Below are 57,671 nucleotides of genomic sequence, written 5' to 3'. Positions count from 1 at the left end.
GAGTCGTCGAAGACCCTCGCCGACCAGCTGAAGTACGGCGCCCTGCCGATCGGCTTCCAGGTGCAGAGCTCGGACAGCATCTCCGCGACGCTCGGCTCGACCCAGCTCGCCAGCGGCCTGCTCGCGGGCCTGATCGGCCTCATCCTCGTCGTCGTCTACTCGATCGCGCAGTACCGCGTGCTCGGCGCGGTGACCATCGCGTCGCTGATGGTGGCGGCGATCGTCACCTACCTCGTGGTCACCCTGCTCTCCTGGCGGGAGGGACTCCGCCTCTCGCTCGCGGGCGTCGCGGGTCTGATCGTGGCCATCGGCATCACGGCCGACTCGTTCATCGTCTACTTCGAGCGGATCCGCGACGAGCTGCGCGACGGCCGCGGACTCGAGTCCTCGGTCGAGGCCGGCTGGCGGCGCGCGCTGCGCACGATCTTCGCCTCCGACATGGTGAACCTGCTCGCCGCCGTCGTGCTCTTCGCCCTCGCGGTCGGCAGCGTCCGCGGCTTCGCGCTCACCCTCGGCATCACGACGCTGATCGACCTCGTGGTGGTGATCCTCTTCACCCACCCGATGCTGCAGCTGCTCGCGACGACCAAGTTCTTCTCCGAGGGGCACAAGGCCTCCGGACTGGATCCGCGCGCACTCGGCGCGGTCTACCGCGGCCGAGCGGCGTTCCGTCCGCAGGACGCCGTGCTCGCCGGCAAGGGGGCCTCGGGCAAGGGCTCCTCCGCCGCCCGCGAGGCCGCCCGCCGCCAGACCATCGCCGAGCGGAAGGCCGCCGAGGCGGCCGCCGCGCGCAGCTCCTCGAACGACTCGAACGGGAAGGACGCGTGATGGCCAGCTTCTCGCAGTTCGGAAACGACCTCTACACCGGCAAGCGCTCGGTCGACTTCGTCGGCCGCCGGCGCACCTGGTACCTCATCTCGATCGCGATCATCCTGCTCACCGTGCTCGGCACGGCGGCGCGCGGGGGCTTCAACTTCAGCATCGAGTTCACCGGCGGCTCGGAGTTCACGGTCACCGCACCCGACAACCTGGATCAGACCGCCGCGACGGACGCCGTCACTTCCGTCTCGCCCGACGCGGTCCCGCGCGTCTCGATCGTCGGCGACGACTCGATCCGGGTGCAGACCAGCCAGCTGTCGACCGACGAGTCGACCCAGGTCCGCAACGCCCTGTCGGAGGCGTACTCCGTCCCGACGGAGCAGGTCGCGTCGTCCTTCATCGGCGCCGCCTGGGGCTCGGACGTCACGCAGCAGGCCGTCCGCGGCCTGATCATCTTCGTGATCCTGGCCGCCCTGGCGATGTGGGCCTACTTCCGGACGTGGAAGATGTCGCTCGCCGCGATCGTCGCGCTCCTGCACGACCTCGTGATCGTGGCCGGCGTCTACGGCATCACAGGGACGGAGGTCTCGCCGGCGGCGGTCATCGGACTGCTCACGATCCTCGGCTACTCGCTCTACGACACGGTCGTCGTCTTCGACAAGATCCGCGAGAACACCGCAGAGGCGCTCGGCAGCACCACCAAGACCTTCTCCGAGACGGTCAACCTCGCCGAGAACCAGACGCTGGTGCGCTCGATCAACACCTCGATCGTCGCGGCCCTGCCGGTCGCCGCGATCCTCGTGATCGGCGCCTTCGTCCTCGGTGCCGGCACGCTGCGCGACATCTCGCTCGCGCTGCTGATCGGCATCATCGTCGGCACCTACTCGACGATCTTCGTCGCCGCCCCGCTCTACGCCCAGCTGCGCAGCGGCGAGGCCGAGATCGGCAAGCACGACAAGCGGGTCGTCTCGGCACGCGAGCGCGCCGCGACCCCCGTCGTGCAGGGCTGATCGTGGCCGACTACGCACAGGTCACCGCCGCGGACGCGATCGGCCTCGTCGAGCGCGACGAGGTCTGGCTACTCGACGTGCGCGAGCCCCACGAGTGGGCGCTCGGTCATGCGCCGGCGGCGCACCACATCCCGATGGGCAGCATCGGTGAGCGGCAGGACGAGCTCCCTCGGGACGCGACGATCCTCGTCGTCTGCCACTCCGGCGTCCGCTCGGCCATGGTCGTCCAGGCGCTCGACGGCGCCGGCTACGAGACGGCGAACATCGAGGCCGGGATGACCGCCTGGGCGACCGCCGGCGGCGACGTCGTCGACGACGAGGGACGTCCGGGCCGGATCGACTGATCGCGGGCCTGTCCGCTCCCGGCGGACCGGTCACGAGGCGCCCCGCGACGGGCGATAATGAGGCGATGGAGATCTCCGCGTGAGCGACACCACGACCACGTCCTCGACCGCCGCCCTGCGCCGGCTGGTCCCTCGGATCTTCTCGCGCGCACAGCCCTCCGGGGCGGTCGACACGCTCGTCCGGACGGTGCGCACGCACCACCCCAAGAGCGACATCGCGCTGATCGAGCGGGCCTACTCGGTCGCCGAGCGCGCGCACGCGAACCAGAAGCGCCGCAGCGGCGAGCCGTACATCACGCATCCGCTGGCCGTCGCGCAGATCCTCGCCGACCTCGGCATCGGCTCGAAGACGATCGCCGCCGCGCTGCTGCACGACACCGTCGAGGACACCGACTACAAGCTCGACGAGCTCCGAGCCGACTTCGGCGACGAGGTCGCGATGCTGGTGGACGGCGTCACCAAGCTCGACAAGGTCAAGTACGGCGACAGCGCTCAGGCCGAGACCGTCCGCAAGATGATCGTGGCGATGTCGAAGGACATCCGCGTTCTGATCATCAAGCTGGCCGACCGCCTGCACAACGCGCGCACCTGGGGCTTCGTCCCCGCCGAGTCCGCGGCCCGGAAGGCGACCGAGACCCTCGAGATCTACGCGCCGCTGGCGAACCGCCTCGGCATCCAGGCGATCAAGTGGGAGCTCGAGGACCTGTCCTTCGCGGTGCTCTATCCGAAGATCTACAACGAGATCGAGAGCCTCGTGAAGGTGCGGACCCCGCAGCGCGAGGAGTTCGTCCAGAGCATCATCGACCTCATCGGCGAGGACCTGCGGGCGGGCAAGATCCGCGGCCGCGTCGTGGGCCGGCCGAAGCAGTACTACTCGATCTACCAGAAGATGGTCGTCCGAGGTCGCGACTTCGACGAGATCTACGACCTGGTCGGCATCCGCGTGCTGGTCAACTCGGTGCGCGACTGCTACGCCGTGCTCGGCTCGATCCACGCGCGCTGGAGCCCGATGCCCGGGCGGTTCAAGGACTACATCGCCACGCCCAAGTTCAACCTGTACCAGTCGCTGCACACCACGGTGATCGGCCCCAAGGGCCGCGCGGTCGAGATCCAGATCCGCACCAACGAGATGCACCAGCACGCCGAGTTCGGCATCGCGGCGCACTGGAAGTACAAGGAGCAGATGGCGACGGGCAAGGTCGCCTCCGGCTCGAACGACACTGACCTCGCCTGGCTCGCGCACCTCTCCGACTGGCAGTCCGAGACGACCGACCCGAACGAGTTCCTCGACTCCCTCCGCTTCGAGATCGGTGCGAAGGAGGTCTACGTCTTCACGCCCAAGGGCCGCGTCATCGGCCTGCCGACGGGCGCGACCCCGGTCGACTTCGCCTACGCCGTGCACACCGAGGTCGGCCACCGCACCATGGGCGCCAAGGTCAACGGGCGCCTCGTGCCGCTCGAGTCCTCGCTGACCACCGGCGACGTCGTCGAGGTCTTCACCTCGAAGAACCCCGACTCCGGCCCGAGCCAGGACTGGCTGAACTTCGTGCAGAGCCCGCGGGCCCGCAACAAGATCCGCCAGTGGTTCACCAAGGAGCGCCGCGACGAGGCGATCGAGCAGGGCAAGGACTCCATCGCGCGGGCCATGCGCAAGCAGAACCTGCCGCTGCAGAAGCTGATGAGCCAGGACACCTTCACCGAGGTGGCCAGCCAGCTGCGCTACAACGACGTCGAAGCGCTCTACGCCGCGGTCGGCGAGGGGCACGTCTCCACCCAGTCGGTGCTGGAGAAGGTCGTGGCGACCATCCAGGGCGACCCGGAGTCGGACGAGCACGAGGTCACCCTCCCGCGCTCCCCGCGTCCGCGCAGCCGCAGCAGCGAGTCCGGGGTCCTGGTCAAGGGCGCGCCGGACATCCTGGTCAAGCTGGCGAAGTGCTGCACCCCGGTTCCGGGCGATCAGATCGTCGGCTTCGTCACCCGCGGTGCCGGCGTCTCGGTGCACCAGGCGAACTGCCACAACGTGCAGGAGCTGCTCAAGGAGCCGGAGCGGATCGTCGACGTCGAGTGGGCGCCGTCCTCGAAGAGCATCTTCCTGGTGCAGATCCAGGTGGAGGCGCTCGACCGGTCCGGCCTGCTCAGCGACGTCACGCGCGTGCTCTCCGAGCACCACGTGAACATCCTGTCGGCCACGGTCTCCACCTCCAGCGACCGGCTGGCGATCAGCCGGTTCGTGTTCGAGATGGGCGACACGACGCACCTCGACCGGGTGCTCAACGCCGTCCGCAGGATCGACGCCGTCTACGACGTCTACCGGGTGAACGCGGGCTGATCGCCGGCGCGGCCGGCGCAGTACCCGGGCTCAGGGTCGGGTCAGCCGAGCGCCGCGGTCAGGCGGAGCAGGGCGATCCGGCGGCTCGAGACGGGAGGGCCGCTGTCCAGTCGCTCGAGCACCCGCTCGAGCGAGACACCGGTGACGGCCGCCAGGCTGCGCAGGAGATCGTCGTCGCAGGTGCTGCGGGTGCGCGCCAGATCGATCAGGGTGCGCTCGGGGGTCGTGACGGAGCAGCCGCCGAGGAGCGCGACGTCCTCGTCGGTGAGCCGGACCTCGTGGAAGCGCACCCGCGCGAGCATCGGCGGGTGCAGGCGGTTCCGTCGGTCGATGGAGGCGCTGTGCACCGGGGGAGCGGCGGGCATCGCGCCGTGCACCCAGGCCGCCGACAGCCGGTCCGCCACCGCTTTCGCCGGGACCACCGCCCGCAGCGCCGCGCCGCGCTCGGCCGGACCAACCGGCAGATCGGCGAGGAGGAAGCCCTCGTCGAGGGCGACGACCTCGCCGTCGAGACGGGCGGCGCAGAGCTCCGCGAGCGGCAGCTGCCCCGGGAGCAGCACGGAGGGGAGGAGGCGCGTCATCCGCCCATGCTGGCCGAGCCGTCGTCCCCGCGGGACAGCCGCAGCACATCTGTGGACGGATCCGCCCGAGCCAGCGCCGTGCGGTTCCCGCCGGCGACAGTCGGGTCTCGAGACGCCGCCTCCGGCGGCTACTCGACCAGCATGCCGGTCCGAGCGACTCGGGGTCCGGCCCCGTGAATCCGGGGCCCCCCTCACGCTGATCGAGTAGCCCGCGCAGCGGGCGTATCGAGATCCACGTCGTCCGAGGGGTGGGTCTCGATACACCGCCTGCGGCGCCTACTCGACCAGCGTGCATGCCGGCCGGGATCAGCCCAGGGCGTCCAGCCACACCTTGCGGGCGTCGAGGGCCTCCTGCGCCTGGGCGATAGCGGCGCGGTCACCGCGGGCCTTCGCCTCGTCGAGCTCGTCCTGCAGCTTCTGGATCGCGGCGGTCAGCTGCGAGGCGAGGCCCTCCGAGCGCGCCTTGCGCTCGGGGTTGCTGCGGTTCCAGTGCTCCTCGTCGAGCTTGCGCACGTGCGCCTCGACCTTGCGGAGGCGGTCCTCGACGGTGCGCACCTGCTCGCGCGGCACGCGGCCGACGGCGTCCCAGCGCTCCTGCACGGAGAGCAGCACGCGCTTGGCCTTCTCGCGGTCCTGCTCCTGCAGGAGCGGCTCCGCCTCCTCGAGGAGGGCGAGCTTGAGGTCGAGGTTCTCGGTGTACTCGACGCTCTCCTGCGCGACGACCTCGGCCTTCGCGCCGTAGATCGCGTCGCCGGCGGCCTTGAAGCGCGCCCAGAGGGCGTCGTCGAACCGCTTGCCCGCGCGACCGGCCACCCGCCAGCGCTCGAGGAGGGCCCGGTACTCCGGGATCGCCTCGGCACCGCGCGAGACCAGGGCGTCGGCCTGATCGATCAGCGACTGCTTGGCCTGCTTGGCCTCGCGGTGCGCCGAGTCGAGGTCGGCAAAGAACGCCTTGCGGTTCTGCTCGATGGTCGTGCGCGCCCCGCGGAAGCGGCGCCACAGCTCGTTGGCGTCGTTCTTGGGGAGGCGCGGACCCTGCTGCTGGTGGCTCTGCCAGCGGGCGAAGAGGTCGTCGATCGCGGCGCTGGCCTGCTTCCACTGCGTCTTCGCCGGGTCGACGGCGGCCAGCGCCTCGGCCTCGGCGACGATCGCCTCGCGGTGCGCGATCGCGTCGCTGAGGGCGGCCTTCGTCTCGGCGGCCTGCTGCTCGGTCAGATCCTCGACGGAACCGCTGAGCGCGCTGACGCGGGCCTGCAGGGCGTTGAGGTCGCCGACGGCGTGCGCCTGCGAGATGGCCGCGGTGAGCGTCTGCACTCCGCGCGACACGTCGTTCGCCGGAGCGCCGCGCTTGGCCCGCTGCTCGAGCAGGGAGACCTGGCCGGCGAGCTCGGTGTACTTGCGCTCGTAGTAGGCGAGGGCCTCCTCGGGAGTCGCGTCGGGGTACTGGCCCACCTCGCGCTCCTCGTCGCCGACGCGGACGTAGACCGTGCCGTCGTCGGCCACGCGGCCCCACGGCTGCCGGGCGCCCGCCTGCGGGCGGGGAGCCGTCGGGACGACGGGAGGCGCCACGTCCTCGGGAGTCGTCGCCTCGTCGGAGCTCGCTGCCTCGTCGGAGGTCGCCGTCTCGCCGTCGGAGAGCGCCGTCTCGTCGGAGGTCGCCGTCTCGTCCGAGGCCGGGGCCTCCTCGGGGGCCGCCACCTCGTCGGGCGTCGCCGTCTCGGATCCGGGCGTCGCCGTCTCGGGGGAGTCCTCTCCCGTCTCGGGAGCGTCCGTCTCGGCCGGGGCGTCGGCGCCCTCGGGGGCGCCGGTGCTCTCGGGAGCGTCCGTCGTCTCGGAGGACGCGCTGTCGTCGGGTGACACGGTGCCGGGGGTGGACACGGTGTCGATGTCGCCGTCTGGAGTCAGCATCGGGTGCCGCCTTTCGCTGTCGTCCCGCCCCTCGGCCTCGGTGCTCGACAGCCGGAGGCCGACGACCGCGCTCAGCCGCGAACGGGCAGTGACGACAAGCCTATTGCACTCCCCGCGCCCCCCGTTCGTCCGCGGTCCCGCGGGTCGCGCGCGCCGCTCGTCGGCGGCGCGCACGAGGGCTACTGCAGCGAGATGCCGCCGATCGTGACCGGCTCGGCGGGAGCGCCGTCGCCGGAGCCGTCCGCCGTGCCCTTCGCGACCACGTCGGCGATCAGCGCATCGAGACCCGAGGTCACCTGGCCGACCACCGTGTAGCCGCCCGCGGCGTCCTCGGGGAGCTGGGTGTCCTGATAGACGACGAAGAACTGGCTGCCCTGGCTGTAGCCGTTGCCGCCCTGGCGGGCCATGGCGATCGTGCCCGCGGGGTAGACGCCGTCCGCGGGCGCGTTCTCGACGGGTCCGTAGCTGTAGCCGGGGCCGCCGGTGCCGTCGCCGCTCGGGTCGCCGCACTGCAGGACGTAGAGGCCCTCGGTGGTGAGCCGGTGGCAGGAGACGCCGTCGTAGAAGCCCGACTGCGACAGGGAGAGGAAGGAGGAGACGGCCTGCGGGGCGGCGGCGCCGGCCAGGGTGATCCCCAGCTCGTCGCTGTTGATCGACATCGTGCCGGTCCAGTCGCGGCCCTCGGCGATGTCGGCGGAGGGGACGTCCCCGGTGTTCTGGCCGGTCGCCTCGGGGGTCGGCGTGGGAGTCGCGCTCTCGGAGGAGGTCGGCTCGGCGACCGGGGTGCCCGGGCCGCCGGAGAAGTAGAGGAGCTGCGCGACGACCGCGAGGGCGATCACGACGACGCCCGCGACGGCCGCGATCACGTTGTCGCGGACCCGGCGCTTGGCGCGCGTGCGGTGCAGGGTCTGCCGCGCCTGGTAGGCCCTCAGTCGGGTGCGCGCCTCGCGATCGTTCGTCCTGCCCTGAGCCACGTGTTCCTCCGCCGTCGTGCGTCGCGCCTGCGTCCGGCGCGGTCCCGCGCGAGCGCGGAGCGCGTCGAGCCTACGAGAATCGCCGCGCCCTCGCCGGACGCCGCGGCGCCGGGTGCCGGGTGGGCGCCGGGGTCGACTGTCGGAGGCCCTCGTTACGCTGGTGCGATGACCATGCAGCAGGCCGGACTCCGCTCCGGGGCGACGCCGCTCGCCGTCCGCATGCGTCCCCGCAGCCTCGAGGAGGTCGCGGGGCAGCGGCACCTGCTGACGCCCGGTTCGCCGCTGGTGGCCCTCGCGGCCGACACCACGGGAGAGCGCGGAGCCGTCTCCGTCATCCTCTGGGGCCCGCCCGGCACCGGCAAGACGACGCTCGCCCAGGCCGTCGCGCACTCCAGTGGCCGGCGCTTCGTCGAGCTCTCCGCCGTCACGGCCGGCGTGAAGGACGTCCGCCAGGTGATGGAGGAGGCGCTCTCCACCCGCGACCTCTACGGCACGTCGACCGTCCTCTTCCTCGACGAGATCCACCGCTTCACCAAGGCGCAGCAGGACGCGCTGCTGCCCGGCGTCGAGAACGGCTGGGTGATCCTCATCGCGGCGACGACCGAGAACCCGTCCTTCTCGGTGATCGCCCCGCTGCTCTCGCGCTCCCTGCTGCTCACGCTGAACACCCTCGACGACGAGGACCTCGGGCTGCTCGTCGACCGGGCCCTGCACGACGAGCGCGGACTCCGCGACTCGGTGCGGCTCGACGACGAGGCCCGCGCGAGCATCGTCCGGCTGGCCTCCGGGGACGCCCGACGTGCGCTCACGGCGCTCGAGGCCGCCGCCACCTCCGCGAGGTCGGAGGCGCGCGAGGCGGATCGCGTCGCGCGGGCGACCGCGGTGGAGGGGGACGACGAGGACGACGACGAGGAGGAGCCCGCCGAGCCCGCCGAGCCCGCCGAGGCGGAGGAGCCCGAGCTCCCGCTGATCACGGTGGAGGTGGTCGCCCGCGCCGTCGACCGCGCGCTGCTGCGCTACGACCGCAACGGCGACGAGCACTACGACGTCATCAGCGCGTTCATCAAGTCGATCCGCGGCTCGGACGTCGACGCGGCGCTGCACTACCTGGCCCGGATGATCGAGGCGGGGGAGGACCCGCGCTTCATCGCCCGCCGGATCATCGTCTCGGCCTCCGAGGACATCGGGATGGCCGACCCGCAGGCGCTCGTCGTCGCGATCGCCGCGGCCGACGCCGTCCAGTTCATCGGCATGCCGGAGGGGCGCATCCCGCTCGCGCAGGCCGTCGTCCACCTGGCCACCGCGCCCAAGTCGAACGCCTCCTACACGGCCATCGACAGGGCGATCGCCGATGTCCGCGCGGGCAAGGCCGGCCGGGTGCCGCCGCACCTGCGCGACGCGCACTATCCGGGCGCCAAGCGGCTCGGCCACGGCAAGGGCTACCGCTACCCGCACGACGCCGAGCTCGGCGTCCTCGAGCAGCAGTACCTGCCGGACGAGCTCCGCGGCGCGCGCTACTACGCGCCGACCGAGCACGGCAACGAGCGCGACGTGTCGGCCCGGCTGGCGAAGCTGCTCCGGATCATCCGAGGCCGCGGCTGACGGTCCGGGACGGCGGACCCGGAACCGCGCGTGACGCGGGCTCCCGCGCCTGGTAGTCTTGCGAGGTTGCCCACCGCTCTGTAGCCGAGCGGAGCAGCGCATCCCTCTGAATCGCGCAGTCCGCCACCGCGGTCACCCTGCCTCCCGCACCCGCGGGGGGACACGACCTCGGCGCCCGCCCTCCTCCCGGAGCCGGCGGACGAGGACTGCGACCGAACCTCTCAGACCCTGGAAGGACCACAGTGTCGACCACCTCACGTACCCGTTCGAAGACGCGCCTCTCGCGCGCCCTCGGCATCCCCCTGACCCCGAAGGCCGCCCGCTACCTCGAGAAGCGTCCCTACGCTCCCGGTGAGCACGGCCGCTCGAAGCGCAAGGCCGACTCCGACTACGCCGTCCGCCTGCGGGAGAAGCAGCGTCTGCGAGCCCAGTACGGCATCCGCGAGAAGCAGCTGCGCATCGCCTTTCAGGAGGCGCGCCGTACCCAGGGCCTGACCGGTGAGAACCTGGTCGAGCTCCTCGAGATGCGCCTCGACGCCCTCGTCCTGCGCTCGGGCTTCGCCCGCACCACCGCGCAGGCCCGCCAGTTCGTCACCCACCGCCACATCATGGTGGACGGCCAGACGGTCGACCGTCCCTCCTTCCGCGTGAAGCCGGGCCAGGTCATCCACGTCAAGACCCGCTCCGAGGGCACCGAGCCCTTCCAGGTCGCGGCCGCCGGCGGACACGTCGACGTCCTCCCCAAGACCCCGGGCTACCTCGAGGTCGAGATCGACAAGCTCCAGGCGACGCTGCTGCGCCGCCCGAAGCGCGCCGAGGTCCCCGTGACCTGCGAAGTCCAGCTCGTCGTCGAGTACTACGCGGCCCGCTAGTCAGCGCACACCCGTTGGAAAGGCCCCGGCTCCTGCCGGGGCCTTTCCTCGTTTCCGGGCTCCGGCGAGCGACCGGCGGTCCGGAGTCGTGTCCTTCCGGCTCGTGATCCGTGCTCCGGCTCGCCGGATACGCCCGTTCCGGCGTGCCGGAGCTGATTCCCCGTGCCGGAGGTCAGCCGAACTCGGGTTCGGCTCGCGATCCGAGCTCGGGCTCGCGGGATCCGCGTGTTCCGGCGTGCCGGGGGTGGTTCCGCGTGCCGGAGGTGCGGCTGAGGCCGGGAGAGCCGGGGCCGCCGTGCGCCGTCGGTAGGCTGGGGTGCCGCATCCGGCGGCGCCGAAACGGAGGTCATCGTGTCCGGTGGAGACATCGCAGGGCTCATCGCCGCGGGGGTGTTCGCGATCCTGGTCGCGGTCGCCGCGATCCCGCTCTGGAAGCTCGGTCGGGTCTTCGACAGCACGAGCGAGGCCATCAAGCAGGCCAGCGACGGCCTGACCCCGATCCTCGACGAATCGGCGTCGACGCTGCGCGAGGCGAACCAGCAGCTGGCTCGCGTCGACACCATCACGAAGGACGTGGCCGAGGTCACCGGCAACGTCAACGCGCTCGTCGCCCTGACCGCCGCGACGATCGGCGGACCGCTGATCAAGCTCGCCGGCTTCACCGCCGGAGTCCGCGCCGTCCTCGTCGCCGGCCGCACCGCCGACAAGGCGGGTGCCGCGGTCGGACGCGGCGCCGCGCGCCGCTCTCGGCGCACCCGCAGGTCGTCCTCCAGGTAGCCCCCTGCCCGCGCCCTACAATCGAGGGGGTCGCCGCGCCCTCGGGCCGGCTGCCGTGAGCAGGAAACGCTGTGGGAGGAATCGCTGTGAAGAACATCGTGCTGATCGTCATCGGGATCGGTCTCGGATTCGCGGTCGCGCACCAGGTCGCGCGCACCGAGGCGGGCGCCCGCCTCTTCGAGGACATCAACCGCACGGCGAAGGAGCTCGGCGACGCCGTCTCCGAGGGCTACCACCAGCGCGAGGCCGAGCTCAAGGCCGCGATCGGCGAGGGCTGACTCCCTGCCCGTCCCGGCGCACCCGACAGACCCGCACGACCCGCTGGAACCGCACCACCCGACAGACATCCGCGTCGACCCGGTCGACCGAAACGTAACGGAACCCATGCAGACCGCAGACATCCGCAACCGCTGGCTCGACTTCTTCGGAAGCCGCGGGCACACCGTGGTCCCCTCCGCCTCCCTCGTCAGCGACGACCCGAGCCTCCTTTTCACCGTCGCAGGCATGGTGCCCTTCGTGCCCTACCTCACCGGGGTCGTCCCCGCGCCGTTCGACCGCGCGACGAGCGTGCAGAAGTGCATCCGCACGAACGACATCGAGGAGGTCGGCAAGACCCCTCGCCACGGCACGTTCTTCCAGATGAACGGCAACTTCTCCTTCGGCGACTACTTCAAGGAGGGGGCGATCGGCTACGCCTGGGAGCTCCTCACCGGCAGTGAGAGCGACGGCAACCTCGGCTTCGACGAGAAGGACCTCTGGGTCACCGTCTACAAGGACGACGACGAGGCCATCGCGCTCTGGAAGAAGATCGCCGGCCTGCCCGACGAGCGGATCCAGCGCCTCGACAAGGACACGAACTACTGGTCCACCGGCCAGCCCGGCCCCGCCGGGCCCTGCTCCGAGATCTTCTTCGACCGCGGGCCCGCCTACGGCATCGACGGCGGCCCGGCCACCGACGACGACCGCTACGTCGAGATCTGGAACCTCGTCTTCATGCAGTACCTGCGCGGGCAGGGCACGAGCAAGGTCGACTTCGACATCCTCGGCGAGCTGCCGAGCAAGAACATCGACACCGGCATGGGTCTCGAGCGCGTCGCGTTCCTCAAGCAGGGCGTCGAGAACATGTACGAGATCGACCAGGTGCGCCCGGTGCTCGACCGCGCCGCCGAGCTCTCGGGCCGCCGCTACGGCGCCGTGCACGAGGACGACGTGCGGATGCGCGTCATCGCCGACCACGTCCGCTCCTCGCTGATGCTGCTCTCCGACGGCGTGACGCCGTCGAACGAGGGCCGCGGCTACATCCTGCGCCGCCTGATGCGCCGCACGGTGCGCGCGATGCGCCTCCTCGGGGTCGACACCGCGACCTTCCCCGAGCTGTTCACCGCCTCGCGTGACGCCATGGCGTCGGCCTACCCCGAGGTGTCGACCGAGTTCGAGCGCCTCTCGACCAGTGCCTACGGCGAGGAGGAGGCGTTCCTGCGCACGCTCGCGGCCGGCACCGAGATCCTCGACCTCGCGGTGCTGAAGACCAAGAAGGCGGAGGCGGCGACCCTGCCCGGTGACACCGCCTTCCTCCTGCACGACACCTTCGGCTTCCCGATCGACCTCACCCTCGAGATCGCCGAGGAGTCGGGCCTCAGCGTCGACCGCGAGGCGTTCGACTCGCTGATGACGGCGCAGCGCACCCGCGCGAAGGCCGACGCGAAGTCGAAGAAGAACGCCCTCGCCGACCTCTCGGTGTACGCCGACTTCCGCGCGCACGGCGAGACGCTCTTCACCGGCTACGACGTGCTCGACACGGAGTCCCGGATCCTCGGCCTCATCGTCGGCGGGCACGCGGTGCAGAAGGCGGTCGCGGGCGACATCGCCGAGGTCATCCTCGAGGCCACCTCGCTCTACGCGGAGTCGGGCGGCCAGGAGGCCGACGCCGGCCGCATCATCGGCAACGGCTTCGACCTCGAGGTCCTCGACGTGCAGAAGCCGGTCAAGGGCCTGATCAGCCACAAGGTCCAGGTCGCCAGCGGCGAGGTCGGGGTCGGCGACGCCGCCACCTCCGTCGTCGACCGCGACTGGCGCCGCGGCGCGCGCCAGGCGCACTCCGGCACCCACCTCATCCACGCGGCGCTGCGCCAGGTCCTCGGCCCGCAGGCGCACCAGTCCGGCTCGTTCAACAAGGCCGGCTACCTGCGCCTCGACTTCTCCTGGAACCAGGCGCTCTCGCTCGAGACCCGCAGCGAGATCGAGGACATCGCCAACGGCGCGATCCGCGACAACCTCGAGGTCGTCACCCGCGAGCTCCCGCTCGACGAGGCCAAGGCGCTCGGCGCGATGGCGCTCTTCGGCGAGAAGTACGGCGAGGTCGTCCGCGTCGTCGACATCGGCGGCCCCTGGTCGCGCGAGCTGTGCGCCGGCACCCACGTGGGCACCTCCGCGGAGATCGGGCTGATCAGCCTGATCAGCGAGTCCTCGGTCGGCTCGACCAACCGCCGCGTCGAGTCGCTCGTCGGCCGCGAGGCGCTGAGCGAGCTCGTCGCCGAGCGCGCCCTGGTCAGCACCATCTCGACCTCGCTCAAGACCCCGCGCGAGCAGCTGCCCGACCGGATCGCCGAGCTCGTCGCGAGCCTCAAGGCCGCCGAGAAGCGGATCGCGACCTTCGAGGCCCGCGCCCTCGCCGAGCGGGTCCCCGCGATCGCCGCGACGAAGCGCTCGATCAACGGCGTGACGATCGTCGCCGAGAACGTCGGCACGGCCGGCTCCGGCGACGAGCTGCGCTCGCTCGTCATCTCGGTGCGCGAGCGCCTCGGCCAGGACGCGGCGGTCGTCGCCCTCGCGGCCGACGTCGCCGGCAAGCCCGCCGTGATCGTGGCGACCACCCCCGCCGCCCGCGAGCTCGGCCGGAAGGCGGGCGTGCTCGCCCGTCGCGCGGCCGGTGTCCTCGGCGGCGGCGGAGGCGGCAAGGACGACCTCGCCCAGGGCGGCGGCTCGGACGTGTCCGCCATCGGCGCGGCGCTCGACGCCGTCGTCGAGGAGGCGACGCGCTAGATGGAGAGGTTCGGCGTCCGGCTCGGCATCGATGTGGGCCGCTCCCGCATCGGTGTCGCGCGCTGCGACGCCGACGGCCTCCTCGCCGTGCCGGTGGAGACCGTCGCGCGTGTCGCGGAGGCGCCGGACGGCGCCGACGTCGCCCGGATCGCGGCCCTCGCCGCCGAGTTCGGCGCGTCGGCGATCGTCGTCGGCCTCCCGTTGTCGCTGTCGGGCGCCGAGACGGCCTCGACGGACGACGCCCGCGCCTTCGCGGCGCGCCTCGCCTCCGCCGTCCCGACCGCCCCGGTGCGGCTCGTGGACGAGCGGCTCTCGACGGTGAGCGCCCAGAGCGCGCTGCACCGCTCGGGACGCAGCACCCGCGGCTCCCGCGCCGTGATCGACCAGGTCGCCGCCGTGGTGATCCTGCAGCACGCCATCGATTCCGAGCGCTCGTCCGGTACCCCCGCCGGATCCGCGCTCGAACCGAACGAAGGACGACCCAGCCGTGACCGACGTCCCCCCGAGCCGCCGCGCCGCCCGCGCCGCGGAGGCCGATCAGCAGAGTCAGCTCCCGCACGACCCGGAGCAGCACCCCGCTTCTGAGACGGAGCCGACGGCGCCCGACTCGATCGATCACCTGTTCGCCGGCCCCGAGGTCGGCGCCCCGCGCGACCGCGGAGAAGCCGTCGCCGCCGCGCACCCCGACGCCGCCCCCTCCACCCGCCGCCGCCGCGCGAAGCGCGAGAACAGGCCGCGACGCAGCCGTCGCGGGCTGATCGGCGGGCTCCTCGCCTTCGGCGTCTTCGTGGCCCTGGTCGCGATCGCGGTGACGATCTTCGTCGAGCCCGTCCGCGCGCTGTTCGCGGAGCCGGAGCCGACCGACTTCACCGGCACCGGCACCAGCGAGGTGGTCTTCACCATCCACCAGGGCGACGGCGGCAGCACCATCGCCGAGAACCTCGTCGCGGACGGCGTCATCAAGTCCTACACGCCGTTCTACGAGCTGCTCCTCGCGGAGAACCCCGAGCCCGTCTTCCAGCCCGGTGCCTACTCGCTGAAGGCGGAGATGAGCGCGAAGGCTGCGCTCTCCGCGCTGCTCGACTCAGACTCGACGCGGCTGGCGAACACCTTCGTCATCCCGGAGGGCACCTCGCTCAAGGGCGCGCTGCCGCTGATCGCGGACGGCTCGGGCGTCGCCCTCGCCGACCTCGAGGCCGCGGCCGCGGACTGGGGCTCCTACGGGCTCCCCGCCGAGGCGACGAGCCTCGAGGGCTTCCTCTTCCCGGCGACCTACGACATCGACCCGGGCACGTCAGCACACGACATCCTGCAGACGCTCGTGAACCGGATGTACCAGTCGCTCGACGCGGCGGGCGTGCCGGTCGAGAACCGCTACCGGACCGTCGTCTTCGCCTCGCTCGTGCAGCGCGAGGCCCGCGTCGCGGACGACTTCCCGAAGGTCGCGCGGGTGTTCCAGAACCGCCTCGACCAGGGCTGGCGCCTGCAGTCGGACGCGACCGTCGCCTACGGCACCGGAGCCACCGACCGGGTGACCACGACCGACGCCGAGCGCAACGACGCGAGCAACGTCTACAACACCTACCAGCGCGACGGCCTGCCGCCCGCGCCGATCTCGAACCCGGGCGACGTCGCCATCCAGGCCGTGCTGCAGCCCGCGGACGGCACCTGGCTCTACTTCGTCACGGTGAACCTCGAGACCGGCGAGACGGTGTACTCGACCACCGATGCGGAGCACAACGCCGCGGTGGCGCAGTGGCAGGCGTGGATGCGGGACCACCCGGAGTACCAGTGAACGCGGAGCCGGCGCCGGGCGGGCGCCGGCTGGCGGTGCTCGGCTCGCCGATCGCGCACTCGCGCTCGCCCGAGCTGCACGCGGCGGCCTATCGGGTGCTCGGGCTCGACTGGAGCTACACGGCGGTCGAGGCGACGGAGGCGACGCTCGCCGCCGTCGTCGCCGATCCGGTCGCGCTCTGGCACGGCCTGTCGCTGACGATGCCGCTCAAGCACGCGGTGCGGCCGCTGCTCGACGAGGAGGACCTGGTCGCGCGGGCGACCGGCGCCGTCAACACGGTGCTGCTCGACCGCTCCGCCGGCGCACCCCGCCTGCGCGGCTTCAACACCGACGTGGCCGGGATCGTCCGGGCGCTCGGCGAGGCGGGCGTGCACTCGGCCGAGAGGGTCGAGATCCTCGGGGGAGGGGCGACCGCCGCCTCCGCCCTCGCCGCGGCGGCCGAGCTGGGCGCGGCGCGGGTGACGGTCACGCTCCGCTCGCCGGAGAAGGCCGCCCCGCTCGCCGCGATCGCGGAGGCGGTCGGCGTCGCCCTCGACGTCCGCCCGTTCTCGGACTGGGACGGTGCGGACGCGGCGCCGCTGCTCGTCTCGACGCTGCCGGGCGGCGCCTCCGCCGAGCTGGCCGTGCCGGATGCGGTGGTCGCGGCCTCGACGCTCTTCGACGTGGCCTACTCGCCGTGGCCGAGCCCGCTCGCGCTGCGCTGGGGCGCGGCCGGCTCGCCCGTCGTGTCGGGGCTGGGCATGCTCCTGCACCAGGCGCTGCTGCAGGTGCGGGTGTTCGTCGGCGGCGATCCGGCCGTGCCGCTGCCGGACGAGGACGCCGTGCTCGCGGCGATGCGCGCGACGCTCCCGGCGGACTCCGCCGCCTGACTCCGCGGGCCGCCGGGCGCGAGCGCGGTCGGGCGCGTGTGCGAGAATCGGAGGATGCTCCGTTGGCTCACGGCCGGGGAATCCCACGGCCCCGAACTCGTCGCCGTCCTCGAAGGACTGCCGGCGGGTGTCCCCGTCTCCCTCGACGACGTCCGCGCCGATCTCGCGCGGCGCAAGCTCGGCTACGGTCGCGGCGCCCGGATGAAGTTCGAGCAGGACGAGCTGAACGTCTCGTCCGGCATCCGCCACGGCGGCACGACGGGCGGCCCGATCGCGCTGCGCATCGGCAACACCGAGTGGGCGCGCTGGGTCGACGTGATGGCGGCCGAGCCGCGCGATCCCGAGACGCTGCCCAAGGGCCGCGGCGCCGCGCTCACCCGCCCGCGCCCGGGTCACGCCGACCTGGTCGGCATGCAGAAGTACGGCTTCGAGGAGTCGCGCAACGTCCTCGAGCGCGCCTCGGCCCGCGAGACGGCCGCCCGCGTCGCGCTCGGCGCCGTCGCCCGCCGCTTCCTCGGCGAGCTCGGCATCACCCTCGTCAGCCACACCCTCGCCATCGGCCCGGTCCGCGTGCCGGAGGGCTCGGCCCTGCCGACCCCCGCCGACGTCGACGCGCTGGACGCCGATCCGCTGCGCTGCCACGACGCCGCCACCAGCGCCCTGATGGTGGCCGAGGTCGACCGCGCGCACGAGGACGGCGACACCCTCGGCGGCGTCGTCGAGGTCCTCGCCTACGATCTCCCGCCGGGACTCGGCTCCTACGTGCACTGGGACCGCCGGCTCGACGCGCAGCTGGCCGCCGCGCTGATGGGCATCCAGGCGATCAAGGGCGTCGAGGTCGGCGACGGCTTCCTGACCACCACCCGCCGCGGCTCCGAGGCGCACGACGAGCTCTTCGTCGCCGAGGGCGGCATCGGCCGCTCGAGCGACCGCGCCGGCGGCACCGAGGGCGGCATGAGCACGGGCACCGTCCTGCGGGTCCGCGCCGGCATGAAGCCGATCGCCACCGTCCCGCATGCGCTGCGCACGGTCGACGTCGCGACCGGCGAGGCCGCGGGCGCGCACCACCAGCGCTCCGACGTCTGCGCGGTGCCCGCCTCGGGCGTCGTCGCGGAGGCGATGGTCGCGCTGGTGCTCGCGAACGCCGTGCTGGAGAAGTTCGGCGGCGACAGCGTCACCGAGACCCGCCGCAATCTGCAGGGCTACCTCGACGCGATCCCGGAGGAGCTGCGCACCCTCGCCGCCAGCGATCCGGCGCTCGGTCTCGTCTGATGCCCGAGCACCTACCTGGGCGGGCCCGCTGATGGCGGGTCACGATACCGGCGCGGCCCGCGCCCGCGTCGTCCTGATCGGCCCGATGGGGGCCGGCAAGACGACGATCGGCAAGCGGGTCGCGAAGGCCCTCGCGGCCGAGTTCGTCGACTCCGACGCCGAGTTCGTGCGCCGGCACGGACCGATCGCCGCCTACTTCGACCTCCACGGCGAGGCCTCCTTCCGCGTGGAGGAGCGCCGCGTCGTCGAGCAGGCCGTCCGGCGCGCCGTCGTGCTCAGCCTGGGCGGGGGAGCGGTGCTCGACGAGGGCACGCGTACCGACCTGGCCGGCGTCCCCGTCGTGCTGCTGACCACGACCGCCGAGGCCGTGCGCGACCGGCTCGGCTCCGGCCGCCCGCTGGTGCGCGGCGGCGTCGCGGACTGGACGCGCATCTTCGAGTCGCGACGTGCGGTCTACGAGTCGCTCGCCGACACCGTCGTCGACTCCTCGCGCCGCCCGATCACGACCCTGGCCGCCGAGGTGACCGCCTGGGTGCGCGAGCGCGAGGCGACCGTCGGCGAGCCCGCTGCCGGCACCACCGAGTCCACCGGCACCACCGAGTCCACCAGCACCACAGAACCGGCGGCCCCCACCGGCCGCCCGACCGGAAGAAGAGCATGAACGACGGCGCCACCGCCCTCACCATCACCGGAGAGAACGGCTACGACATCACGGTCGGCCGCGGCCTCCTCGACGGCCTCGCCGACGCGATCGGCCCGCGAGCGGCCAAGGTGCTGATCGTGCACCCGCCGACCCTCGCGGTCCTCGCCGCCGAGATTCGCGAGAGCCTGCTCGACCGCTACGAGGTGCTGCTCGCCGAGGTGCCCGATGCCGAGGCCGCCAAGCGCGTCGAGGTCGCCGCCTTCTGCTGGCAGGTGATGGGGCAGTCCGACTTCACCCGGACCGACGCGGTCGTCGGCTTCGGCGGCGGCGCGATCACCGACCTGGCCGGCTTCGTCGCCGCGACCTGGCTCCGCGGGGTCGACCTCGTGCAGGTGCCGACCACGGTGCTCGGCATGGTCGACGCGGCCGTCGGCGGCAAGACCGGCATCAACACGGCCGAGGGCAAGAACCTCGTCGGCGCCTTCCATGCGCCCCGCGCCGTCGTCGCCGACCTCGACGTGCTGACGAGCCTGCCGCGCAACGAGATCCTGGCCGGCTTCGGCGAGATCGTGAAGTACGGCATGATCGCCGAGCCGCGCATCCTCGACATCATCGAGTCGGACGTGGACCTCGCGACCGACCCGACGTCGGAGGAGTTCCGCAGCCTGGTCGAGCTGTCGATCGGCATCAAGGCGCGCGTGGTGAGCGAGGACTTCACCGAGAAGGGCCTGCGCGAGATCCTGAACTACGGGCACACCCTCGGCCACGCGGTCGAGCACGCGGAGCGCTACCAGTGGCGGCACGGCGCGGCCGTCTCGGTCGGCATGATGTTCGCGGCGGAGCTGTCCCGGCTCACCGGCTCGCTCAGCGACGCCGTTGTGGATCGCCAGCGCAGCGTCCTCGAGTCGCTGACGCTGCCGACGAGCTACCCGCTCGGCCGCTGGGAGACGCTGCTCGCCGCGATGCAGCGCGACAAGAAGTCGCGCGCGGGCATGCTCCGCTTCGTGGTGCTCGACGACCTGGCGCGCCCGAGCATCCTGCAGGGGCCGGAGACGTCGCTGCTGTTCGCGGCGTACCAGGAGATCGGCGCGTAGCAGCTCTCTTGCGGGGTCAGCCCCGCCGGTCGTCCGGCCCGCGGTCGCCGGTGAGCGCGGCCTCGCGGGCGCGCGCGTGCTCCTCGGCGCTGATCGTTCCGGCGGCGCGCAGCCGGTCGAGCTCGGCCAGGCGATCGGTGAGCGAGGAGCCCGCCGGGCCGACGCCGTGGCGGAGGTAGCGGGCGGCCATGTCCGTCTGCATCGTGGTCGGGTCGACGCCGAGCTGCTTGGCGCGGCGGGCGTTGCGCACGATCAGGACGATGACCAGGACGAAGACGGCGACGATGACGATGACGATCACGAAGACGGCGGAGTACCACGGCGGGATGATCATGTCCGGGACTGTCGGAGCGAAGAAGTCCGAGCGGGCCGCCGCGGAGACGATCCCGGAGTGAGCGGTGCTGAGGGTCATGCGACCTCCTCGGTCGTGGGCGTCCCTCCAGTCTGCTTCGGGTGCTCCGACGACGCATCGTCCGGCCGGGGGAGCCGCCCGGCCGCTCGCGGGCCGGACCGACTACACTCGATGGGTTGGCCGGATCGGCCGATCAGCAGACTTCCACGAAACGGATCCCCCTTCGCATGGCCTCTACCACCGACATCAAGAACGGCACCGTCCTCAGCATCGACGGTCAGCTCTGGAACGTCATCGACTTCCAGCACGTGAAGCCGGGCAAGGGCGGCGCGTTCGTGCGCACCAAGATGAAGAACGTGCTGACGGGCAAGGTCGTCGACAAGACCTTCAACGCCGGCGCCAAGATCGACACGGCCAACGTCGACCGTCGCGACTTCCAGTACCTCTACCGCGACGGCGCGGACTTCGTCTTCATGGACACCTCGGACTACGACCAGATCACGGTCCCCGAGGCCGTCGTCGGCGACGCCGCGAACTTCATGCTCGAGAACCAGAACCTCACCCTCGCCCTGCACGACGGCGACCCGCTCTATGTGGAGCTCCCCGCCTCCGTCGTGCTCGAGATCACCTACACCGAGCCCGGCCTGCAGGGCGACCGCTCGACCGGCGGCACCAAGCCCGCGACCGTCGAGACCGGCTACCAGATCCAGGTCCCGCTCTTCCTCGAGCAGGGCACCAAGGTCAAGGTCGACACCCGCACGGGCGACTACCTCGGCCGCGTCAGCTGAGCCGGGCCTTCTGTGAGCGCTCGGACGAAGGCGCGCAAGCGCGCCCTCGACATCATCTACAACGCCGACGTGCGGCAGATCTCCTTCTCGGAGTCGCTGCGCTCCGAGGCGGAGCGCGCGGCGAACGAGCCGGCGCGTGAGGCCTCGTGGCTGTACGCCCGCGAGATCGTCGACGGGGTCATCGACAACGCCGACGAGATCGACGCGCTGATCGCGCAGCTCGCCAAGGGCTGGACGCTCTCGCGCATGCCGCTGGTCGACCGCGCGATCCTCCGCATCGGCGTGTGGGAGATCCTGCACAACGACGCAGTCCCGGACGGAGTCGCGATCTCCGAGGCCGTCGAGGCGGCGACCGTGCTGTCCACCGACGACTCGGCCGGCTTCATCAACGGCCTGCTCGCCTCCGTCGCCGAGTCGCACGCGACGGCCTGACGCCCGCGGGTCTCGATACGCGCCTGCGGCGCTACTCGACCAGCATGGAGGTCGCCGCCACGGCGGCCCCCTTGCATGCTGATCGAGTAGCCCGCGGAGCGGGCGTATCGAGATCCACCAGCGTCTGCGCGTGAGTCTGCGGATCCGCCCTCCTGGCGACGGTGGGTCTCGATACGCCCCTGCGGGGCTACTCGACCAGCATGAACGCCGCGTCCTTCGCCTCACCGCTCGATCGGCATGATCGGGGGAGGGTGCGGCGCCTGCGCCGCTCCGCGTCCGTGGCAGGCCGACCCCTATACTCGGGGAGGCATTTCCTTTAAGGCCGTCCAGAGAGACGGGGAAGGAGGTCGGTGTGACGGCACGAATCGTGCTCAGCAGCGCTGACATCACGCGCGCTCTCACGCGCATCGCTCACGAGATCCTCGAGTCGAATCGCGGCGCGGAGTCGCTGGTGATCCTCGGGATCCCGACCCGCGGAGTCGCGCTCGCGCGGCGCATCGCCGACACGATCGCCAGGATCGAGCCCGGGGCCGACCCGGTGTTCTCCGGCTCGCTCGACGTGACGATGTACCGCGACGATCTCGCCCACCACCCGACGCGGACGCCCGCGCGCACCGCCGTCCCGGCGAGCATCGACGGCCGCACCGTCGTCCTGGTCGACGACGTGCTCTTCTCCGGCCGCACCATCCGCGCGGCCCTCGACGCGCTCAGCGACATCGGCCGCCCGCGCGCCGTCCGTCTCGCCGCCCTGGTCGACCGCGGTCACCGCGAGCTGCCGATCCGCGCGGACTTCGTCGGCAAGAACCTGCCCAGCAGCCTCAGCGAGCGGATCAACGTCCGCCTGGTCGAGACCGACGGCGAGGACCTCGTCGCGATCGAGTCCGCACCGGACGGGGGCACCCGATGAGGCACCTGCTGTCCACTCGCGACCTCGACCGCGCCACCGCGATCGGCCTCCTCGACATCGCCGAGGACATGTCGGACGTGCAGAACCGCGAGGTCAAGAAGCTGCCGACCCTGCGCGGGAAGACCGTGGTCAACCTCTTCTTCGAGGACTCCACCCGCACCCGCATCTCGTTCGAGGCCGCGGCGAAGCGGCTCTCGGCCGACGTCATCAACTTCAGCGCCAAGGGCTCCAGCGTCTCCAAGGGCGAGAGCCTCAAGGACACCGCGCAGACCCTCGCGGCGATGGGCGCGGACGGCGTCGTCATCCGCCACCACGCCTCCGGAGCGCCGGCGGTGCTCGCGGCCAGCGGCTGGATCGACGCCGCCATCCTCAACGCCGGCGACGGCACCCACGAGCACCCCACCCAGGCGCTGCTCGACGCCTTCACCATCCGCCGCCGGCTGCACGGCGCCGCCGCCTCCCGCGGCAAGAGCCTCGACGGCGTCGCCGTCACGATCGTCGGCGACATCCTGCACTCGCGGGTCGCCCGCTCGAACGTCTGGCTGCTGACCGCGCTCGGCGCGGAGGTCACCCTCGTCGCCCCGCCCACGCTCGTCCCCGTCGACACGCTCGACTGGCCGGCGACGATCCGCTTCGACCTCGACGACGCGATCGACTCCGGACTGCCCGACGTGGTGATGCTGCTGCGCATCCAGCTCGAGCGGATGTCGAGCGGGTTCTTCCCCAACGGCCGCGAGTACGCGCGGATCTGGGGCCTGGACGACGAGCGGCTCGCCCGCCTCGGCCCGGATACCATCGTGATGCACCCCGGACCCATGAACAGGGGCGTCGAGATCTCCTCGGCCGCCGCCGATTCGAGCCGCTCCACGGTGCTCGAGCAGGTCGCGAACGGGGTGTCCGTGCGGATGGCGGCGCTGTACCTGCTGCTGTCCGGTGAAAGGGAGGTCCTGTGATGACCGGTACGAGGATCCTCCTCTCGGGAGCGACGCTCGCCGACGAGACGACGGCCGACGTCCTGATCGACGGCGGGACGATCGTCGAGATCGGCACCGACGTCGACTCGAGCGGCGCGCGAGTGATCGACGCCGACGGGCTCCTGGCGCTGCCGGGCCTCGTCGACCTGCACACCCACCTCCGCGAGCCCGGCTTCGAGCAGAGCGAGACCGTGCTGACCGGCACGCGCGCCGCGGCGGCGGGCGGCTTCACCGCGGTCTTCGCGATGGCGAACACCTCGCCGGTGCAGGACACGGCCGGCGTCGTAGAGCAGGTGCAGAGCCTCGGCGAGGACGCGGGCTACGCGACCGTCCGCCCGATCGGCGCCGTCACCGTCGGCCTCGCGGGGGAGTCGCTCGCCGAGCTCGGCGCGATGGCCCGCAGCCGCGCCGCCGTCCGCGTGTTCTCGGACGACGGCAAGTGCGTCTCGGACGCGCTGCTGATGCGCCGCGCGCTCGAGTACGTGAAGGCCTTCGACGGCGTCGTCGCCCAGCACGCGCAGGAGCCGCGGCTCACCGTCGGCGCGCAGATGAACGAGGGCGCCGTCTCCAGCGCCCTCGGGCTGCAGGGCTGGCCGGCCGTGGCGGAGGAGGCGATCATCGCGCGTGACGTGCTGCTGGCTGAGCACGTCGGCTCGCGGCTGCACGTCTGCCACGTCTCGACCGCCGGCTCCGTCGACGTGATCCGCTGGGCCAAGGCCCGCGGCATCGACGTGACGGCCGAGGTCACCCCGCACCACCTGCTGCTCTCCGAGCAGCTGATCGCGGGCCAGGACGGCGCGGCCGGCTACGACGCCCGCTACAAGGTCAACCCGCCGCTGCGCCGCGACGAGGACGTGCTCGCCCTCCGCGAGGCCCTCGCCGACGGCACCATCGACATCGTCGCCACCGACCACGCCCCGCACCCGGTCGAGGCGAAGGACTGCGAGTGGGACGCCGCCGCCTTCGGCATGGTCGGCCTCGAGAGCGCCCTGAGCGTCGTGCACGCCGCGGTCGTCGAGGACGGCCGGCTGAGCTGGTCCGACGTCGCCCGCGTGCTCTCCTCCGCCCCCGCGCGGATCGGCCGGCTCGACGGCTACCAGCACGGCCTCGCCGTCGGCGCCGCGGCCAACGTCGTCCTCTACGATCCCGAGGTCCGCCGCCGCTTCTCCACCGGCGACCTGCGCGGGCGCAGCGCCAACTCGCCCTATCTCGGCCGGGAGCTGCCGGGCCGCGTCGTCGCGACGCTGCACCGCGGCGTCCCGACCGTCCTCGACGGCGAGCTCGTCGACGCGGCGACCGTCGCCGCGGCAGCGTGGGGCGCCCGTGGATAGGACCGCCATCGCGATCGTCATCGCCGCGGCCGTCGCCCTCGTCTTCATCGGCATGGCGCTGTCCTGGCGCGCACGCCGGCGCCGCTCGGCCGCGCTCGCCCCCGAGCCCGTGCCCGCCGCGTCGCTCGGCGCCGAGCGCGAGGCGGTCGAGCTGCCCTACGTCGCGACCACCCGCTTCGAGCAGCCGCTCGAGCGCGTGGTGCTGCCGGGCCTCGGCTTCCGCGGCAGGGCTACGCTCCGCCTGCACGAGCGCGGCGTGGTGATCGCCCCGGTCGGCGAGCGCGAGACCGTGATCCCCGCGGCGCTCCTCCGCGGCGCGGGCGAGGGCTCCTACGCCATCGACCGCGCCGTCGAGGAGGGCGGGCTGCTCGTGCTCTCCTGGTCGCCGCGCGGCGAGGAGATCGTGGACAGCTACCTCCGCGTCGCCGATCCCGCGCTCCGACGACGACTGGTCGACGAGCTCCAGCGGCTCGCCGGCCCCGATTCCTCCCCCTCCCACCCCGGGACCGCCGACGGCGGCTCCGACTCGATCCAGAAGGGCTCCTAGTCCGTGCCAACCACACGCCTCAGCACCGAACCCACCGCCGTCCTCGTCCTCGAGGACGGGCGACGATTCTCGGGTCAGGCCTACGGCGCACGCGGCCGCACGCTCGGTGAGATCGTCTTCGCGACCGGCATGACCGGCTACCAGGAGACGCTGACCGACCCGTCCTACGCGGGTCAGATCGTCGTGCAGACCGCCCCGCACATCGGCAACACCGGGATGAACGACGAGGACGAGGAGTCGCGCCGCATCTGGGTCGCCGGCTACGTCGTCCGCGACCCCTCCCGTGTGGTCTCGAACTTCCGCTCGCAGCGCTCGCTCGACGACGACCTGGAGAAGGACGGCATCGTCGGCATCTCCGGGGTCGACACCCGCGCGATCACCCGGCACATCCGCTCGCTCGGCTCGATGCGCTCCGGCGTCTTCTCCGGCGACGACCTCGCCCTCCCCGAGGAGGAGCAGCTCGCGCTGGTGCTCGGCGGCGCGCAGATGGCGGGCCTGAACCTGTCCTCCTCCGTCTCCACGGAGGAGCGCTACACCGTGCCCGCGCAGGGCGAGCGCGTCGGCTCGGTCGCCGTGATCGACCTGGGTGTGAAGACCTCGACGGTCAACTACCTCTCCGAGCGCGGCTTCGACGTGCACGTGCTGCCCGAGTCGACGACCGCCGAGCAGGTGCTCGCGCTCGACCCCTCCGCGCTGTTCTTCTCGAACGGGCCCGGCGACCCGGAGGCCTCCGACCGCCACGTCGACCTGCTGCGCACCACGCTCCGCGCCGACCTGCCGTTCTTCGGCATCTGCTTCGGCAACCAGCTGCTCGGCCGCGCGCTCGGCTTCGGCACCTACAAGCTGCCGTTCGGCCACCGCGGGATCAACCAGCCGGTCCTCGACAAGCTGACCGGCCGGGTGGAGATCACCTCGCAGAACCACGGCTTCGCGGTCGATGCGCCGATCGACGGCGAGCTCGACTCGCCCGAGGGCTTCGGCCGTGTCGAGGTCAGCCACTACAGCCTCAACGACTCGGTCGTCGAGGGCCTGCGCTGCCTCGACATCCCCGCGTTCTCGGTCCAGTACCACCCGGAGGCGGCGGCCGGCCCGCACGACTCGAACCACCTCTTCGACCGCTTCCGCGCCATGGTCGTGCAGCGCACGGCCGAGCAGGGCGGCGCCGAGCCCGCCACCGCAGACTCCACCACCTCGACCACCACCACCGCCTCGACCACCGGAGAGCAGAAGTAATGCCCCGCAGGGAAGACATCAGAAGCGTCCTCGTCATCGGCTCCGGCCCGATCGTCATCGGCCAGGCGGTCGAGTTCGACTACTCGGGCACCCAGGCCTGCCGCGTGCTGCGCGAGGAGGGCGTCCGCGTCATCCTCGTCAACTCCAACCCGGCGACAATCATGACCGACCCGGACTTCGCCGACGCGACCTACGTCGAGCCGATCACCCCGAAGGCGATCGAGGCGATCATCGCCAAGGAGCGCCCCGACGCGATCCTGCCGACCCTCGGCGGCCAGACCGCGCTCAACGCCGCGATCCAGCTGCACGACCTCGGGATCCTGGAGAAGTACGACGTCGAGCTGATCGGCGCGAGCTTCGAGGCGATCAACCGCGGCGAGGACCGCCAGATCTTCAAGCAGCTCGTGCTGGACGCGGGTGCCGACGTCGCGAAGTCGTACATCGCGCACACCGTCGAGGAGGCGATCGGCTTCGCCGAGGACCTCGGCTACCCGCTGGTCATCCGGCCCTCCTTCACGATGGGCGGTCTCGGCTCCGGCTTCGCGCACTCGGTCGACGAACTCGTGCGGATGGTCGGCGACGGCCTGCACCAGAGCCCGACCACCGAGGTGCTCCTCGAGGAGTCGATCCTCGGCTGGAAGGAGTACGAGCTCGAGCTGATGCGCGACACGGCCGACAACACGGTCGTCGTCTGCTCGATCGAGAACGTCGACCCCGTCGGCGTGCACACCGGCGACTCGATCACGGTCGCCCCGGCGCTGACCCTGACCGACCGCGAGTACCAGAAGCTGCGCGACATCGGCATCCGGATCATCCGCGACGTGGGCGTGGACACCGGCGGCTGCAACATCCAGTTCGCGATCGACCCCGCCGACGGCCGGATCATCGTGATCGAGATGAACCCCCGCGTCTCGCGCTCCTCGGCGCTGGCCTCGAAGGCGACCGGCTTCCCGATCGCCAAGATCGCCGCGAAGCTCGCGATCGGCTACCGCCTCGACGAGATCCCGAACGACATCACCAAGGTGACGCCGGCCAGCTTCGAGCCGACCCTCGACTACGTCGTGGTCAAGGTGCCGCGCTTCGCCTTCGAGAAGTTCCCCGCCGCCGACAAGACGCTCACCACCACCATGAAGTCGGTCGGCGAGGCGATGGCGATCGGCCGCAACTACGCGCAGGCGCTGCAGAAGGCGCTCCGCTCGCTGGAGAAGCGCGGCTCCTCCTTCCACTGGGGCGATCAGTCGCGCTCGGTCGAGGAGCTGCTCGAGATCGCGAAGACGCCGACCGACGGCCGCATCGTCACGGTGCAGCAGGCGCTGCGCCTGGGCTCGAGCGTCGAGCAGGCCTTCGAGGCGACCAAGATCGACCCGTGGTTCCTCGACCAGATCGTGCTGATCAACGAGATCGCCGAGCTGGTGCGCGAGCACGACGGCCTCGACGCCGGCGTCCTGCGCCTGGCGAAGGACCACGGCTTCTCCGACGTGCAGATCGCGCAGCTGCGCGGGCTCGACGAGGCCGAGGTGCGCCGCACCCGCTACGACCTCGACGTCCGCCCGGTCTACAAGACGGTCGACACCTGCGCCGGCGAGTTCCCGGCGCTGACGCCGTACCACTACTCCTCCTACGACGAGGAGACCGAGGTCGTCGCGGCCGACCGCCGGAAGGTCGTCATCCTCGGCTCCGGCCCGAACCGCATCGGCCAGGGCGTCGAGTTCGACTACTCCTGCGTGCACGCGTCCTTCGCGCTCTCGGCCGCCGGGTTCGAGACGATCATGATCAACTGCAACCCCGAGACGGTCTCGACCGACTACGACACCTCCGACCGCCTCTACTTCGAGCCGCTGACGCTCGAGGACGTGCTCGAGGTCATCCACGCGGAGTCGCAGTCCGGCGAGCTCGTCGGTGTCGTCGTGCAGCTGGGCGGCCAGACCGCGCTCGGCCTCGCCGCCGGCCTCGAGGCCGAGGGCGTGCCGATCCTCGGCACCACCCCCGCCAACATCGACCTCGCGGAGGAGCGCGGCGCGTTCTCCAGGATCCTCGACGAGGCCGGCCTGCTCGCCCCGCGCAACGGCACGGCGACCGACCTCGAGGGCGCCCTCGAGGTCGCGGTCGAGATCGGCTACCCCGTCCTCGTCCGCCCGTCGTTCGTCCTCGGCGGCCGCGGCATGGAGATCGTCTACGGCTCCCCGCAGCTCGAGGACTACTTCGCCCGGATGGCCGACGAGGGGATCATCGACGCGACGCACCCGCTGCTGGTCGACCGCTTCCTCGACGACGCGATCGAGATCGACGTCGACGCGCTCTACGACGGCGAGCAGCTCTACATCGGCGGCGTGATGGAGCACATCGAGGAGGCCGGCATCCACTCCGGCGACTCGGCCTGCACCCTGCCGCCGGTCACCCTCGGCCGCCAGCAGATCGACAAGGTCCGCGAGGCGACCCTGGCCATCGCCGAGGGCGTCGGCGTCCGCGGCCTGCTCAACGTGCAGTTCGCGATCGGCCAGGGCGTGCTCTACGTCCTCGAGGCGAACCCGCGCGCCTCGCGCACCGTGCCGTTCGTCTCGAAGGCGCTCGGCATCCCGCTCGCGAAGGCCGCCTCGCGGCTGATGGTCGGCGAGACGATCGCCGAGCTGAAGGCCGAGGGTCTGCTGCCCGAGCGCGACGGCTCCGACGTGCCGATGGACTCGCCGATCGCGGTGAAGGAGGCGGTGCTGCCGTTCAAGCGCTTCCGCACCAAGGACGGTCAGATCGTCGACTCGCTGCTCGGCCCCGAGATGCGCTCGACCGGCGAGGTCATGGGCATCGACCGCGACTTCCCCCGGGCGTTCGCGAAGAGCCAGGAGGCGGCGTACGGCGGCATGCCCGCGAGCGGCACCGTGTTCATCTCGGTCGCCGATCGCGACAAGCGCTCGATCGTGCTGCCTGCGCTGCGCCTGCGCCAGCTCGGCTTCGAGATCCTCGCGACCGAGGGCACCGCCGAGGTGCTCAACCGCAACGGCATCCAGGCCCGCGTGGTGCGCAAGTACAGCGAGGAGGCCGTCGACGACGCGCCCTCGATCGTGGAGCTGGTCAACCGCGACCAGGTCGACGTGGTGATCAACACGCCGAGCGGCGGGGCCTCCCGCGCCGACGGCTACGAGATCCGCGCCGCCGCGGTCGCCGCGGACAAGCCGCTGTTCACCACCATCGCCCAGCTCGCCGCGGCCGTCGCCTCGCTCGACGCCGCCGCCGAGCCGTTCGAGGTGACGAGCCTGCAGGACTACGCGATCCGCCGGGCGGAGCGCACGGCGTGACGGACGCCGTCGCGCAGCCGGGCGCCGAGTCCTTCGGCGCCCGGCTCGAGGCCGCGTTCGACGCGTTCGGGCAGCTCTGCGTCGGGATCGATCCGCACGCGTTCCTGCTCGACGCCTGGGGCCTGGACGACAGCGCGGCGGGCCTGGAGTCCTTCGGCCGGCGGGTCGTCGAGGCCTCGGCCGGCCGGGTCGGCCTGGTCAAGCCGCAGGTCGCGTTCTTCGAACGGCACGGCTCGGCGGGCTACGGTGCGCTCGAGCGCGTCCTCGCCGACGCGCGCGCCGCGGGCCTGCTGGTCATCGCGGACGCGAAGCGCGGCGACATCGGCACGAGCGTCACGGCCTACGCCGAGGCCTGGCTCCGGCCGGGCTCGCCGCTCGAGGCCGACGCGATGACGGCCGCCGCCTACCAGGGCGTCGGCTCGCTCGAGGGCATGCTCGCCCTGGCCGAGGAGTCGGGCAAGGGCGTCTTCGTCCTCGCCGCGACCTCCAACGCGGAGGCGCGGCCGGTGCAGCGGGCGCTGCTGCAGGACGGGTCGGCCGCCGGCTCGACCGTGGCGCACGCGGTGCTGGCCGACGTGGCATCCTGGAACGCGGGACACGCGCGCTCGTCGATCGGCTCGGTCGGCGTCGTGCTCGGGGCCACGGTCGCGCTCGGCGACTACGGCATCGGCACGGGCACTCCGCTCCGCCCCGCACTGCCGGTGCTGGCGCCCGGCTTCGGCCACCAGGGCGCCGACACCGCGGACGCGTCGCGGCTGTTCGGAGCGCTGGCCGCCTCGACGATCGTGAGCGAATCGCGCAGTGTCCTCGGCGCCGGACCCGACGGGATCGCCGCCGAGATCGACCGCCGAGCCGCACACCTCCAGGAGACCCTTGTCCGCTGAAGCCGTCAGCCCGATCGACCCCGCCGCCGAGGCGCCGTCCGGCGCGCGCCGCCCCGCACCGCCCGCCGTCGACCGCCGCGCCGCCTCGGAGGCCGCGATCGCCGCCCGCCGCGCCCGCGCCCAGGTGAAGAAGGGCGTCGCCGCGGGCGACCGGCCCGCCACCGCCGTGCTCGCCGCCGCGCAGGAGGACCCGACCGGCGTCGAGGGGCGGATGCGCGTCAGCGAGCTGCTGCGCGCCGTCCCCGCCCTCGGCGTGGTGAAGACGCCCCGGGTGATGGAGCAGCTCGGCATCGCGCCGTCCAAGCGCCTGGGCGGCCTCGGCCGCCGCCAGGTCGAGGGCCTCGGCGCGTTCCTGGAGGAGCGCGAGTCGCGTCAGCGCCGCGGCGAGCGCAACCGGCTCGTCGTGCTGGCCGGTCCGACCGCGGTCGGCAAGGGCACCGTCTCCGGCTACATCCGCGAGAACTACCCCGACGTCCTGCTGTCCGTCTCGGCCACCACCCGTGCCCCGCGCCCCGGCGAGATCGAGGGCGTCAGCTACTACTTCGTCGACGACGCCGAGTTCGACCGCATGGTCGAGGCGGGGGAGTTCCTCGAGTACGCGACGGTGCACAACGCGTACCGCTACGGCACGCCCCGCGGCCCGATCGACGCGGCCCTCGCCGCCGGTCGCCAGGTCATGCTCGAGATCGACATCCAGGGCGCGCGGCAGGTCCGCGAGCGGATGGGCGACGCCCGGCTCGTCTTCCTGCTGCCTCCGAGCTGGGAGGAGCTGGTGCGCCGCCTGGTCGGCCGCGGCACCGAGAGCCCCGAGGAGCAGGAGCGCCGGCTCACCACCGCGAAGGTCGAGCTGGCCGCGCAGGACGAGTTCGATTTCTGCGTCGTGAACAGCACCGTGCCCGAAGCGGCCCGCGAGGTCGTAGAATTGATGTCGCCTCGCTCCGACAGCACGCCCGCCGATCCGGGCCGCTGAGACCGAGACCACCGACCACCTCCGGGCCTTGCCCCGATCGCCCTCCCCGGTGATCGCGCGCCGTGCCGCTCCGGAGCCGCAGATCGGCGCTTCGCGCCACGCTAGGAGACACCATGGCCAACAACCTCGGCATCATCGACCCGCCCATCGACGAGCTGCTCTCGAAGGTCGACTCGAAGTACGCGCTCGTCATCTTCGCCTCCAAGCGCGCGCGCCAGATCAACGACTACTACGCCGACCTGCACGAGGGCAGCCTGTTCGACAACGTCGGCCCGCTGGTCGACTCGACCATCGACGACAAGCCGCTCTCCGTCGCGCTGCACGAGATCAACGAGGACAAGCTCGTCGCCCGTCCGGTCGCCGAGCCCCTCGACGAGTAGTCCCGACCGGGGGCGCTCCGCGACATGCGGTCATCGAGACGGGCCGCACGGCTGAACGTCGTCGTCGGGATCACCGGCGGCATCGCCGCCTACAAGGCGGTCGGAGTCGTCCGCGCGCTGGTCCTCGAGGGCCACGACGTCCACGTCGTGGCCACCGAGGCGGCGTTGCGCTTCGTCGGCAAGCCGACGCTCGAGGCCATCTCGCGGAACGCGGTGCACACCGAGCTCTACGAGGGGGTCGCCGAGGTGCGGCACGTGGCGATCGGCCAGGCGGCCGACCTCATCGTGATCGCCCCGGCGACGGCGCACACCCTGGCCAAGCTGGCCACCGGCCTCGCCGACGACCTGCTCGGCAACACGGTGCTCGCCAGCACCGCTCCGGTCGTGGTCGCTCCGGCGATGCACACCGAGATGTGGGCGAACGCGGCCACGGTCGCGAACGTCGCGACGCTCCGCTCCCGCGGCGTCCACCTCGTCGGCCCGGCCGTCGGCCAGCTCACCGGCGCCGACTCGGGCCCGGGCCGGATGGAGGAGCCCGCGACGATCGTCGCCGAGGCCCTCGCCGTCCACGCCCGCGCCACCGCCGCCCGGCGCGACCTCGAGGGCCTGCGGGTCCTCGTCACCGCCGGCGGCACCCGCGAGCCGCTCGACCCGGTCCGCTTCGTCGGGAACCGCTCCAGCGGCCGGCAGGGCGTCGCGCTCGCGGTCGCCGCGGCCGCGCGCGGAGCGAGGGTCACCCTCCTCGCCGCGAACCTCGACATCGAGGCGCCGCAGGGCGTCACGGTGGTCCCCGTCGGGACCGCCCTCGAGCTGCGCGAGGCCGCACTCGCCGCCGCCCGCGACGCCGACATCGTGATCATGTCCGCGGCCGTCGCCGACTACCGGCCGGCCGACGTCTCCGAGGCCAAGATCAAGAAGGAGCAGCAGGGCGACCGCCTCGTCCTCGAGCTCGTGAAGAACCCGGACGTCCTCGCCGAGATCTCCGCCGCGAAGACCGACGGGCAGCTGATCGTCGGCTTCGCCGCCGAGACCGAGCCCGACCGGGACGCCATGCTCGCCCTCGGCCGCGCCAAGATCGCCCGCAAGGGCTGCGACCTGCTCGTCCTCAACAGGGTCGGCTGGGCCGAGGGCTTCCAGAGCGACAGCAACACCGTGGTGGTCCTCGATCCGGCCGGAGATATAGTGATCGAGGCTTCCGGCAGCAAGGCGTCGGTCGCCGATCGCGTCCTCGACGTGGTCGCGCGCTAGGGCGTCACCCTGGCCCGGTCCGCCCCCGGTGAGAGGGCGAGCCCGGTGCGGGACTGCACCGGATCGAGACAGCTCCGGCTGCCGCGCCCTACGGAATGAGACGCTCGACATGACCTCCGGCCCCCTCCGCCTGTTCACTTCCGAGTCCGTGACCGAGGGTCACCCGGACAAGATCTGCGATCAGATCTCGGACCGCATCCTCGATGCGCTCCTCCGCGAGGACCCGCGCAGCCGGGTCGCCGTCGAGACGCTCGTCACCACGGGGCTCGTGCACGTCGCCGGCGAGGTCTCGACCTCCGGCTACGTCGAGATCCCCGCGATCGTCCGCGACACCATCGTCGAGATCGGCTACGACTCCTCGCTCAAGGGCTTCGACGGCCGCTCGTGCGGCGTCTCCGTCTCGATCGGGCAGCAGTCGCCCGAGATCGCCGCGGGCGTCGACACCGCCCTCGAGGTGCGCGGCGACGCCGCCGACGACGACGCGTTCGACCGCCAGGGCGCGGGGGACCAGGGCCTGATGTTCGGCTTCGCCACCGACGAGACCCCCGAGTACATGCCGCTGCCGAGCTGGCTCTCGCACCGCCTGGCGGAGCGCCTCGCCGAAGTCCGCAAGACCGGCGAGCTGGACTACCTCCGGCCCGACGGCAAGACGCAGGTCACCATCGGCTACGACGGCACGACGCCGGCGACGATCGACACGGTCGTGCTCTCCACCCAGCACGCCGAGCACGTCAGCACCGCCACGATCCACGCGGACATCGAGGAGCACGTGATCCGCCCCGTGCTCGAGCGCGTCGACCTCGACTCCTCCGGCGTGCGCCTGCTGATCAACCCCTCCGGCCGCTTCGAGATCGGCGGCCCGCAGGGCGACGCCGGGCTCACCGGCCGCAAGATCATCGTCGACACCTACGGCGGAGCCGCGCGCCACGGCGGCGGCGCCTTCTCGGGAAAGGACCCGTCGAAGGTCGACCGCTCGGCCGCCTACGCCATGCGCTGGGTCGCGAAGAACGCGGTCGCCGCAGGGCTCGCCCGCCGGATGGAGGTGCAGGTCGCCTACGCGATCGGCAAGGCCGCCCCGGTCGGCCTCTACGTCGAGACCTTCGGCACGGGCACGCTGCCCGACGAGCAGATCACCGAGGCGATCCGCTCGGTCTTCGACCTGCGTCCCGCCGCGATCATCCACGCGCTCGACCTGCTCCGCCCGATCTACTCGCAGACCTCGGTCTACGGGCACTTCGGCCGCGAGCTGCCCGACTTCACCTGGGAGCGCCTCGACCGCGTCGACGACCTCCGCTCCGCCGCGGGTCTCTCGTAGGCGCCGACGCGGCGGGGGAGGCGGTGACCGGTCCCGAGGTGCGCGTCGCGCGCGTGCTCCTCGACTCGCCGCTCCCGCAGCTCGACCGGCTGCTCGACTACGCCGTCCCCGAGGCGCTCCGCGACGGCGTGCGGCCGGGTGTCCGGGTCCGCGTCCCGCTGCGCACCGGCGGGCGGATCGCGGACGCGTTCGTCGTCGAGGTCGGCGAGGGCTCCGAGCACGCGGGCGCGCTGAGCGAGCTCGAGGAGCTCGTCTCGCCGCTCGTCGTGCTGACCCCGGAGGTCTGGGCGCTCGCCCGGCGGGTCGCCGACCGCGCCGCCGGGGGAGCGAGCGACGTGCTGCGCCTCGCCGTGCCGCGGCGCCACGTGCGGGTCGAGCGGGCGCACCTCGCGGCCCTCGCCGAGGCGGACGCGACCGCCACCTCGTTTGAGGCGGACGCGGACTCCACCCCGGCCGAGCCGGTCGCGGACGGCTCCGGGCCCGGCGCGGTGACCGGCTACCCCGTGGAGACGTTCGACGGCCTCCTCGACGGCGGGCGCCTCGCGGTGAACGCCGTGCCCGCGCCGGTGCAGCTCGCCTCCGGAGCCTGGGTCGGCGGCTGGGCGGTGACGCTCGCCGAGCTCGCCCGCACCGCGCTCGACGCCGGCCGCGACGCGATCCTGGCGGTGCCGGACTACCGCGACCAGGAGCAGCTCGAGCAGGCCCTCGCCGAGCACGTCCCCGAGGACGCGGTCGTCCGCCTCGACGCCCGGCAGAAGGGCGCGGGCCGCTACGCCGCGTTCCTGCGCTGCCTCACTCCTGGGCCGCGGGTCATCGTCGGCAACCGCTCCGTGCTCTACGCGCCCTCGTCGGCGCTCGGCCTGATCGCGCTCTGGGACGACGGCGATTCGCTCTTCGCCGAGCCGCTCGCCCCCTACGCGCACGCCCGCGACGTCGCGCTGGTGCGGCAGGAGCAGAGCGGCGCCGGACTGGTGCTGCTCGGCAACACCCGCACGGTCGAGGTGGAGCGGCTGGTCGGCCTGGGCTTCGCCGCGCCGGTGCAGCCGCGGCCCTCGCGGCGCCCGCACGTCGTGCCGACCGCGCAGCAGACGGCCGCCGACGAGCACGACCAGGCCGCGCGCATCCCGTCGACCGCCTGGCGGCAGGCGCGGATCGCCCTCGACTCGGGTCCCGTGCTCGTCCAGGTCGCCCGTCCCGGTTACGCGCCGGTGGTCGCCTGCGCGCGCTGCCGCACCGTGGCGCGCTGCAACCGCTGCCAGGGTCCGCTCGCCGTGCACTCCGCCGGCGCGCGGCCGAGCTGCGGCTGGTGCGGCCTGATCGCCGCCGACTGGCACTGCTCGGTCTGCGAGGCGACGGCGCTGCGCCTGGTGAGCCTCGGCGCCGGCCGCACGGCGGAGGAGCTCGGCCGCGCGTTCCCGGGCGTCAAGGTCGTCGTCGCGGACGGCGCCCATCCGATCCTCACCGTGCCCGGGACGCCCGCGCTCGTCGTCGCCACCCGCGGCGGCGAGCCCCGCGCCGACGGCGGCTACCACGCCGTGCTGCTGCTCGACGGCGAGCGGATGCTCGCGCGGGAGAGCCTGCGCGTCGCCGACGACGCCCTGCGCACCTGGTCCAACGCGGCCGCACTGGCCCGCCCCGGCGCTCCCGTGCTGCTGGTCGGCGTCGCCGGGCGCCTCGCGACGGCCCTCGCGACCTGGCGCCAGGACGAGTACCTCCGCGCCGAGCTGATCGAGCGGCGCGAGCTGCGCTTCCCGCCGGCCGTCCGGCTCGCGACCGTCAGCGGCGACGCGCACGCGGTGACGGAGGCGCTCGACGCGCTCGACGAGGCGGACCGGCACGAGGTGCTCGGCCCGGTCGGGCTCGAGGACGGCTCCGTCCGGGCGATCGTGCGCTTCGACTACGCTCGCGGGGCGGAGGTCGCCGCCCGTCTCCGGTCCGCCGTGATCCGCAACGCGACCCGCCGCCGCCGTCCGCCCACCATGCCGGGCCGCTTCCGGCCGGCGCCGAAGCTGCGCGTCCGGCTGGACGACCCCGACATCCTCTAGACCCGTCCCTCCCGGACCCGTTCTCCGCTCGACCCCCACGCTCAGGAGCTCCTCGTGCGCCTCGTCTTCGCCGGCACGCCGGCCGCCGCCGTCCCCACCCTGCGCGCCCTCGCCGCCTCCGAGCATGACATCGTCGCGGTGGTCACCCGGGCCGACGCGCCCGTCGGCCGGAAGCGCGTGCTCACGCCCTCGCCGGTCGCCGCGGTCGCCGAGGAGCTCGGCCTGCAGGTGCTCAAGGCGAACCGCCTCGACGAGGAGGTGACCGACCGGATCGCGGCCCTCGAGCCGGACCTCGGCGTGATCGTGGCCTACGGCGGCCTGGTCCGCGCGCGGCTGCTGGCGGTGCCGCGCCTCGGCTGGATCAACCTGCACTTCTCGCTGCTGCCGCGCTGGCGCGGGGCGGCGCCCGTCCAGCGCGCGCTGATGGCGGGGGAGGAGCGGATCGGCGCCGCGGTCTTCCAGCTGGTCGCCGAGCTCGACGCGGGCGACGTCTTCGCCGAGATCGAGCAGGAGGTCGGCGCGCACACGGCCGGCGAGCTGCTCGAGCTCCTCGCGGAGCGCGGGGCCGGGCTGACGGTGGAGGTCGTGGACTCTCTCGCCGCCGGCACCGCGGTGGCCGTGCCGCAGTCAGGCGAGGTCACGCTCGCGCCCAAGCTCGACGTGACCGACGGGCGGATCGACTGGTCCCTGCCGACCGCGCGGATCCTCGCGCTCGTCCGCGGAGTCACCCCCGAGCCGGGCGCCTCGACGGCGGTCGGCGACGCGCGGCTGAAGGTCCTGGCCGTCCGCGCGGCCGAGGCGACGGGCGCGGTCGCCCCCGCCCCCGGCTCCGTGCTCCTGGAGGCGGGCCGCGCCCTCGTCGGCACCGGCGACGGTCTCGTCGAGCTCGTCTCGGTGCAGCCCGCCGGCAAGACCCCGATGCCCGGAGCCGCCTGGGCGCGGGGCCTGCGCGAGAGCACGGTGCTCGCGTGAGCGGCCGCACCCGGGTGGCGCCGGCCCGGCAGGTCGCCTACGACGTCCTGCTCGCGGTCAGCGGCGGCGACGCCTACGCCAACCTCGTCCTGCCCGCGCGGATCCGAGCCGCGGAGCTCTCGCCGGCCGACGCGGCGCTCGCGACCGAGCTCTGCTACGGCACCCTCCGCCTGTCCGGCTACTACGACCGGGTGATCGCCCTCGCCGCCGGCCGCGCCGTCGAGACCATCGACGCTCCGGTGCTCGACGCGCTCCGCCTCGGCGTGCACCAGCTGCTCGGCACGCGGGTCGCTGCGCACGCCGCCGTCAACGAGAGCGTCGCGCTGGTCGCGGGCGGCTCCTCCCGCGGTGCCGTCGCCTTCGCGAACGCCGTGCTGCGCTCGGTGACCCGCTCGAGCGCCGAGGAGTGGCAGGAGCGCGTCGCGTCCGCGGCGACCTCGGGCGACGACCGGATCGCCGCGGCGACCTCGCACCCGGTCTGGATCGTCAAAGCCCTGCGCCGCGCCCTCGCCGCCGAGGGCTCCGCCGACGAGCTCGAGGCGCTGCTCGCCGCCGACAACGCCGCGCCGCGGGTGAACCTCGTCGCCCTGCCCGGTCTCGCGGAGGCCGCCGAGCTGCCCGACGCCGCGCCGGACCGCTACTCGCCGGTCGGCCTCGTCAGCACCGGAGGCGACCCCGAGGCGATCGCGCCCGTGCACGAGGGCCGGGTCCGGGTCCAGGACGAGGGGTCCCAGCTGGCCGCCCTCGCGCTCTCCCGCGCCGAGCCCGTCCGCGAGGGCGAGCGCTGGCTCGACCTCTGCGCCGGGCCCGGCGGCAAGGCGGCGCTCCTGGCCGCCGAGGCGCGCGCGGGCGGCGCGACGCTGCTGGCCAACGAGGTCGTCCCCGCGCGGGCCGGGCTGGTCCGCCAGGCCCTCGCCGCCGTCGATCCGACCGTCGAAGTGCGCACCGGCGACGGCCGCACGCTCGGCGACGAGCAGCCGGGCGCCTTCGACCGCATCCTCCTCGACGCGCCGTGCACCGGACTCGGAGCCCTCCGCCGCCGACCCGAGGCGCGGTGGCGCAAGACCGCCGACGACCTCGCCCCGCTCGCGACGCTGCAGGGCGAGCTGCTCGACTCCGCCCTCGCCGCTCTCGCGCCCGGCGGTCTGCTCGCCTACGTCACCTGCTCGCCGCACCTCGGCGAGACCAAGCGCGTCCTCGCCCTCGCCGCGGAGCGCCACCCGGGCGGCTTCGACCTCGTCGACACCCCCGCGGTCCTCGACGGCATCACCCGCGAGCCGCTGCCGCTCGCCGAGGGCGCACTGCACGCGCAGCTCTGGCCGCACCGGCACGGGACGGACGCGATGTTCATCCAGCTGCTGCGCCGCAGCCCGGCCTGAGCGCTCCGCCGCCCCGCCTAGGCTGGGAGCATGCCCGCACGGATCAATCCCAGCATCCTGTCCGCCGACTTCGTCAACTTCGAGGCCGAGCTGCAGCGGATCGCCGGGGCCGATCTCGTGCACGTCGACGTGATGGACAACCACTTCGTGCCGAACCTCACCTTCGGCCTGCCGATGGTGCAGCGCCTGCAGGAGGTCTCGCCGCGCCCGCTCGACGTGCACCTGATGATCGACGACCCGGACCGCTGGGCCCCCGGCTACGCCGAGACCGGCGCGTACTCGGTCACCTTCCACGCCGAGGCCGCGCGCGACGCCGTCGCTCTGGCGCGCCGCCTCCGTGAGATCGGCGCGCGCGCCGGCATCGCGCTCAAGCCCGGCACCCCGGTCGAGGACTACCTCGACCTGCTGCCCGAGTTCGACCAGGTGCTCGTGATGACGGTCGAGCCCGGCTTCGGCGGTCAGTCCTTCATGGCGGAGACGATGCCGAAGCTGCACGCGCTGCGCGAGGTCGTCGACCGCACCGGACTCGACGTCTGGCTCCAGGTCGACGGCGGCATCGCCCCCGGCACGATCGAGATCGCCGCGGAGGCGGGCGCCGACACCTTCGTCGCCGGCTCCGCCGTCTTCGGCGCGGACGACCCGGAGGCGGCCATCGCCGCGCTCCGCGACACCGCCTCCTCCCTCCTGCACCGGCACTGACCCGTCGGCCCGTTCTGCAGGTGCCAGTCCCTTCTGCAGGTTCCGGTCCGTTCTGCAGGTGATTCGAGCGCGGATCCCGGTCCGGCGTGCTCCAGAGCGCTGATCCGGGCAGATCACCTGCAGAACCCACCTGCACCTGCAGACGGCACCGAGTCCCGCGCGCTGCGCGCCGCTGGTCCGTTCTGCAGGTGATTCGCCTGGAAGCACGCATCCTTGCGCAAGCTGCCGCCGGACGCAGGTCGGATCGCCTGCAGATCGGACCGTCGCCTGCAGATCGCACAGTCATACGCCGCCCTCGCCGTCCCGCCGCCGCGTATAGACTTCCCCGGTGAAAACTTTCGACGACCTCTTCGCTGAGCTGGGCGAGAAGGCCGCCGCGCGTCCCGAGGGTTCGGGCACGGTCCGCGAGCTCGACGCCGGTGTGCACTTCATCGGCAAGAAGATCGTCGAGGAGGCCGCCGAGGTGTGGATGGCCGCCGAGTACGAGGGCGACGAGCGCACGGCCGAGGAGATCTCGCAGCTGCTCTACCACCTGCAGGTGCTGATGCTCGCGAAGGGCCTGACGACGGCCGACGTCTACCGACATCTGTGAGCGTCCCCCCGATCGCCGGAGTGCGCCGCCGCCACGTCGCCGCGCGCTCCCACGCTCTCCGAGGCGCCGTCGCGCCTCCGCTCACCGAATCACCCTCGACCTCCAGAGGACGTCCCGTCGTGACCACGACCACCCCCACCACTCCTGACACCACCGGCACCACCGCCCCGCCCGCGCTCCTGCGCGTCGCCGTCCCGAACAAGGGCTCGCTCTCCGAGACCGCCGGCCAGATGCTGGCCGAGGCCGGCTACACCGGCCGCCGCGATCCCAAGGAGCTGCACGTCGTCGACGAGCGCAACGGCGTCGAGTTCTTCTACCTCCGCCCGCGCGACATCGCCACCTACGTCGGCTCCGGCGCGCTCGACGTCGGCGTCACCGGCCGCGACCTGCTGATCGACTCCGGCTCCGAGGCGCGCGAGATCGCCAGCCTCGGCTTCGCCGACTCGACCTTCCGCTTCGCCGGTCCGGTCGGCCGCTACACCGAGCTGCAGCAGATCGACGGCCTCCGCGTCGCGACCAGCTACCCCGGTCTCGTCGGCCGCTTCCTGCGCGAGCACGGCGTCGAGGTCACCCTCATCCGGCTGGACGGCGCGGTCGAGTCGGCCATCCAGCTCGGCGTCGCGGACGTGATCGCCGATGTCGTCGAGACCGGCACCACGCTGCGGAAGGCGGGCCTGGAGATCTTCGGCCCCGTCATCCTGAAGTCCACGGCCGTCCTCGTCTCCGGCGCGGGCGAGCCCGAGGGCATCCCGGTCCTGCTGCGCCGCCTGCAGGGCGTCCTCGTGGCTCGCGAGTACGTGCTGCTCGACTACGACTGCCCCGTCGCGCTGCTCGAGACCGCCACCGCGCTCGCGCCCGGCTTCGAATCGCCCACCGTCTCGCCGCTGCACGACCCCGAGTGGGTCGCCGTGCGGGTCATGGTGCCGCGCGCCGACATGAACCAGGTGATGGACCGCCTCTACGACCTCGGCGCCCGCGCGATCCTGGTCACCTCGATCCACGCCGCACGCCTCTAGGAGGGGGAGCGATGAGTCTCGCCGTCCGCGTCATCCCGTGCCTCGACGTGGCCGCCGGCCGCGTCGTCAAGGGCGTCAACTTCCAGAACCTGCGCGACGCCGGCGACCCGGTCGAGCTCGCCCGGCTGTACTTCGAGCAGGGCGCCGACGAGCTGACCTTCCTCGACGTCACGGCCACCGTCGACGACCGCTCCACCACCTACGAGGTCGTCCGCGCGACCGCCGAGCAGGTCTTCATCCCGCTCACCGTCGGCGGGGGAGTGCGCTCCGTCGAGGACGTCTCGCGCCTGCTCGCGCACGGCGCCGACAAGGTGGGGGTCAACTCCGCTGCGATCGCCCGCCCCGAGCTGATCGGCGAGATCGCCGACGTCTTCGGCGCGCAGGTGCTGGTGCTCTCGCTCGATGTGAAGCGGAGCGACGCCACGCCCTCCGGCTTCGTCGTCACCACCCACGGCGGTCGCCGCGAGACGACGCTCGACGCCCTCGCCTGGGCGGCGGAGGCCGTCGAGCGCGGTGCCGGCGAGCTGCTGGTCAACTCCATCGACGCCGACGGCACCAAGCAGGGCTTCGACCTGCCGCTGATCACGGCGATGCGCGAGCTGAGCACCGTGCCGGTGATCGCCTCGGGCGGCGCCGGCGCCGTCGAGCACTTCGCTCCCGCCATCGAGGCGGGCGCCGACGCGGTGCTCGCCGCCTCCGTCTTCCACAATCGCGAGCTGACGATCGGCGACGTGAAGCGCGCCCTCGACGACTCCGGGATCGAGATCCGCCGATGAGCACCGAGACGACCGACGGCACGACGACCCCCGACGACCTCACCGCGGTCCTCGACCGCGCGACCTTCGACGCGAGCGGCCTCCTGCCCGCCGTCATCCAGCAGCACGACACCGGCGAGGTGCTGATGCTCGGCTGGATGGACCGCGAGGCGCTGCGTCGCACGCTGACCGAGGGCCGGGTGACCTTCTGGTCGCGCTCCCGCCGGGAGTACTGGCGGAAGGGCGACACCTCCGGGCACGCCCAGTACGTCCGCGGGGCCGCGCTGGACTGCGACGCCGACACGCTGCTCGTGCAGGTCGAGCAGATCGGCGCCGCCTGCCACACCGGCGAGCACTCCTGCTTCGACGTCGATCCGCTCGCCCCGGTGACGGACCTCGGGCCGCAGGCGTGAGCGGCCGGCGCCTCAAGTACTCCGCGATCCTCGGGATCGTGCTGCTCGCCGCGCTCGAGCTCACCGCCTCCACCCAGCCCTGGGCGACGCTCGTGCTCACCCCGGGCGTCGGCGACGGCCGGGCGCTCTCCGTCGTCGGCACCGTCGCCGCGCCGGCCCTGTCGGCCCTGGCCCTCGCCGGGCTCGCTCTCGCGGCCGCCCTCGCCATCGCCGGGCCGGCCTTCCGGATCGTCCTCGGGCTGCTGCAGATCGTCCTCGGCGGCTCCGTCGTCCTGGCCGCCTCGACCGCGCTCGCCGATCCCGTGCGCGCCGGCTCGTCGCTGGTCACCGACGCGACCGCGATCGCGGGCCGGGAGTCGGTCGCGGCGCTCGTCGCCTCGTCCTCCGTCACCGCCTGGCCGGTCGTCGCCCTGGTGGCCGGTGTGCTGACCGCGGTCATCGGCGTGCTCGTGCTCGTCACGGTCCGGCGCTGGCCCGGTGCGAAGAAGAAGCGCGCCTCCCGGTTCGAGCCCGCCGACGGCTACGGCCACGGTGCGACGACCGTGCAGACCGACGACGGCGACATCGATCCCGTCGTCTCCTGGGACGAGCTGTCCCGCGGCGACGACCCGACGTCCGCCCGCTGAGCGGGCTTCAGCGGTGCCCGCCGGTCGGCGGGCCCTTCGGGCGCGAGCCGCTAGACTGCTCTGGTTCCCACGCACGTCCAGGAGGAGAGCCATGAGCACCGAGCACGACGACGACAACCACGGCCACTCGCCCGCAGCGTGGACGGCCGTCGTCATCATGCTGGTCGGCTTCACGGTCGGCACGATCGCCTTCTGGTTCGACCTGCCCCTCGTCGTCTGGCTGTCCGCCGGACTCGTCGTGGTCGGCCTCCTCGTCGGCGTGATCCTGGCCCGCCTGGGCTACGGCGTCGACGGCGCGAAGGCCAACCCGAAGGCGCGCGCGTAGAGTGCTCGGCGATCTGACCGCCGGCGCCCTGGCCGACGCGGCCCGGCGTCGCGAGACCGTCCCGCTCGCCGCCCTCGAGCGGCGTGCCGCCGAGCGCCCGCCCGCCCTCGACGCCCTCGCCGCGCTGGCTCCGGCCGAGCGCGTGCGGATCATCGCCGAGGTCAAGCGGTCCAGCCCGTCCCGCGGCGCCCTCGCCGAGATCCCCGACCCCGCGCTGCTCGCCGGGCAGTACGAGCTCGGGGGAGCGAGCGCGATCAGCGTCCTCACCGAGGAGCGCCGCTTCAAGGGCTCCCTCGCCGACCTCGAGGCCGTCCGCGCGAAGGTGTCGATCCCGGTCCTGCGCAAGGACTTCATCGCGGAGCCCTACCAGGTGCTCGAGGCGCGCGCCTCCGGAGCGGACCTCGTCCTCCTCATCGTCGCCGCGCTCGAGCAGCCCGTGCTGGTCGAGCTGCACGCCCTCGTCCTCGAGCTCGGGATGACCCCGCTGGTCGAGACCCACTCGGGCGACGAGCTCGAGCGGGCCGCCGACCTCGGCGCGCGCCTGATCGGGGTCAACGCCCGCGACCTCTCCACCTTCGAGCTCGACCGCGACCTCTTCGGCCGCCTCTCCGAGCGCTTCCCGGCCGACGCCGTCAAGGTCGCGGAGTCGGCGGTCCTCTCGGCCGACGACGTCGCGCACTACCGCCGCTCCGGCGCGGACGTCGTCCTCGTCGGCGAGGCCCTCGTCACCGGCGGCGACCCCGTCTCCACCCTCGCCGGCTTCCTGGCGCACTGACCACGATCCACCGATAGGCGGCACTGCCATGGCACTCCGAGACGAACTCGGTCCCTACTTCGGCGACTTCGGCGGACGCTACGTCCCCGAGTCGCTCGTGAAGGCGCTCGACGAGCTGAGCGCCGAGTACGAGCGCACCAAGGTCGACCCGGCGTTCCGCGCCGAGCTGACCGAGCTGCACCGCAGCTACACCGGCCGGCCCTCGATCATCACCGAGGTGCCGCGCTTCGCCGAGCACGCGGGCGGTGCGCGGATCATCCTCAAGCGCGAGGACCTCAACCACACCGGCTCGCACAAGATCAACAACGTGCTCGGCCAGGCGCTGCTGACCAAGCGCATCGGCAAGACCCGCGTGATCGCCGAGACCGGCGCCGGCCAGCACGGCGTGGCCACCGCCACCGCCGCCGCGCTCTTCGGCCTCGACTGCGTCGTCTACATGGGCGAGGTCGACACCGAGCGCCAGGCGCTCAACGTCGCCCGGATGCGCCTGCTCGGCGCCGAGGTCGTCTCGGTGACCACGGGCTCGCGCACCCTCAAGGACGCGATCAACGACGCGATGCGCGACTGGGTGACCAACGTCGAGACGACGAACTACGTCTTCGGCACCGTGGCGGGCCCGCACCCCTTCCCGGCGATGGTGCGCGACTTCCAGAAGATCATCGGCGAGGAGGCGCGCGAGCAGGTCCTCGCGCTCACCGGCGCCCTGCCCACCGCCGTCACCGCCTGCGTCGGCGGCGGCTCCAACGCGATGGGCATCTTCCACGCGTTCCTCGACGACCCCGAGGTCAGGCTGGTCGGCTTCGAGGCCGGCGGCGACGGCATCGAGACCCCGCGCCACGCGGCGACCATCAGCAAGGGCCGCCCCGGCGTCCTGCACGGCGCCCGCAGCTTCCTGCTCCAGGACGAGGACGGCCAGACCATCGAGTCGCACTCGATCTCGGCCGGTCTCGACTACCCGGGCGTCGGCCCCGAGCACGCCTGGCTCTCGAGCATCGGCCGCGCCGACTACCGCGCGGTCACCGACTCCGCCGCGATGGACGCCCTGATGCTGCTCAGCCGCACCGAGGGCATCATCCCCGCGATCGAGTCGGCGCACGCCCTCGCCGGCACGCTCGAGCTCGGCCGCGAGCTCGGCCCCGACGCGACCATCCTGGTCAACCTCTCCGGCCGCGGCGACAAGGACATGACGACCGCCGCGCGCTACTTCGGACTCGTCGACCAGGGCGCGGTGCAGTCGTGAGCGGCGTCGGCCCGAGCGTCGCCGAGACCGTCCGCCGCCGCAACCAGGAGGCCGCGGGCGCCCTGATCGGCTACCTGCCCGCCGGCTTCCCGGACCTCGCGACGAGCATCGACGCCGCAGTGGCCCTCGCCGAGAACGGCGTGGACGCGATCGAGCTCGGCCTGCCCTACTCCGACCCGGTCATGGACGGCCCCGTCATCCAGGAGGCGACCCAGGCCGCCCTCGCCGGCGGCTTCCGCCTGCGCCACGGCTTCGACGCGGTCCGCGAGATCCGCGCCCGCGTGGACGTGCCGGTGCTGGTGATGACGTACTACAACCCCGTGCTGCAGTACGGCGTCGAGCGCTTCGCCACCGACCTCGCCGAGGCCGGCGGCTCCGGCCTGATCACGCCCGACCTCATCCCCGACGAGGGCGCCGAGTGGATGGCCGTCTCCGAGCGCCTCGGCCTCGACCGGGTCTTCCTCGCCGCGCCCTCCTCGAGCGACGAGCGCCTGCGCGCGACCGTCGAGGCGAGCCGCGGCTTCGTCTACGCGGTCTCGACGATGGGCATCACCGGAGCGCGCGCGGACGTCGACCGTGCCGCCCGCACGCTCGTCGAGCGCCTGCGCACCGCCGGCTCGGACAGCGCCTGCGTCGGCGTGGGCGTCTCGACCGGCGACCAGGTCGCCGAGATCCTCGCCTACGCCGACGGCGCGATCGTCGGCTCGGCCCTCGTGCGCGCGCTCGCCTCCGGGGGAGTCGCCGCGGTGGCGGAGACGGCTCGCGGTCTGGCAGAGGGCACGCGTCCGCGCGCCTGACGCCTCCCAGTACACTCGGGATGCCCGTCGGGGCGCGGCGCCGCCGCGACCGCGGGATCCCTCCTTCGAAAGGTCGACGTACCGGTGTCCGTACCGCTGAGCATCCCGAGTCCGCCCGAGGCGTGGAGTCAGTACGACTTCACGCTCTTCGATCGCGCGTTCTCGATCCACACCTATGCCGTCTGCATCCTGGTCGGCATCGTGGTCGCCACGATCATGACGAACGCCCGCCTCAAGCGCCGCGGCGCCGAGCCGTGGGTCGTCCTCGACATCATCATCTGGGCCGTGCCGCTCGGCATCATCGGCGCGCGGCTCTACCACGTGCTCACGCACCCCGGCGACTACTTCTACGCCGGCGCGGACCCGTGGGAGATCATCCGGATCTGGAACGGCGGCAACGCGATCTTCGGCGGCCTGATCGGCGGCGCCGTCGGCGCCTGGATCGGCTGCCGCTGGACCGGCGTCCGGTTCTGGACCTTCGCCGACGCGCTCGCGCCCGGCATGCTCGCCGCGCAGGCCATCGGCCGCCTCGGCAACTGGTTCAACCACGAGCTGTTCGGCCTCCCGACGACCCTGCCGTGGGGCCTCGAGATCGAGAGCAGCAACCCGGCCTTCCCGGTCGGCCTGCCCGCCGGCACGCTCTTCCACCCGACCTTCCTCTACGAGATCCTCTGGAACGTCGTCGGCATCGCGGTCATCCTGCTGCTCGAGCGCCGCCTCAAGCTGCAGTGGGGCACCGTCTTCGCCGCCTACCTGATCTGGTACGGCATCGGCCGCGTCTGGTTCGAGTCCATCCGGATCGACCCGAGCGAGTTCTTCTGGGGCATCCGCACCAACGTCTGGGCAGCGCTGGCCGCCGTCGTCGTCGGTCTGGTCCTAGTCGTGGTCCAGCGGCGCGAGCACCCGGGTCGCGAGACCTCGGCCTACCGGCCCGGCCGCGAGTGGACGCCCGCCCCGGCTGCGGTAGAATTCGAGGACGTCGAGTCCGACTCCGACGCCACCACTCCTTCTTCCGGCACCGACGCCGAGAAGTCGACGGTCTCCCGCAGCTGACGCGGTCCGCGGCACCCCCGCGGCCCCGCATCCAGCTCACCTCTCCGTCCGTCCGCCCCACCGCGGCTCAGCCACAAGCGCTGCCGCGGGGGAGCGAGCGCACGACCCCGACGACGGCGCCAGACCTCCGCTCCGCGACCACCGAATGCACGGCCCTCCCGATCGGGGAGCCGCTCCTCCACCACCACACCGCGGGCCAGCGACGTCCCGATCCGCTACGACTCTCGTGAGGACGGTCCCCATGGCTCCCGTTCAGCCCTCGCCCCGCGTCCCCGCCGTGCCGTTCCTCGGCACCCCGTCCGCACAGGGGATGTACGACCCGGCGGCCGAGAAGGACGCCTGCGGTCTCGCCATGGTCGCCACCATGCGCGGGACGGCCGGGCACGACATCATCGACGCCGCGCTGAACGCGCTGCGCAACCTCGAGCACCGCGGCGCGGTCGGCTCCGACGCCGGCACCGGCGACGGCGCGGGGATCATCACCCAGATCCCCGACGACTTCCTGCGCGCCGTCGCGGCCGTCGAGCTGCCCCCCGTCGGGCAGTACGCGGTCGGCAACGCCTTCCTGCCCGTCGACGTCTTCGAGCGCGAGCGGGTCAAGTCGACCATCGCCGAGATGGCCCGCGAGGAGAACCTCACCGTCCTCGGCTGGCGCTCCATCCCCGTCCAGCCGGACGAGATCGGCACGCTCGCCCGCGCCGCCATGCCGGCGATCGAGCAGCTCTACGTCTCGAGCGAGCTCACCGACGCGGCGGGCGTGCCGCTGGCCGGGCTCCGCCTCGACCGCCTCACCTTCCGCCTGCGCAAGCGCGTCGAGCGCGAGCTCGAGGTGTACTTCATGTCGCTCTCGAGCCGCACGCTCGTCTACAAGGGCATGGTCACCACCCTCCAGCTCGAGCCGTTCTACCCCGACCTCTCGGACGAGCGCTTCACCTCGAAGCTCGCGCTGGTGCACTCGCGCTACTCGACCAACACCTTCCCGTCCTGGCCGCTCGCGCAGCCGTTCCGGATGATCGCGCACAACGGCGAGATCAACACGGTGCAGGGCAACCGCAACTGGATGCGCGCGCGCCAGTCGCAGCTGAAGAGCGCCGAGCTCGGCGACCTCTCGCCGCTGTTCCCGATCGTCTCGACCGGCCGCAGCGACTCCGCCTCGTTCGACGAGACGGTGGAGCTGCTCACGCTGGCCGGCCGCTCGCTGCCGCACGCGATCATGATGATGGTGCCGGAGGCGTGGGAGAACCAGGCCGCCGCGATCGACCAGAAGCGCCGCGCCTTCTACGAGTACCACTCGATGCTCATGGAGCCGTGGGACGGCCCAGCCGCGATCGTCTTCACCGACGGCGACCTCGTCGGCGCCACGCTGGACCGCAACGGCCTGCGCCCCGGCCGCTACGTCGTCACCGACGACGGCCTCGTCGTGCTCGCCAGCGAGATCGGCGTCCTCGACATCGACCCCGCGAAGATCGTCCGCAAGGGCCGGCTGCAGCCGGGCCGGATGTTCCTGGTCGACACCGAGCAGGGCCGCATCGTCGAGGACGAGGAGATCAAGGCGCAGCTCGCCGACTCCGGTCCCTTCGACGAGTGGCTCGACAAGGGCCGCATCAACCTCAAGGACCTGCCCGAGCGCGAGCACATCGTGCACACGCCCGCGTCGGTCAACCGCCGCCAGCGCACCTTCGGCTACACCGAGGAGGAGGTGCGGCTGCTGCTGCTGCCGATGGCGAAGGCCGGCGCCGAGCCGCTCGGCGCCATGGGCTCCGACACGCCGGTCGCGGTGCTCTCCAAGCGCCCGCGACTGCTGTTCGACTACTTCACCCAGGCGTTCGCGCAGGTGACCAACCCGCCGCTCGACTCCATCCGCGAGGAGGTCGTCACCTCGCTGCGCCTCGGCCTCGGACCGGAGCGCAACCTGCTCTCGGCCGGCGCCGAGCACGCCCGCCAGGTCGTCCTCGACTTCCCGGTGATCGACAATGACGAGCTGGCCAAGATCCAGCACATCGCGCCGCGGCCGCTCAGCCACATCACCACGACGATCCGCGGTCTGTACCGCGTCGACGCCGGCCCCCGCGCGATGCAGGACCGCCTCGACGCGATGTGCGCCGAGGCCGACGAGGCGATCGCCGCCGGAGCGCAGTTCCTCGTGCTCTCGGACCGCGACTCCACCAAGGACCTCGCGCCGATCCCCTCGCTGCTGATGCTCGCCGCCGTGCACCACCACTTGATCCGCACCGAGAACCGGATGCGCGTCGGGCTGGTCGTCGAGGCCGGCGACGTCCGCGAGGTGCACCACGTCGCGACGCTGATCGGCTACGGCGCCTCCGCGGTGAACCCGTACCTCGCGATGGAGACCTGCGAGCAGCTGGTCCGCAGCGGCATGATCTCGGACCTCTCGCCCGAGAAGGCCGTCAAGAACGTGATCAAGGCGCTCGGCAAGGGCGTCCTCAAGATCATGTCCAAGATGGGCATCTCGACCGTGTCCAGCTACGCCGGCGCGCAGACCTTCGAGGCCGTCGGCCTCAGCCAGGTCTTCGTCGACCAGTACTTCACCGGCACCGCCTCCAAGCTCGGCGGCATCGGGATCGAGGTCGTCGCCGAGGAGAACGCCGCGCGCCACCGCGCCGCATACCCCGAGGACGGCGCGGTCGTCGCGCACGAGCGCCTCGCGGTCGGCGGCGAGTACCAGTGGCGCCGCGACGGCGCGCCGCACCTCTTCAACCCGGACACCGTCTTCCGGCTGCAGCACTCCACGCGCAACCGCCGCTACGACGTCTTCCGCGAGTACACGAAGATGGTCGACGATCAGGCGCTCTCGCTGATGACCCTCCGCGGCATGTTCACCCTCGACACGGAGGGCCGCACGCCCGTCCCGATCGACGAGGTCGAGTCGGTCGAGTCCATCGTCAAGCGCTTCTCCACCGGGGCGATGAGCTACGGCTCCATCTCGCCGGAGGCGCACGAGACGCTCGCCATCGCGATGAACCGCCTCGGCGCCAAGTCGAACACCGGCGAGGGCGGCGAGGACACCGAGCGACTGCTCGACCCCGAGCGCCGCTCCGCGATCAAGCAGGTCGCCTCGGGCCGCTTCGGCGTCACGAGCATGTACCTGACGCACGCCGACGACATCCAGATCAAGCTCGCCCAGGGCGCCAAGCCCGGCGAGGGCGGCCAGCTGCCGCCGACCAAGGTCTACCCGTGGATCGCGCGCACCCGGCACGCGACCGCGGGCGTCGGCCTGATCTCACCGCCGCCGCACCACGACATCTACTCGATCGAGGACCTCAAGCAGCTGATCTTCGACCTCAAGCGGGCGAACCCGAAGGCGCGCATCCACGCGAAGCTCGTCAGCCAGTCGGGAATCGGCGCGGTCGCGGCCGGCACGGCCAAGGCCCTCGCCGACGTGATCCTCGTCTCGGGCCACGACGGCGGCACCGGCGCGAGCCCCGTCAACTCGCTCAAGCACGCCGGCACGCCGTGGGAGCTCGGCCTCGCCGAGACCCAGCAGACGCTGATGCTCAACGGCATGCGCGACCGCGTCGTGGTGCAGGTCGACGGCCAGATGAAGACCGGCCGCGACGTCGTGATCGGCGCCCTGCTCGGCGCCGAGGAGTTCGGCTTCGCCACCGCCCCGCTGATCGTCGAGGGCTGCATCATGATGCGCGTCTGCCACCTCGACACCTGCCCGGTGGGCGTCGCGACGCAGAACCCCGAGCTGCGCAAGCGCTTCAACGGCAAGCCCGAGTTCGTCGTCAACTTCTTCGAGTTCATCGCCCAGGAGGTGCGCGAGTACCTCGCCCAGCTCGGCTTCCGCTCGATCGACGAGATCGTCGGCCACCGCGAGCTGCTCGACGTCAACCGCGCCATCGAGCACTGGAAGGCGAGCGGGCTCGACCTGACGCCGATCCTGGTCGGCCCGGTCTTCCGCGCCGAGGAGCCGCGCCGCCACGGCCGCGCGCAGGAGCACGAGCTGGAGAAGCACTTCGACAACGAGCTGATCCGCCTCGCCGCGAACGTCCTCGACCACCGCGGCACCGTGGTGATCGACCGTGAGATCAAGAACACCGAGCGCGCCGTCGGCACGATGCTCGGCCACGAGGTGACCGTCCGCTACGGCGAGAACGGGCTGCCGGCCGACTCCATCACGGTGAACCTCCGCGGCTCGGCGGGGCAGTCGCTCGGCGCGTTCCTGCCCGCGGGCATCACGCTGCGCCTCGAGGGCGACTCGAACGACTACGTCGGCAAGGGCCTCTCCGGCGGCCAGATCGTGGTGCGGCCCGACCGCCGCAGCACCTTCGACGCGTCGGCGAACGTCATCGCCGGCAACGTGATCGGCTACGGAGCGACCCAGGGCACGATGTTCATCCGCGGGATGGTGGGCGAGCGCTTCCTGGTCCGCAACTCCGGCGCCACGGCGGTCGTCGAGGGCGTGGGCGACCACGCGCTCGAGTACATGACCGGCGGGCTCGCCGTCATCCTCGGCGCGACCGGCCGCAACCTCGGCGCGGGCATGTCCGGCGGCACCGCCTACATCCACGACCTGAGCCGCGAGCTCGTCAACCGCGACGCGATCGCCTCCGGGGAGCTGACGCTCTCCGAGCTCGGCAGCGCCGACGTGGAGATCCTGCGCGACCTGCTCGAGCGGCACGTGGCCGAGACCGAGTCGACCCTGGCCCAGGGGATGCTCGACGATTTCGACGGAACCGTCTCGCGTTTCGTCAAGGTACTGCCCCGCGACTTCGCCGCGGTGCTCGCGACGCGAGCATCCGCCGTCGAAGAGGGGCTCGACCCCGACGGCGACGTCGTCTGGGGACGGATTCTGGAGGTGACCGGTGGCTGATCCCAAGGGATTCCTGAAGGTGCAGGACCGGGAGCTGCCCAAGCGGCGCCCGGTGTCTGTGCGGCTGATGGACTGGAAAGAGGTGTACGAGCAGGGCGACACCGCCGTGCTGCGCCGGCAGGCCGGCCGCTGCATGGACTGCGGCATCCCGTTCTGCCACAAGGGCTGCCCGCTCGGGAACCTGATCCCCGAGTGGAACGACCTGATGTGGCGCGGCGAGGGCCGCCAGGCGATCGAGCGCCTGCACGCGACCAACAACTTCCCGGAGTTCACCGGCCGTCTGTGCCCGGCGCCCTGCGAGTCGTCCTGCGTGCTCGGCATCAACCAGCCCGCGGTCACGATCAAGCAGATCGAGGTCTCGATCATCGATCAGGCCTTCGGCAACGACTGGGTGCAGCCGCACCCGCCGGAGCGGCTGACCGGCAAGACGGTCGCCGTCGTCGGCTCCGGCCCCGCCGGTCTGGCCGCGGCGCAGCAGCTCACCCGCGCCGGGCACACCGTCGCGGTCTACGAGCGCGACGACCGCATCGGCGGCCTCCTGCGCTACGGCATCCCCGACTTCAAGATGGAGAAGAAGCACCTCGAGCTGCGCCTGAACCAGATGAAGGCCGAGGGCACCCGCTTCCGCGCCGGCGTCGACATCGGCACGGACATCACCTGGGACGATCTGCGCGCGCGCTACGACGCCGTCGTGGTCGCCACCGGTGCGATGGTCCCGCGCGATCTGCCGATCCCCGGCCGCGACCTGGCCGGCGTGCACTTCGCGATGGAGTACCTGGTGCAGTCGAACCACGCCATCGCGGGCGACCGCGTGTTCGAGCAGATCTCGGCCGAGGGCAAGCACGTCGTCGTCCTCGGCGGCGGCGACACCGGAGCGGACTGCATCGGCACCGCGCACCGCCAGAAGGCGGCCTCGGTCACTAACCTCGCGATCGGCACCCAGCCGCCGTCGCAGCGTCCGGACAGCCAGCCCTGGCCGATGGACCCGACCGTCTTCGAGGTCGCCAGCGCCCACGAGGAGGGCGGGGAGCGCGTCTACCTCGCCTCCACCGTCGAGTTCCTCGCGAACGAGGTCGGCGAGGTCCGCGCCGTGCGCGTGGCCGAGACCGAGTACCTCGACGGACGCCGCGTGCCCAAGGCGGGCACCGAGCGCGAGATCCCGGCCGACCTGGTCCTCCTGGCCCTGGGCTTCACCGGCCCCGAGTCGGAGCACCTCGCCGGCCAGCTCGAGGTGCCGTTCACGGACCGCGGCAACGTGGTCCGCGGCGACCGCTTCGAGACCAGCGTCCCGGGCGTCTTCGTCGCCGGGGACGCCGGCCGCGGCCAGTCTTTGATCGTCTGGGCGATCGCCGAGGGCCGCTCCGTCGCGGCCGAGATCGACCGCTACCTCGAAGGCACCACCCAGCTGCCCGCGCCCGTCGGGCCCAACGACCGGGGCTTCACGCTCTAGTCCCACGGACGCGATAGTCTTCGCGCGCCAGCTTCACAGCTCACCCTCCCCGCTAACGACGCGCCCTCGGGCGCAGAACAACGGAGCACCCCCTCAATGAGACGAGCGAAAATCGTCGCCACCCTCGGCCCGGCAACGTCGTCGTACGAGACCATTCGTGCGATCATCGACGCCGGCGTGGACGTGGCCCGCATGAACCTCAGCCACGGCAGCTACGACGTGCACGAGGGCATCTACCGCCTCGTGCGGAAGGCCGCCGAGGACTCCGGTCGCGCCGTCGCGATCATGGTCGACCTGCAGGGCCCCAAGATCCGCCTCGGCAAGTTCGAGGGCGGTCCATACCCCCTCGCCGAGGGCGACGTCTTCACCATCACCACCGAGGACGTCGTCGGCACCAAGGAGCTCTCGGGCACCACGTTCAAGGGCCTGCCCCACGACGTGAACCCCGGCGACATGCTCCTGATCGACGACGGCAAGGTCGCGGTCCGCGTCACCGCCGTCGAGGGCCCCCGCGTCATCACCGAGTGCGTCGTCCCCGGCAACATCTCGAACAACAAGGGCATCAACCTGCCCGGCGTCGCGGTCAACGTGCCCGCGCTGTCGCAGAAGGACGAGGACGACCTCCGCTGGGCCATCCGCCTGGGCGCGGACATCATCGCGCTGTCCTTCGTGCGCAACGCCAGCGACATCGTGCGCGTGCACGAGATCATGGCGGAGGAGGGCCGCAAGGCTCCCGTCATCGCCAAGATCGAGAAGCCGCAGGCGGTCGACAACCTGCAGGAGATCATCGACGTCTTCGACGGCATCATGGTCGCCCGCGGCGACCTCGGCGTCGAGCTGCCCCTCGAGGCCGTGCCGATCGTGCAGAAGCACGCCGTCGAGCTCGCCCGCCGCTGGGCCAAGCCCGTCATCGTCGCGACCCAGATGCTCGAGTCGATGATCGAGAGCCCGCGCCCCACCCGCGCCGAGGCCTCCGACGTCGCGAACGCCATCCTCGACGGAGCCGACGCGGTCATGCTCTCCGGCGAGACCAGCGTCGGCGCCTGGCCGGTCGTCACCGTCCAGACCATGGCCCGCATCGTCGAGTCGACCGAGGAGCACGGGCTCGAGCGGATCCCCCCGCTCGGCAGCAAGCCGCGCACCCAGGGCGGCTCCGTCACCCTCGCCGCCGCCGAGGTCGCCGAGTTCGTCGAGGCCAAGTTCCTCTGCGTCTTCACCGAGTCCGGCGACTCCGTCCGCCGCATGACGCGCCTGCGCCACGGCATCCCGATCATCGGCTTCACCCCCGAGCCCTCGGTCCGCCGCCGCATGGCGCTCAACTGGGGCGTCCAGTCCTACGTCACGCCCCGCGTGAACCACACGGACGCCATGTTCGCCCAGGTCGACGCCGTCCTCCTCCGCGAGAACCTCGCGAAGGCCGGCGACACCGTCGTCGTCGTCTCCGGGTCGCCCCCCGGACGCGCCGGCACCACCAACGACATGCGCGTGCACGTCGTCGGCTCCTCCAGCTCCTCGGAGCCGGTGGAGAACTGGGACCACTGAGTTCCTGCAGAAGGGCCCGGTCGCTTGCGCGACCGGGCCCTTCTGCGACGGACTCCTCGTTCCTCGTCGTCCGTCGGCGGTCGGCTTCGCGACGGGTCGCGCTGGTGGGAGCCGGTCGCGTTCCGGGTACGACGATCCGCTGGCACGCGGATCGCCGGTGACCCTGCGGAGCGGCGGCCGGTCTGCAGGGGTGGCGACCCCTCCGGGGCGCCACGCTCCGGAGCGGGGGTGGGTGCTTCCGCTCCTGCTGGTCGAGCAGCCGCGCGTCCATGCTGGTCGAGTAGCCGCGCAGCGGCGTATCGAGACCCACGCCCGCCAGCGCGTCGGGTGCAAGGGCCGCGGCCCCTTCGGGGCGCGAGCCGCTCCAGACCACCCCGGCCGAGCATGCGCAGTGGCCCCACCAGAGGGCCGTGCCTTCCATGCTGGTCGAGTAGCCGCGTGGCGGCGTATCGAGACCCGGCGTCGGCAGCAGGGCGGGTCTGCAGACTCGTTCGGGCGCGGGTGGATCTCGATGCGCCCGCTCCGCGGGCTGCTCGAGCGGCATGCTCGCGCCCGACGATGCGGTGCGATCCTCGGGGGCGTCGCCGCCGGTCCGGGGGCGGCTGCGGGCCGCGCTAGCGTGGGGGCATGCGACTCGGCGTGCTCGACATCGGCTCCAACACGGTCCATCTGCTGCTCGTCGATGCGCACCCGGGGGCGCGTCCCGTGCCGTACCGGTCGCACAAGCGCAGCCTCGCGCTGGTCGCCCACCTCGACGCCGCCGGCGACATCACGGAGGAGGGGCAGCGCGAGCTGATCTCCTTCGTCGCCGAGGCGCACGAGGTCGCCCGCCGCCACCGCGCGGAGGACCTGCTCGCCTTCGCCACCTCCGCGATCCGCGAGGCCGGCAACGGCGCCGCGGTGCTCGAGCGCGTCCGCACCGAGACCGGCGTGCACCTCCAGGAGCTCGGCGGCGAGGCCGAGGCGTCCGCGACCTTCCTCGCCGTGCGCCGCTGGTTCGGCTGGGGCGCCGGCTCGATTCTCGACCTCGACATCGGCGGCGGCTCCTTCGAGCTGTCGATGGGCGTCGACGAGGTGCCCGAGCTCGCCGTCTCGGTGCCGCTCGGAGCCGGCCGCGTCACCCGCGACCTCCTCGACGGCGACCCCGCCTCCGCCACGAGCGTCAAGGCCGCCCGCCGGCACGCCCGCGAGGTGCTCGCCGAACCCGTCCGCGCCTTCCTCGCCCTCGGCACCCCCGACCTCGTGGCCGGCACCTCGAAGACCTTCCGCTCCCTGGCCCGGATCGCCGGCGCCGCTCCCAGCGCCGCGGGCCCGCTCGCCCGCCGCGAGCTGCACCTCGTCGACCTGCGGCTCTGGTCCTCCCGCCTCGCCGCGATCAGCGCGGCCGACCGCTCGGCGCTGCCCGGTGTCTCCACGCTCCGCGCCCCGCAGCTGCTGGCCGGCGCGCTCGTCGCCGAGGCGGCCATGGAGGCGCTGCACGTCGAGACGCTCGTGATCTGCCCGTGGGCGACCCGCGAAGGCCTGATCATCCGCCGCTTCGAGCTCCTCGACGCGCAGCTGCAGCGCGAGGAGCCTCAGCTGAGCGTGATGCTGTAGGAGAAGGCGCGCTGCTCGCCCGGGGCGAGCACGAACTGCCGCGGCTTGTCGACGATGTCGCCGTCCCAGCCCTCCGGCGTCGGCACGCTCCGCCACGGCTCGATGCAGACGAACGGCGCGCCGACCGGCTTCCAGACGCCGACGACGTCGAAGTCGCCGCTGTCGACCGCGATCGAGCGCGCGCCGTCGGCCTCGAGCGTCAGCGTGCGGCGGCGGGGCTCGTCGAAGATCAGCACGCCCCCCTCGAAGTGCGCGTCGTCCACCGTGAGCACGCCGTCCTCGAGCGGTGCCGGGTGGCGCTCGGCGACGAGCAGGTTCTCGGGAGCCCGGCGGAAGCCCTCCGGCTCGGGCTGCGCGAACCGGATCCGGTGCTCACCGGTCGCGCCGGGCAGCGGCAGCGCGAACGCCGGGTGGTTGCCGACCGAGGCGCCGAGCGGCTCCGTGCCGCGGTTCTCGACGGTCTGCGTGATCCGCAGCGTCGATCCGGTCACCGCGTAGGCGATCAGCAGCGACCAGTCGAAGGGGAACACCGCGCGGGTCGCGTCGTCGCTGCGCAGCCGGAAGACGGCCTCGTCGCCGCCGACGCCGGCCAGCTCGAAAACGCGGTCGCGCGCGAAGCCGTGCTGGCCCATCGGGTGGTCGCGGCCGTCGTGGTGAAGGGTGTCGCCCGGCAGCCGCCCGATGATCGGGAAGAGCACGGGAGCATGCCGGCGCCACTCGGGTCCGGCCTGCCAGAGGTACTCGCGGTTCTCGGTGTCGCGGAGGGACGTCATCTCGGCGCCCGCGGTCGTCAGCGCCACGCGCAGCTCGTCGCTGCCGATCGCGAGGACGGTGGGCTCGGGGGAGTCGTTGCTGCTCATCCTCCGATTCTGCCGCTGACCCGGGCCGGCGCGGTGACCGGCGCCGCACCGACCGCGGATCGGTGTCGGACCGGCGTGACAGCATGGGGCGATGCCTCCCGAGAAGTCCGCCGGCTC

The 57,671-nt window shown here is 72.6% G+C and carries 52 protein-coding genes (2 of these 52 running past the window's edge); 47 read left to right on the top strand and 5 right to left on the bottom strand.

Translation table 11 applies throughout. The features are described from left to right. The 4 genes from secD to EDF45_RS08950 form a co-directional block, all read left to right on the top strand. Window positions 1-828: the 3' end of a protein translocase subunit SecD gene (secD, locus tag EDF45_RS08965; RefSeq protein WP_123733042.1), read on the top strand. Its footprint begins 915 nt before the window's first position; only the last 828 of its 1,743 coding nucleotides appear in the window; its start codon lies beyond the left edge, outside the window; the stop codon is at window positions 826-828. After that, window positions 828-1,829: a protein translocase subunit SecF gene (gene secF, locus EDF45_RS08960; RefSeq protein WP_123735843.1), complete on the top strand. Its 1,002-nt coding sequence runs from the start codon at window positions 828-830 to the stop codon at window positions 1,827-1,829. Before secD ends, secF begins: the two co-directional genes overlap by 1 nt. Before the next feature lie 2 nt (window positions 1,830-1,831). After that, on the top strand, window positions 1,832-2,173 hold the full coding sequence (locus EDF45_RS08955) for a rhodanese-like domain-containing protein (RefSeq protein WP_123735842.1): 342 nt from the start codon (window positions 1,832-1,834) through the stop codon (window positions 2,171-2,173). 79 nt (window positions 2,174-2,252) lie between these two features. Beyond that, window positions 2,253-4,502 carry a bifunctional (p)ppGpp synthetase/guanosine-3',5'-bis(diphosphate) 3'-pyrophosphohydrolase gene (locus tag EDF45_RS08950; RefSeq protein WP_123446201.1) on the top strand — a complete coding sequence of 750 codons (2,250 nt, stop codon included), beginning with the start codon at window positions 2,253-2,255 and terminating at the stop codon, window positions 4,500-4,502. 41 nt (window positions 4,503-4,543) lie between these two features. Here the strand turns inward: EDF45_RS08950 and EDF45_RS08945 are convergent, their stop codons facing one another. The 3 genes from EDF45_RS08945 to EDF45_RS08935 all read right to left on the bottom strand — a co-directional run bounded on the left by EDF45_RS08945 (window position 4,544) and on the right by EDF45_RS08935 (window position 7,965). Continuing rightward, complete coding sequence (locus tag EDF45_RS08945) at window positions 4,544-5,083, bottom strand: type IV toxin-antitoxin system AbiEi family antitoxin (RefSeq protein WP_123735841.1); 540 nt, start codon at window positions 5,081-5,083, stop codon at window positions 4,544-4,546. A 306-nt stretch (window positions 5,084-5,389) separates the two neighbouring features. Beyond that, window positions 5,390-6,991 carry a DUF349 domain-containing protein gene (locus EDF45_RS08940; protein ID WP_185020134.1) on the bottom strand — a complete coding sequence of 534 codons (1,602 nt, stop codon included), beginning with the start codon at window positions 6,989-6,991 and terminating at the stop codon, window positions 5,390-5,392. 179 nt (window positions 6,992-7,170) lie between these two features. Next, window positions 7,171-7,965 carry a peptidylprolyl isomerase gene (locus tag EDF45_RS08935; RefSeq protein WP_123735840.1) on the bottom strand — a complete coding sequence of 265 codons (795 nt, stop codon included), beginning with the start codon at window positions 7,963-7,965 and terminating at the stop codon, window positions 7,171-7,173. Window positions 7,966-8,130: 165 nt separating this feature from the next. On the opposite strand from EDF45_RS08935, the gene EDF45_RS08930 reads away from it, so the two are divergent. The 11 genes from EDF45_RS08930 to aroB all read left to right on the top strand — a co-directional run bounded on the left by EDF45_RS08930 (window position 8,131) and on the right by aroB (window position 19,931). After that, complete coding sequence (locus EDF45_RS08930; protein WP_123735839.1) at window positions 8,131-9,567, top strand: replication-associated recombination protein A; 1,437 nt, start codon at window positions 8,131-8,133, stop codon at window positions 9,565-9,567. 242 nt (window positions 9,568-9,809) lie between these two features. Next, window positions 9,810-10,439: a 30S ribosomal protein S4 gene (rpsD, locus tag EDF45_RS08925; RefSeq protein ID WP_123446206.1), complete on the top strand. Its 630-nt coding sequence runs from the start codon at window positions 9,810-9,812 to the stop codon at window positions 10,437-10,439. A gap of 351 nt (window positions 10,440-10,790) precedes the next feature. After that, on the top strand, window positions 10,791-11,216 hold the full coding sequence (locus EDF45_RS08920) for a DUF948 domain-containing protein (RefSeq protein WP_123446207.1): 426 nt from the start codon (window positions 10,791-10,793) through the stop codon (window positions 11,214-11,216). A gap of 86 nt (window positions 11,217-11,302) precedes the next feature. Then, window positions 11,303-11,494: a hypothetical protein gene (locus EDF45_RS08915; protein ID WP_123704412.1), complete on the top strand. Its 192-nt coding sequence runs from the start codon at window positions 11,303-11,305 to the stop codon at window positions 11,492-11,494. 106 nt (window positions 11,495-11,600) lie between these two features. Further along, entirely contained in the window at window positions 11,601-14,258 is a 2,658-nt protein-coding gene (gene alaS / locus EDF45_RS08910) for an alanine--tRNA ligase (protein ID WP_123735838.1), read from the top strand. Continuing rightward, window positions 14,259-14,843: a Holliday junction resolvase RuvX gene (gene ruvX / locus EDF45_RS08905; protein WP_123704408.1), complete on the top strand. Its 585-nt coding sequence runs from the start codon at window positions 14,259-14,261 to the stop codon at window positions 14,841-14,843. Further along, window positions 14,746-16,053 (top strand): endolytic transglycosylase MltG, encoded by a 1,308-nt coding sequence (gene mltG / locus EDF45_RS08900; protein ID WP_243624245.1) that lies wholly within the window; start codon window positions 14,746-14,748, stop codon window positions 16,051-16,053. Before ruvX ends, mltG begins: the two co-directional genes overlap by 98 nt. Continuing rightward, on the top strand, window positions 16,050-16,922 hold the full coding sequence (locus tag EDF45_RS08895) for a shikimate dehydrogenase (protein ID WP_185020133.1): 873 nt from the start codon (window positions 16,050-16,052) through the stop codon (window positions 16,920-16,922). The genes mltG and EDF45_RS08895 overlap by 4 nt, the downstream gene beginning before the upstream one ends. 54 nt (window positions 16,923-16,976) lie before the next feature. Then, window positions 16,977-18,194 carry a chorismate synthase gene (gene aroC / locus EDF45_RS08890; protein WP_123735836.1) on the top strand — a complete coding sequence of 406 codons (1,218 nt, stop codon included), beginning with the start codon at window positions 16,977-16,979 and terminating at the stop codon, window positions 18,192-18,194. A 31-nt stretch (window positions 18,195-18,225) separates the two neighbouring features. Then, on the top strand, window positions 18,226-18,855 hold the full coding sequence (locus EDF45_RS08885) for a shikimate kinase (protein ID WP_123735835.1): 630 nt from the start codon (window positions 18,226-18,228) through the stop codon (window positions 18,853-18,855). Continuing rightward, on the top strand, window positions 18,852-19,931 hold the full coding sequence (aroB, locus tag EDF45_RS08880; RefSeq protein WP_123735834.1) for a 3-dehydroquinate synthase: 1,080 nt from the start codon (window positions 18,852-18,854) through the stop codon (window positions 19,929-19,931). Before EDF45_RS08885 ends, aroB begins: the two co-directional genes overlap by 4 nt. A 16-nt stretch (window positions 19,932-19,947) precedes the next feature. Here the strand turns inward: aroB and EDF45_RS08875 are convergent, their stop codons facing one another. Then, complete coding sequence (locus EDF45_RS08875; RefSeq protein WP_123735833.1) at window positions 19,948-20,343, bottom strand: SHOCT domain-containing protein; 396 nt, start codon at window positions 20,341-20,343, stop codon at window positions 19,948-19,950. Window positions 20,344-20,510: 167 nt separating this feature from the next. Between EDF45_RS08875 and efp the strand changes: the two genes are divergently transcribed. The 31 genes from efp to EDF45_RS08720 all read left to right on the top strand — a co-directional run bounded on the left by efp (window position 20,511) and on the right by EDF45_RS08720 (window position 56,694). After that, entirely contained in the window at window positions 20,511-21,071 is a 561-nt protein-coding gene (gene efp / locus EDF45_RS08870; RefSeq protein WP_123446216.1) for an elongation factor P, read from the top strand. Between the two features lie 12 nt (window positions 21,072-21,083). Beyond that, window positions 21,084-21,503, top strand: a complete 420-nt coding sequence (gene nusB, locus EDF45_RS08865) for a transcription antitermination factor NusB (RefSeq protein ID WP_123735832.1) — start codon at window positions 21,084-21,086, stop codon at window positions 21,501-21,503. A gap of 352 nt (window positions 21,504-21,855) precedes the next feature. Further along, window positions 21,856-22,410 (top strand): bifunctional pyr operon transcriptional regulator/uracil phosphoribosyltransferase PyrR, encoded by a 555-nt coding sequence (gene pyrR / locus EDF45_RS08860; protein WP_123446218.1) that lies wholly within the window; start codon window positions 21,856-21,858, stop codon window positions 22,408-22,410. After that, window positions 22,407-23,363 carry an aspartate carbamoyltransferase catalytic subunit gene (locus EDF45_RS08855; RefSeq protein WP_123704396.1) on the top strand — a complete coding sequence of 319 codons (957 nt, stop codon included), beginning with the start codon at window positions 22,407-22,409 and terminating at the stop codon, window positions 23,361-23,363. The genes pyrR and EDF45_RS08855 overlap by 4 nt, the downstream gene beginning before the upstream one ends. After that, a complete protein-coding gene (locus EDF45_RS08850; protein ID WP_123735831.1) occupies window positions 23,363-24,715 on the top strand; it encodes a dihydroorotase in 1,353 nt (450 codons plus the stop codon). The genes EDF45_RS08855 and EDF45_RS08850 overlap by 1 nt, the downstream gene beginning before the upstream one ends. Further along, window positions 24,708-25,262: a hypothetical protein gene (locus EDF45_RS08845; protein WP_123735830.1), complete on the top strand. Its 555-nt coding sequence runs from the start codon at window positions 24,708-24,710 to the stop codon at window positions 25,260-25,262. Before EDF45_RS08850 ends, EDF45_RS08845 begins: the two co-directional genes overlap by 8 nt. Before the next feature lie 3 nt (window positions 25,263-25,265). Continuing rightward, a complete protein-coding gene (carA, locus tag EDF45_RS08840; protein ID WP_123735829.1) occupies window positions 25,266-26,495 on the top strand; it encodes a glutamine-hydrolyzing carbamoyl-phosphate synthase small subunit in 1,230 nt (409 codons plus the stop codon). Further along, the gene (gene carB / locus EDF45_RS08835) at window positions 26,495-29,785 is read left to right on the top strand and encodes a carbamoyl-phosphate synthase large subunit (protein WP_123735828.1); all 3,291 of its coding nucleotides are present in this window, start codon (window positions 26,495-26,497) and stop codon (window positions 29,783-29,785) included. Before carA ends, carB begins: the two co-directional genes overlap by 1 nt. Next, a complete protein-coding gene (gene pyrF, locus EDF45_RS08830) occupies window positions 29,782-30,669 on the top strand; it encodes an orotidine-5'-phosphate decarboxylase (protein WP_123735827.1) in 888 nt (295 codons plus the stop codon). Before carB ends, pyrF begins: the two co-directional genes overlap by 4 nt. Before the next feature lie 13 nt (window positions 30,670-30,682). After that, entirely contained in the window at window positions 30,683-31,639 is a 957-nt protein-coding gene (gene gmk / locus EDF45_RS08825) for a guanylate kinase (RefSeq protein WP_123736003.1), read from the top strand. Between the two features lie 113 nt (window positions 31,640-31,752). After that, entirely contained in the window at window positions 31,753-32,019 is a 267-nt protein-coding gene (gene rpoZ, locus EDF45_RS08820) for a DNA-directed RNA polymerase subunit omega (protein WP_123446225.1), read from the top strand. Window positions 32,020-32,070: 51 nt separating this feature from the next. Beyond that, window positions 32,071-33,267, top strand: coding sequence for a bifunctional phosphopantothenoylcysteine decarboxylase/phosphopantothenate--cysteine ligase CoaBC (gene coaBC, locus EDF45_RS08815; RefSeq protein WP_123736002.1), 1,197 nt, complete (start codon window positions 32,071-32,073; stop codon window positions 33,265-33,267). A 109-nt stretch (window positions 33,268-33,376) separates the two neighbouring features. Then, window positions 33,377-34,582: a methionine adenosyltransferase gene (gene metK / locus EDF45_RS08810; RefSeq protein ID WP_123735826.1), complete on the top strand. Its 1,206-nt coding sequence runs from the start codon at window positions 33,377-33,379 to the stop codon at window positions 34,580-34,582. Window positions 34,583-34,605: 23 nt separating this feature from the next. Continuing rightward, window positions 34,606-36,627 (top strand): primosomal protein N', encoded by a 2,022-nt coding sequence (locus tag EDF45_RS08805; protein WP_260312072.1) that lies wholly within the window; start codon window positions 34,606-34,608, stop codon window positions 36,625-36,627. A gap of 54 nt (window positions 36,628-36,681) precedes the next feature. After that, window positions 36,682-37,599, top strand: a complete 918-nt coding sequence (gene fmt, locus EDF45_RS08800; protein WP_123735825.1) for a methionyl-tRNA formyltransferase — start codon at window positions 36,682-36,684, stop codon at window positions 37,597-37,599. Then, on the top strand, window positions 37,596-38,978 hold the full coding sequence (locus EDF45_RS08795) for an RsmB/NOP family class I SAM-dependent RNA methyltransferase (protein ID WP_260312069.1): 1,383 nt from the start codon (window positions 37,596-37,598) through the stop codon (window positions 38,976-38,978). Before fmt ends, EDF45_RS08795 begins: the two co-directional genes overlap by 4 nt. 30 nt (window positions 38,979-39,008) lie before the next feature. Next, on the top strand, window positions 39,009-39,677 hold the full coding sequence (gene rpe / locus EDF45_RS08790; protein WP_123735823.1) for a ribulose-phosphate 3-epimerase: 669 nt from the start codon (window positions 39,009-39,011) through the stop codon (window positions 39,675-39,677). 328 nt (window positions 39,678-40,005) lie between these two features. Further along, window positions 40,006-40,269: a phosphoribosyl-ATP diphosphatase gene (locus tag EDF45_RS08785; protein WP_055791842.1), complete on the top strand. Its 264-nt coding sequence runs from the start codon at window positions 40,006-40,008 to the stop codon at window positions 40,267-40,269. Between the two features lie 119 nt (window positions 40,270-40,388). After that, window positions 40,389-41,285 (top strand): ATP phosphoribosyltransferase, encoded by an 897-nt coding sequence (gene hisG, locus EDF45_RS08780; protein ID WP_123735822.1) that lies wholly within the window; start codon window positions 40,389-40,391, stop codon window positions 41,283-41,285. An 11-nt stretch (window positions 41,286-41,296) separates the two neighbouring features. Beyond that, window positions 41,297-42,061 carry an imidazole glycerol phosphate synthase subunit HisF gene (hisF, locus tag EDF45_RS08775; RefSeq protein ID WP_123735821.1) on the top strand — a complete coding sequence of 255 codons (765 nt, stop codon included), beginning with the start codon at window positions 41,297-41,299 and terminating at the stop codon, window positions 42,059-42,061. Next, complete coding sequence (gene hisI, locus EDF45_RS08770) at window positions 42,058-42,453, top strand: phosphoribosyl-AMP cyclohydrolase (protein ID WP_123735820.1); 396 nt, start codon at window positions 42,058-42,060, stop codon at window positions 42,451-42,453. The genes hisF and hisI overlap by 4 nt, the downstream gene beginning before the upstream one ends. Beyond that, window positions 42,450-43,079 carry a Trp biosynthesis-associated membrane protein gene (locus tag EDF45_RS08765; RefSeq protein WP_123733064.1) on the top strand — a complete coding sequence of 210 codons (630 nt, stop codon included), beginning with the start codon at window positions 42,450-42,452 and terminating at the stop codon, window positions 43,077-43,079. Before hisI ends, EDF45_RS08765 begins: the two co-directional genes overlap by 4 nt. 91 nt (window positions 43,080-43,170) lie before the next feature. After that, window positions 43,171-43,404 carry a DUF6704 family protein gene (locus EDF45_RS08760; RefSeq protein WP_123446235.1) on the top strand — a complete coding sequence of 78 codons (234 nt, stop codon included), beginning with the start codon at window positions 43,171-43,173 and terminating at the stop codon, window positions 43,402-43,404. A gap of 1 nt (window position 43,405) precedes the next feature. Continuing rightward, the gene (trpC, locus tag EDF45_RS08755; RefSeq protein WP_123735819.1) at window positions 43,406-44,179 is read left to right on the top strand and encodes an indole-3-glycerol phosphate synthase TrpC; all 774 of its coding nucleotides are present in this window, start codon (window positions 43,406-43,408) and stop codon (window positions 44,177-44,179) included. A gap of 28 nt (window positions 44,180-44,207) precedes the next feature. Next, window positions 44,208-45,419, top strand: coding sequence for a tryptophan synthase subunit beta (trpB, locus tag EDF45_RS08750; RefSeq protein WP_123735818.1), 1,212 nt, complete (start codon window positions 44,208-44,210; stop codon window positions 45,417-45,419). After that, a complete protein-coding gene (trpA, locus tag EDF45_RS08745) occupies window positions 45,416-46,216 on the top strand; it encodes a tryptophan synthase subunit alpha (RefSeq protein ID WP_123446238.1) in 801 nt (266 codons plus the stop codon). The genes trpB and trpA overlap by 4 nt, the downstream gene beginning before the upstream one ends. 84 nt (window positions 46,217-46,300) lie before the next feature. Next, complete coding sequence (gene lgt, locus EDF45_RS08740; RefSeq protein WP_397460046.1) at window positions 46,301-47,269, top strand: prolipoprotein diacylglyceryl transferase; 969 nt, start codon at window positions 46,301-46,303, stop codon at window positions 47,267-47,269. 241 nt (window positions 47,270-47,510) lie between these two features. Beyond that, a complete protein-coding gene (gene gltB, locus EDF45_RS08735; RefSeq protein ID WP_123735817.1) occupies window positions 47,511-52,106 on the top strand; it encodes a glutamate synthase large subunit in 4,596 nt (1,531 codons plus the stop codon). Next, window positions 52,099-53,556 carry a glutamate synthase subunit beta gene (locus EDF45_RS08730; protein ID WP_123446240.1) on the top strand — a complete coding sequence of 486 codons (1,458 nt, stop codon included), beginning with the start codon at window positions 52,099-52,101 and terminating at the stop codon, window positions 53,554-53,556. The genes gltB and EDF45_RS08730 overlap by 8 nt, the downstream gene beginning before the upstream one ends. A gap of 96 nt (window positions 53,557-53,652) precedes the next feature. After that, complete coding sequence (gene pyk / locus EDF45_RS08725; protein WP_123735816.1) at window positions 53,653-55,098, top strand: pyruvate kinase; 1,446 nt, start codon at window positions 53,653-53,655, stop codon at window positions 55,096-55,098. A 627-nt stretch (window positions 55,099-55,725) separates the two neighbouring features. Then, entirely contained in the window at window positions 55,726-56,694 is a 969-nt protein-coding gene (locus EDF45_RS08720; protein ID WP_123735815.1) for a Ppx/GppA phosphatase family protein, read from the top strand. Here the strand turns inward: EDF45_RS08720 and EDF45_RS08715 are convergent. Then, the gene (locus EDF45_RS08715) at window positions 56,673-57,554 is read right to left on the bottom strand and encodes an aldose 1-epimerase family protein (protein ID WP_123735814.1); all 882 of its coding nucleotides are present in this window, start codon (window positions 57,552-57,554) and stop codon (window positions 56,673-56,675) included. The genes EDF45_RS08720 and EDF45_RS08715 overlap by 22 nt on opposite strands. A 91-nt stretch (window positions 57,555-57,645) precedes the next feature. Here EDF45_RS08715 and EDF45_RS08710 point away from each other — a divergent pair, with 91 nt between their 5' ends. Beyond that, window positions 57,646-57,671, top strand: partial view of a DEAD/DEAH box helicase gene (locus tag EDF45_RS08710; protein WP_123735813.1) — the 5' end (the start) only. It continues 3,001 nt past the right edge of the window; 26 of the gene's 3,027 nt are visible here — the first part of the coding sequence; it begins with the start codon at window positions 57,646-57,648; the stop codon falls past the right edge of the window.

Source organism: Rathayibacter sp. PhB186 (genome assembly GCF_003751825.1).
GTDB classification, from domain to species: Bacteria; Actinomycetota; Actinomycetes; order Actinomycetales; family Microbacteriaceae; genus Rathayibacter; species Rathayibacter festucae.
This window is presented reverse-complemented; position numbering and strand designations above follow the sequence as displayed.

What these genes read in the sequence shown, in the direction of transcription:
- EDF45_RS08715 (WP_123735814.1), bottom strand. Translation starts at nt 57,554, where the DNA reads ATGAGCAGCAACGACTCCCCCGAGCCCACCGTCCTCGCGATCGGCAGC.
- rpe (WP_123735823.1), top strand. Translation starts at nt 39,009, where the DNA reads ATGCCCGCACGGATCAATCCCAGCATCCTGTCCGCCGACTTCGTCAAC.
- EDF45_RS08850 (WP_123735831.1), top strand. Translation starts at nt 23,363, where the DNA reads ATGACCGGTACGAGGATCCTCCTCTCGGGAGCGACGCTCGCCGACGAG.
- EDF45_RS08885 (WP_123735835.1), top strand. Translation starts at nt 18,226, where the DNA reads ATGGCGGGTCACGATACCGGCGCGGCCCGCGCCCGCGTCGTCCTGATC.
- gltB (WP_123735817.1), top strand. Translation starts at nt 47,511, where the DNA reads ATGGCTCCCGTTCAGCCCTCGCCCCGCGTCCCCGCCGTGCCGTTCCTC.
- alaS (WP_123735838.1), top strand. Translation starts at nt 11,601, where the DNA reads ATGCAGACCGCAGACATCCGCAACCGCTGGCTCGACTTCTTCGGAAGC.
- EDF45_RS08720 (WP_123735815.1), top strand. Translation starts at nt 55,726, where the DNA reads ATGCGACTCGGCGTGCTCGACATCGGCTCCAACACGGTCCATCTGCTG.
- EDF45_RS08940 (WP_185020134.1), bottom strand. Translation starts at nt 6,991, where the DNA reads ATGCTGACTCCAGACGGCGACATCGACACCGTGTCCACCCCCGGCACC.
- EDF45_RS08945 (WP_123735841.1), bottom strand. Translation starts at nt 5,083, where the DNA reads ATGACGCGCCTCCTCCCCTCCGTGCTGCTCCCGGGGCAGCTGCCGCTC.
- ruvX (WP_123704408.1), top strand. Translation starts at nt 14,259, where the DNA reads ATGGAGAGGTTCGGCGTCCGGCTCGGCATCGATGTGGGCCGCTCCCGC.
- aroB (WP_123735834.1), top strand. Translation starts at nt 18,852, where the DNA reads ATGAACGACGGCGCCACCGCCCTCACCATCACCGGAGAGAACGGCTAC.
- EDF45_RS08855 (WP_123704396.1), top strand. Translation starts at nt 22,407, where the DNA reads ATGAGGCACCTGCTGTCCACTCGCGACCTCGACCGCGCCACCGCGATC.
- EDF45_RS08875 (WP_123735833.1), bottom strand. Translation starts at nt 20,343, where the DNA reads ATGACCCTCAGCACCGCTCACTCCGGGATCGTCTCCGCGGCGGCCCGC.
- trpB (WP_123735818.1), top strand. Translation starts at nt 44,208, where the DNA reads ATGGCACTCCGAGACGAACTCGGTCCCTACTTCGGCGACTTCGGCGGA.
- hisI (WP_123735820.1), top strand. Translation starts at nt 42,058, where the DNA reads ATGAGCACCGAGACGACCGACGGCACGACGACCCCCGACGACCTCACC.
- carB (WP_123735828.1), top strand. Translation starts at nt 26,495, where the DNA reads ATGCCCCGCAGGGAAGACATCAGAAGCGTCCTCGTCATCGGCTCCGGC.
- hisF (WP_123735821.1), top strand. Translation starts at nt 41,297, where the DNA reads ATGAGTCTCGCCGTCCGCGTCATCCCGTGCCTCGACGTGGCCGCCGGC.
- EDF45_RS08930 (WP_123735839.1), top strand. Translation starts at nt 8,131, where the DNA reads ATGACCATGCAGCAGGCCGGACTCCGCTCCGGGGCGACGCCGCTCGCC.
- rpoZ (WP_123446225.1), top strand. Translation starts at nt 31,753, where the DNA reads ATGGCCAACAACCTCGGCATCATCGACCCGCCCATCGACGAGCTGCTC.
- secF (WP_123735843.1), top strand. Translation starts at nt 828, where the DNA reads ATGGCCAGCTTCTCGCAGTTCGGAAACGACCTCTACACCGGCAAGCGC.
- EDF45_RS08760 (WP_123446235.1), top strand. Translation starts at nt 43,171, where the DNA reads ATGAGCACCGAGCACGACGACGACAACCACGGCCACTCGCCCGCAGCG.
- metK (WP_123735826.1), top strand. Translation starts at nt 33,377, where the DNA reads ATGACCTCCGGCCCCCTCCGCCTGTTCACTTCCGAGTCCGTGACCGAG.
- efp (WP_123446216.1), top strand. Translation starts at nt 20,511, where the DNA reads ATGGCCTCTACCACCGACATCAAGAACGGCACCGTCCTCAGCATCGAC.
- pyk (WP_123735816.1), top strand. Translation starts at nt 53,653, where the DNA reads ATGAGACGAGCGAAAATCGTCGCCACCCTCGGCCCGGCAACGTCGTCG.
- aroC (WP_123735836.1), top strand. Translation starts at nt 16,977, where the DNA reads ATGCTCCGTTGGCTCACGGCCGGGGAATCCCACGGCCCCGAACTCGTC.